This window comes from Maritimibacter sp. UBA3975, assembly GCF_002384975.1.
Classification (GTDB): domain Bacteria; phylum Pseudomonadota; class Alphaproteobacteria; order Rhodobacterales; family Rhodobacteraceae; genus Maritimibacter.
Genome location: NZ_DGCP01000002.1, coordinates 349,234 through 404,470, shown reverse-complemented (window position 1 = coordinate 404,470; position 55,237 = coordinate 349,234). Strand labels below are relative to the sequence as shown.

The window sequence follows — 55,237 nt, the reverse complement described above, 5'->3', positions numbered from 1 at the left end:
ATCTGACCGAGGCGGGCAGGCGCATGGCACCCGCAGCGCGCCGGGTCGCGCCGAACCCGGACGCGCGATGCGCTCTCGCCCGCGACCGGGCGGTGTTTCGACAATTGCAGGAAAACCGCGAGTTGCTGGCGCGCCTTTAACGGCGCAGACGCGCGATCAGCCCGCTTTGCAGGTCAGGTAGGTCAGGACGGAATCTACGATCGTCTCACGCATGACGTTTTGCCCTTCGTCGGAAAAAAGCTCCTCGCCGAATTTCGTCGAGAAGCTCGGGCGATTGGACACGTTGTAGAAGGATTGGGCCTGAATCTGCCAATGCAGCATCAAAGCATCCACGTCTTTACGGAAGACGCCATCATCCTGACCCCGCGCGAGGATGCGTTCGACACGCTTCAGAGTGCGGAGGTTCAGGTCGCGCAGGAACTCTGACTTTTTCAGGTAAGCCGCGTGATTGACGTTCTCGTTCATCACCATTCGGATCAACTCGGGGTGTGCCCGGTGGTGTTCGAAGGTGAAACGGATAACGGCCCCCATTGCATCGCGGGGACCGAGGCCTTCGATGTCGATGTCTTCTTCACCGGCGCGGACCCGGGTATAGGCCGCTTCAAGTGCGGCAAGATACAGACCGTCCTTGTCACCGAAGTAGTAATAGATCATCCGTTTGGATGTTTTCGTCTTTTCCGCGATCTCGTCGATCCGCGCGCCGGCAAGCCCGTGCTCCGCGAATTCGGCCATCGCAACCATCAGGATGTCATGCTTGACGCCTTCGGCGTCTTGCTTCCAAGTCCTGCGCAGCTGTTCGTCTTTCATTTTTTCGCTCGCAAATGCCCATTTTTCTCTGCCCTCTGTCCTTAATGGTTAACATCCTATTGTTGTTCCACAAGGTAAGGTTTTCCTCTTTTTTCTGATTCCGGGTTTGAAAACAAGGGCTTACGGTTTGCCATTTCGCGAAACGCAAAATGGCAATGATGTAAACGATTACAAAGGGTTAATGAGAGGTTAACGTCGGGTTCCAGGCATTCACCGGTCCAGAAGCGCCGCCTGTTAGGAGTTGCCGGAAAACAACAACTCGAGGCACTGCCATGACCCAAGCATCGCCCCGGCTGACGCTGCCGTTCATTCAGCCTGCTCAAGCACAGAAACACGTCACCCATAACGAAGCCCTGCGGTTGCTGGACACCGTCGTCCAGTTGTCGCTGGATACGATGGGCGCGACCACGCCGCCTGCCTCACCCGGAAACGGCGATACGCACGCCATCGGGAGCGGTGCCACCGGCGACTGGGCCGGACATGATGGCGAGATCGCTACCTGGCTGGACGCAGCCTGGTACTTCCAGATCCCGAAGGCCGGTTGGCTCGCCACTATCGCTGGCGGAACCGACGTGTATGTCCACGATGGGAGCGACTGGACATTGGCCACAGCATCCGTGGACCTCGACAATGTGTCGGGGCTTGGCGTCAACACGGCCTCGGACACGACCAACCGTCTCGCCGTGTCTGCGCCGGCGACGCTTCTCAGCCATGAGGGCTCGGGGCATCAGCTCAAGATCAACAAAGCGGGGCTGTCCGATACTGCGTCGCTCCTCTTCCAGACAAACTGGTCGGGACGGGCGGAAATGGGGCTGGCAGGGAACGACCGTTTTTCCATCAAGGTGAGCGGTGACGGGTCGGCCTGGGATGAGGCGCTGAACATCGGGCCCGGCGAAGGCATCGTGACCACGGAGACCATGGTCGGCACGGTCTCGGCCACGCCCGGCGTCGGGTCGGCGGTGATCGAAGAGGGGAGCGGAGTGAACGGGAGCTTCACCAAATTTGCGGACGGCACGCTTATCTGCAGCACCGGCAGCTTCGCGACCCTCTCCGGCGCTGCGGCGACGTGGACCTTGCCGGAGGCATTCACCAACACTGATTTCACAGTCACCGCGACGGTCATCGGGAGCACGCCCGCAGTGGCGACCATTTCCGCCCGCACGACCTCCACCGTCACTATCGAGAGCTTCGACCTCTCCGGATCGGATACGGCGACGCCGGCCGTGACGTTGATGGCCGTGGGCCGCTGGTTCTGACGAAAACGCCACGGGTCGGGAAATTCTCCCGGCCCGTCTCACCTTCGCCCGAAAGCCGTGCTAATCGGTCGACAGACGAAGGGCGGAGCACATGGCGAAGACGATACATATCCTGAACGGACCGAACCTGAACCTGCTGGGCAAACGGCAGCCGGAGATTTACGGCGCCGACACGCTGGCGGATGTCGAGACGCGTTGCGCCACGCTGGGTGGTGAGCTTGGGCTGGAGACAGCCTTGTTCCAGTCGAACCACGAGGGTGAGATCGTCGACCAAATACACCAGGCACGCGACCGAGCGGCCGGGATCATCATCAACGCCGGGGCATACACCCACACTTCCGTCGCCATCCTCGACGCTCTCAACACGTTCGAAGGATCGGTGATAGAGGTGCATATCTCTAACATCCATGCGCGCGAGGCGTTTCGCCACCACTCCTACATGTCCGCCCGTGCCGATGGCGTGATCGTGGGATGCGGCGTGGAAGGTTATGAGCTCGCGTTGCGCAGGTTGGCGACGCTTCTGGCATGACGGATCGCTACGCGGTGTTCGGCCATCCGATCGGCCACTCGAAATCCCCCTTCATCCAAGGTGAGTTCGCACGTCAGTTCGGCGAGGACATGACATATGAGGCGATTGAAGCGCCGCTGGACGGGTTCGCCGGGGCGTTGCGCGCGTTCATTGATACTGGCGGTATCGGGGCGAACGTGACGGTGCCATTCAAACTCGAGGCCTTCGAGTTGGCCGACCACTCGAAGGACGCCGCGCGGATCTGCGGAGCGTCCAACACGCTTCGGATCGTGGGCGGGCAGATCGAGGCGGACAATACCGATGGGGTCGGGCTGGTCCGGGACATTACTGAGAACCTCGGCATTCCGCTCTCCGGCGCACGGGTTCTCTTCGCCGGGGCCGGAGGTGCGACACGAGGGGCGGTCGCCCCGTTCCTTGCCACCGGGGCGGACGTCACTATCGCCAATCGCAGCGTCGGGAAGGCGACCGCGATCGTGGACCTGTTGGGTGACCGGGGGCCTCTGCGCGCTGTGAGTTACGACGACCTGACGGGTTTCTACGATATCGTCTTGAACGCCACGACCCTGAGCCTGACAGGGGACGCGCCGCCGCTCAGACCATCGGTATTCGAAGGGGCGCGGCTTGCCTACGACCTGGTCTATGGCAAGGGACTGACCCCGTTCCTCGCGCAAGCCGAGGCGCGAGGCGCGCAGGTGGCGGACGGCGTTGGCATGTTGGTCGAGCAAGCCGCCGAAGCGTTCACTTGGTGGCGCGGCAAACGCCCGGATACAGCCCCGGTGATCGAAGCAATGATGATCCCGCTGACCTGAACCGACAGATCAGACGAGGCCCTTGAACAGACCCTGAAACCACGAAATGGGCAGGTGCTGACCTACCGTGAACATCAGCGAGAAGGGTTTCGGGAAGGAATACGAGAACGTGCGTTTGTCGATGGCCCTGATGACGTGATCCGCCGCAGCCTCCGGCTCCATAAGCTGCGGCATGTTGAACTCGTTCTTCTCGGTCAGCCGCGTCTTGATGAAGCCCGGGTTCATGCGCTGGATAAGGATGTCGGTCTTCGACAGGTCGATGCGCAGGTTCTCGGCCGTATGCATGACGGCGGCTTTCGAAAGCCCATAGCCCAGCGCGCCGGGAAGGCCACGAAACCCCGAGAGCGAGCCGATCAAAGCGATGTGGCCTGTATTTTTTTCGACGAAACGCGGAACGACTTCACCGAGGACGTTGAGACAACCCGTGATGTTCGTCGCGACCATCATCCGGGCCGCATCGCCGTTCCACTCGGTCGATTTCATCGGTTCGTAGGCGCCGACCGAGTAGATGAAGCCATCGAAATCTCCGGCCTTCTGGGCGGCATCAGACACTGATTTCGGGTCCGTGACGTCCACGGGAACGACCGTGGCGTCACGCATGCCTGCGGCAAGGTCTTTCAGCCGGTCCTCACTGCGCGCCGACAGGACCAAAGACGCGCCGCGTGCGTCGAGCGCCTCGGCCAGTGATCGACCCAGACCCTCACTCGCACCGACGAGCCAGTAGCGTTTCGCGGGGAGCGGTTTTGTCACTCAGGTCACCTCTTCGATGGGGGGTTCGGGACGCTTTCGGAAGGTCGCGCCCTTGATCTTCAGCTTCGCCGCTTGCCAAAGGATCAGCGCCATCACGCGCAGCGCCCCGGCGGGGCGGCGCAGCGCCATGACCACGATGGACCGGGCAGTCAGTGGGGCGAGTGGGCCAGAGAGGGTGGCGACCATCCCCTTATTCCCATCGACAAGATCAATGGTCATGTCGATCCGGTCATCTCTCACATCGAAGCGAAAGCGATAGTCGCCCGAAATCTCCTGAAACGGAGAGACGTGGAACACCTTGCGGGAGGTCAGGACGTCCTTCGGCCCGATGGGCGCGAAATCCGGCTTTGCGCACAGATAACTGTGCCGGTCGCCCATCGTGTTGTTCACTTCGGCGATGACTGCGACGAGGTCGTCGCCGCGCAGTGCAAGCCAGAAGGCGACTGGATTGAACCAGAAGCCGGCAAAGCGTGGCTGAGCGAGAAGCAGGAGCTTCACGCCGTCCAGCGGAAGCCCGGCATTTGCCAGCACCTGTTCAGCCCAGACGACACCCTCGCCATTCCCACGCGCGCCGCCATGATCGCGGTCGTGCATGGAAAAGAGCCCGGCTGAGTTGCGCGAGAAAAGGGGCGGAATGTCACGCCTGTCCTCAGGGTCGATCAGGAGGTAATCCACCCCGTAGCGGAACCGGTTCCGGATCGCGTCCTTTCGGGCGTGCATCGTTTCGCCGCGCATATGACGGGGAGCGAGGCTCATGCAGCGATCACCTGTTCGGCGCGGTCCATCGCCTCGGCAATCGCGGCAGCTGAGGCGAAGCCATCCTCATGGAACCCATGTCTGGTGTAGGCCCCGGCGAACCACGTTCCATTGTCGCCCTGAATCGCCTTGAGCTCCTTTTGAGCGCGAAGTGCGGCGCGGTCGAACACGGGATGTCGGAAGGTCACCTCGTCATAGATGAGTTCTTCGCGGATCTCGCTCGACGGGTTGAGCGAGATGAACATCGGGTCGTTCTCGGGAATGTTCTGTAGCCGGTTCATCCAGTAAGTCACTCCAATCTGCGTGTGATCCCCCTGTGTCTCAGCCTTGTAGGTCCAGGACGACCAGCAACGGCGGCGATTGGGCATCTGGCCCGGGTCACTATGAAGGAACGCGCGATTGTCCTGATAGTTCAGATTGCCAAGCGCCGCACGCTCGGCGGGCGTCGGATCGGCGAGCAGACGAAGGGTATCGTCGGAATGAGTCGCGAAGATCACCTGATCGAACGTCTCGGCCGGTGCCCCCTTAGCCTCGACGCGCACCTGCCCCGGCTTTCGCGTGACGGATCTGACCGGAGTGCCGGGGCGCAGCGTTACACCGCGCATCCGCAGGTCATCGGTCATCCGGCGGACATATTCGACGGAGCCCCCGTCGATCGTCATCCACTGGTGCTGTTTCCATCCAAGAAGCGAGTGGTTCTTGAAGAAATTGACCAGCGTACGGGCGGGGAAAGCACCGACGTCCATCGTCGGGGTTGACCAGATCGCGCCGCAGATCGGCATGAGGTAGTATTGCGCGAACCAGTCACCCAGACCCAATTTGGCCACCAGATCGGCGATCGTTATGTCGTCGCTGTCCGCTGCGGCCTCAGCCTCAGCGTTGAAGCGGACGAGGTCGCGGATCATCTTCACGAAGGCCGGGCGGGCAACATTGCGTCGTTGGCCGAAGATCGTGTTCAGGTTCTGGAGCGAATACTCCACCTTGCCGCCGTCAATGGTCGCCCCGAAGCTCATGTCCGACTTGGCCACCGGGACGTCGAGCTTGTCCAGCATGGCTGTGAAATGCGGATAGGTTTCGTAGTTGAACACGATGAACCCGGTATCGACCGGCTGATCGCCGGTGCGCCCTGCCATGACTGTGCGGGCGTGTCCGCCAAGGCGCGGCTCGGACTCGTATAGCGTAACCTCGTTTTGGGGGGAGAGCAGCCAGGCGGCGGCGAGGCCGGACACGCCGCCTCCGATGACGGCGATGCGTTGTGGCCTGATGGGTGGGGCGTCGAATGACATGCGAATTCCTCGTTAGTTCAGGCAAGGTTACGGTTCGAGGAAAGATACGGATCATTACTGATCCAAGTTTCACGCGGCGTCGTAACTTGGGTATGTTGCGCCTTGACGATACAGTTTCGAGTGATCAGACCTCTCCCGATACGGGGGTCGCTCTGTCACGCGACACGGGAAGAAAGAGCCGCCGCATGGCGACAATGAACGGGACGAACGGGAAAGCACAGCCATTCTCGGAGCAGACGCTCTGGATGCTCGCGATCCGCGACCGACGCGACAAGTCCGCGTTCGGCAAGCTGTTCGACCACTTTGCGCCCAGGCTGAAGGGCTTTGTCATCCGGTCTGGCGCGCCTGCCGGTCAGGCCGAAGACATCGTTCAGGATGTTATGATGTCGGTCTGGCGCAAGGCGCACATGTTCGACCCGGAGCGTGCCCAGGTGTCGAGCTGGATCTATCAGATCGCGCGCAACCGACAGATCGACATTCTGCGCAAGGAAGGGCGGCCGATGCCCGAGGCGCTGAAGGCCGAGGGAAACGACACCGAGCCGGATGCCGGTCAGGTGTTGGCGCTGGAACAGGAAACAGATGTGCTTCGCGAAGCGTTGAACCGTCTGAACCCGGATCAGCGCGATATGATCGAGAAAGCATACCTCGGTGAGCTTTCTCACAGTGACATCGCCGACGCGACCGGGCTGCCGCTCGGGACCATCAAGTCCCGGATCCGGCTTGGGCTGGAACGCTTGCGGCACGAATTGAAAGACCTGAGGTAGAGATGAGCGAACAGATCTCACACCATATCCCCGAAGCCCTTATCGCGGCCTATGCCGCGGGATCGTTGTCGAAGGCTTATTCCCTGGTCGTCGCGACACATGTGTCAATGTGCGACACCTGCCGTGCATCGCTTATGGCGCATGAGGCGGCAGGCGGTGCCGTTTTGGAATCTGTGGCCGAGGAACCCTTGTCGGGCGACCTGCGTAAGAACCTAATGGACCGGCTCGACGACCCGATTGAGTATGAAGCGGACACCAACACACCGGACGGCATCTATCCGGGTCCCGTGGCGAGTGCGCTGCGCAGCAAAAGCGTGAAGTGGAAAAAGCTGGGTGGCGGCGTGCGTCAGTGCATCATCGACATGGACCGCGAAGGGTCCGCGCGGCTGCTTCACATCCCGGCAGGCAAGCCGGTGCCCGAGCACAGCCACGGCGGGCTGGAACTAACCCTCGTCCTGCAAGGCGGGTTCTCGGATGACACCGGGCATTTCGATGTCGGCGATGTCGAGGTGGCCGATGGCGACCTGGAACATGTGCCGACCGCGGACCCGGGTGTGGACTGCATTTGTCTGGCCGCAACGGACGCCCCGCTGCGATTCTCGGCTTTTGTGCCGCGCATCCTTCAGCCGTTCTTCGCGATCTGAGACCCCCTCACCCTGCGTCAGGGTAGGTATTTTCCCGTAGCCTGCTTTAAAAACCAGCCCCCGTGCGACGAATTTAACCACGTCGTTCGGGGGTTTTCGTTTGAATATCCACAACTTCCGGATAGGGTGAGGCAGGCTGCGGGGCAGAGGACCCGTACCCAAAAAACGAAAAGACAAGACGTCTTATTGGAGGAGGAACCATGGAACGTCGTAAGTTTCTGAAGGGTGCCGCTATCGGCACCGCTGGCACAGCTCTGGCCGCACCGGCGATCGCTGCCAGCCATGCCAAGACCATGACCATCGTGTCCACTTGGCCCCGTGACTTCCCGGGTCTCGGTGTGTCCGCGCAGCGTCTCGCATCGCGCATCACCGAGCTGTCCGAAGGTGCGATCCAGACCGAATACTTCGCCGCCGGCGAGCGTGTCGGTGCTCTGGACGTGTTCGACGAAGTGGCCAGCGGCAACTCGCAGGCCTACATCGGCGCCGACTACTACTGGACCGGCAAGCATCCGGGTCTGGCCTATTTCACCGCTGTGCCGTTCGGCATGACTTTTGCCGAAATCAACGCCTGGTGCCTCTATGGCGAAGGCCGTGCGCTGTGGGACGAGCTGCAGGACGAATTCGGCCTGTATGGTCTTCCGGCCGGCAACACCGGCACGCAGGCCGGCGGCTGGTTCAACAAGGAAATCGAGAGCGCGGACGACCTCAAGGGTCTCAAGATGCGTATCCCGGGCCTTGGCGGTCAGGTTCTGTCCAAACTCGGCGCGTCCACCGTGTCGCTCCCGGGTGGTCAGATCTACGAGAACCTCGTCTCCGGCTCGATCGAAGCGACCGAGTGGGTGGGTCCGTACAACGACTACTTCATGAAGTTCTACGAAGCCGCGCAGTACTACTACACCGGCGGTATGCACGAGCCAGGCGCGCAGCTTTCGCTGACGTCGAACAAGTCGTGGTGGTCGGGTCTCTCCGACACCGAGCGTGCGATCATCACCGCAGCGGCGCTCGAAGAGAACGCCAACAGCTACTACGAAGCCACGGCGCTCAACGGCGAGTATCTGAACCGTCTGCAAGAAGAGCAGGGCGTGGAAGTGAAGTCGTTCAACGAGGACGTCTGGGACGCGATGGGCGAAGCTGCGATGGAGGTCTTCGAAGAGACAGCCGCGCACTCCGAAATTGCCGGGCGCATCAACGATTCCATGCAGAAAGCCATGCGGGAATACGGCACCGGGATCGCACTGTTCGAAGGCCAGTTCGTCGAGAACCGCAACCGGATCTTCGACATCGGGTGATCACTTTGAACAAGTGAACAAAAATGTGAAAAGCGGGGCTTTGGTCCCGCTTTTTTTCTGCTAAACGGGCGCGCATTCACCAAGACTGTCGGCGATTGGGAGGGACCATGACCGAGATCTTCGATCACACTGAGATTCCGCGACATGGCAGGCCTGCCGTGCTGCAGCGGCTGTTCGGCTGGATCAGCCTGGGAGTCCTTTCTGCCTTCCTGATCAGCAACATCCTGGTGGTCTATCTTGACTACCCCGGCCTCGCCGGCTTCGGCATGGCGGAGGGGGGCGGTCTTGCCTGGGTTCATGCCGCGATCTACGCGGCCGGGATCATTCTGGCCGCCGGGCTTGTCTTCACGACACAGGACCGCGCGATCCGGTGGGACGCGCTGCAAATCCACAAGTTCAACGTCTATCTGATCAGGGCTCTGTTCTGGTCGGTATTCTTCGTCGGCATCATTGACGCCGGCATCGCCTTTCTGCGGGTCGAGGACATCATCGAGCCGCTGCTGGGACAGGATATCGCCCGTAGCTTCGCACGCGCGAACTGGGTCGGGCCTTGGGTCCACGGGCCCCTCGTCATCCTCGGTTTCGTCGTCGCGCTCTTCACGCGGACGCTGGGGTTCACATGGCTCGCGTTGCTGATCGTTGCCGCCGAACTCCTGATCGTGATCTCGCGGTTCGTCTTCTCTTACGAACAAGCGCTCATGGGCGATCTCGTGCGCTACTGGTACGCCGCCCTCTTCTTGTTCGCCTCGGCCTACACGTTGTTCGACGAGGGCCATGTGCGGGTCGACATTCTCTATGCCGGGTTCGGGCGCACCACCAAGGGCTACGCCAATGCCTTCGGCACGATCCTTCTGGGCATGTCGACAGTCTGGGTCATTCTCATCATCGGGTTCAGTGGGCCGCAGTCGATCATCAACGCGCCGCTGGCCAACTACGAGGTGAGCCAGGCTGGGCCGTTCGGGATGTTCGTGAAATACCAGATGGCCGCCTTCATCGGCCTGTTCGGGATCACCATGCTGATCGAATTCGTGAGTTACTTCTTCGACGCCGTGGCCGATGCGCGCGGCGAGCCGGGTCATCGTGAACCGGCGCAGGACACAGGTCACTAAGGGGCGACGGACACATGGAACTTTTCTTCCTTCTGCTTCTCGTCGGCATCATGGCCGCGGCGCTGGGCTCGGGGTATCCCGTGGCCTTCGCGCTCCCCGGTGCCGCGATCATCACCATCGGTCTCGCCGCAGGGACCGGGTATCTGTTCGAGGGCAATACCGACGCCTTCTTCCATTCCGGCGGGCCTCAGCAATGGCTTACGGCGGGGGTAACGAACCTCCGAGGGGTCTATTGGGAGGTGGAGCGAGATACGCTCATAGCCATTCCACTCTTTATCTTCATGGGCATCATGCTTCAGCGGTCGAAGATCGCCGAAGACCTTCTGGTCACCATGGCGCAGCTCTTTGGCCCGGTTCCGGGCGGCCTTGGTATCTCGGTCGTCTTCGTGGGGGCACTTCTCGCCGCCACGACAGGTATCGTCGGCGCAACCGTCGTCGCGATGGGCATGATTTCACTCCCGGCGATGCTGCGCTCGAACTACTCGACACCACTTGCCACGGGCACCATCGCAGCTTCCGGCACGCTGGGGCAGATTATCCCGCCGTCCATCGTGCTCATCATCCTCGCCGACCAGCTGGCCTCGGCCGCCGATCAGGCATCCACTCTGCGCAAGAATCTCTACACTGAAGCAACAGGCGATCTTCAGATGCCGTCGATTTTCGACGTGTCGGGCACCTCTGCGGGCGAGATGTTCCTCGGCGCCTTGATCCCGGGCCTCGTGCTCGTCGGCATCTACATGACGTATATCCTGATCTACGCGATCATCCGGCCCAAGGCTGCACCGGCGGTTCATGACAAGAGCACCAAGTGGAACCTCGCATTCTGGGGCAAGGTCTTTCTCGCCCTCGTGCCGCCGCTCGCCCTCATCTTCCTTGTGCTCGGCTCGATCATCGGCGGCATCGCCACGGTGAACCAGGCAGGTGCCATCGGGGCTGCCGGTGCGCTTATCATGGCCTCCTACCGGCTCGCGCCGGAAGGAACACGGATGGTTTTCGGTCCTGCACTGATCGCCATTTTGGGGCTGGTTCTGATCGCCATCGCGCTCAGCGGGTTCCAGATGAACGTGAAGGCCATCAGCAGTCCGCAAGACCAGCTGGGCATCGCGATCGGTGCCGTCGCGACCGTCCTGATCGTCATCGCGCTGATCTGGTCCTCTTACCGCGCCATCAAGAACAACCACACGCTACAGGGCGTGATGCTAGAAACAGCCAAAACCACATCGCTGGTCTTCATCATCCTGCTTGGCGCCGCGATGCTGACGGCAGCGTTCCGTGGCTTCGGTGGTGAAGAGCTCGTCCGCGAGTTCCTCAACTCTCTGCCAGGCGGGTTCTGGACCCAGTTCGTTATCGTCATGGCCGTGATCTTCGTCCTCGGCTTCTTCCTCGACTTCATCGAGATCGCTGTGGTCGTGGTGCCAATCGTCGCCCCGATCCTGCTGTCCGATCCCGGTGCGAACGTCACGGCGGTCTGGCTTGGCGTGATGATCGGCCTGAACATCCAGACCTCGTTCCTGACGCCACCCTTCGGTTTCGCGTTGTTCTACCTGCGCGGGGTGGCGCCGGCTGTGGTCAAGACGCTTCAGATCTATCGCGGGGTGATTCCGTTCATCGTGCTCCAGCTCATCGCGCTGGGCATCGTGGGTGCCTACCCACCCTTGGTGAACTATCTGCCAAACCGCGTCAGTCTTCTGTCAGAAACGGCGCCACCGCCCCGGAACCCCAAGTTGCAGCTTTGCCTTGAGGATTACGTCGGCCAGCAACTGGCCAGCAACCCCGGCACGTCTGAGGCGATCGAGGCGGCGCGTGCGCTCGACCTCACGCCACTTCCCGAAGACCTCGCCGAGGAATTCGCGGACGGCGTCGACGCTGCCGAGGATGCCATCGCGCGAATGCAGGAGATCCAGCAGGCCGAAGAGGCCGTGACTGCAGCCGCCATCGAGTATCGCCCGCAACAGACCGTGGTGCGTGACCTCGAGAAAAAGCTGCGCCGCCTGCGCGAAGAGCTGGACACCGAGTCCACGCTTCTGGGCCGGATGGAGGCTGACTCCGCTGAACGCCCGGAAGCCGAGACCCATGTCGCCGAGCTTGAAGAAGAGATCGCGGAACTCGAGACTCAAGTCCCGGAGGGCTGGGATGAAGTCCACGACACCTTCGCCGAGCTCACGCAAGCCGAGGACTCTGCGCGCAACCAGTACCGGCGGGCAGCGGACAATGCCTACTCCGGTCCGGCCGAAGTCCTGGCCATCCTCGAAAGCAACGCGGCCTTCGCCGAGCTGGAAGACGAGCTCAACGGGCTGCGTGACCTGATGGAGAACGGTCAGGGCGAAGCGGACGCCGCACAGGTGGAAGCGGTCGAAGAGCTGTTCGACGAAGTAGAGGGCGCCGGAGATGTCGAGTCCGCTATCGCAAGCGCACGACGCGAGATCGACGAGGATGATCCCGACCGCGAGTCGATCCTCGAAGACTATGAGGAAGCGCTGGCGGAATACGCGGCACAAGCGCAATGGCGTGCTGACTCCGAGGCGCTCATTCCGGGCATTCGGGCCTATGTCGAAGCGGTCGAAGGCACGTTCGGCATCCGCTCGCAGGATCGCTTCACACGCCAGCAGGCTCTGGCAATGGCGTCCTGCAACGCCCGGCACAGGGACGTGTCCCTGAACTTCTGATCGGGGTCCGGAAGGAGACAGACCGGCGCGGGCCATTCCCGCGCCGGTTTTTCTTTGGCCAAGAGCGGGAAACCATGCATGATCCGCCCATGTTGATTTTCTTGAACGGATTCCCCGGCACCGGGAAGCTCACCATCGGACAGGCGCTCGTCGACCAGATCGGCGGGCGGCTGATTGATGTTCACACGCAGATGAACCTGGCATTCGCGCTCACCGAATTCAAAAGCCCGGCGTTCTACGACACTGTTCGGGCGGTCTGGAAGATCGCGGATGAGCGCATCGCGGAACTGCCTGCGGACGTGCCCCTAATTATGACGGACGCCTTGCGCGAAGGGTCGGATTGGTCGGCGGAAACCTGGGAGCGGATCGAGCGGCTTGCCGAGACGCGCGGGCCGCTCTACGTCGTCCATGTGCATTGCGACCCTGACGAAAACGCACGGCGTATCGGGTCCGCTGGCCGGGATGCGATGCGCAAGTCTCGCAAACGCGCGCTGGCGCTCCAGTATCACGAGGAGGGCCGCATCCTCATCGGTGGGAACGCGAACAATGTGCTCGAGTTAGACACCACTGCTCTGACGGCCGCGGAATGTGCCGAAGCCGTCGCGGACTGGATCGCGACCCGTTAAACTCAGTTGGCGCGCCGGAAGCGAAGCGGTTTCATCGTGCCGGCGACCCAGATGCTCATTGATGCATCGTCAACGTATTCGATTGACGCGCAGCGTTGTTCGTTACCGTCCCACGAGACGAGCTGAAACGCGATCTGGCCGTCGAAGGCGCTGTCGCAGCCCCATTGGTAGAACATGAATGCCGCCAGATCCGGGTTGCCGCTGTAGTATTCCTCGAACATCGAGCCGTAGATGACGAGCTCGTAGCTAGCATCATCGACCGAGGTCCACCAACCCTGCATCAGGCCGCGCTCGACGGAATAGGCATCGGGATTACCGAAGCTGTATTCCCGGATCGTCACATTCGCCTGCTGCCCGGCATAGTCCATCAGATCACCGGAAATCTGGATCGCGCGGTTCTCACCCGCGTTGAGCAGGTCCTCGAGCATCGGCAACGGCGTAGGAGAGTAGCTGTCCGCGACATAGATCCAGCCGTCGGCAAGGATGGTACACTGAATCCCGTTGTCCAACACATCGCAATGGCTGAGAATCCCAGTGATCGAATAGGGTTCGCCGTGCGTTCCAACGGGGTCAATCACCACGTCAGAGGCGGCGCTGTCATACTGGGCGGGATTTTCGTCCGGGTAGACGATGTTCTCCTCCGGGTCGCGACCGCCTCCATTCAGGTTGCCTGTGCGCCCGTCACCCTCATTCGTCAGGTTCATCGTGAAGGACGTGTAGCCCGTCATCTCGAGCTCGTTGAAGCCCTCACGGTCGTAGCCACGCGCAGCGCAATCCTCGTCACCGACGATGGTGAAGGCCTCATCCGTCGTGCAGAACATGTAGTTGGCGTGGGACCAGGAAAGATCAGTGCTTTCAGCGCGCCAGTAGTAGTGGCTGAGATCGAGATCGCGGGAGATCACCGTCTTGCAGGCCCCTGCATCGACGTTCCACCACCCTTCCGACACCCATCCGCCTGAGCCTTTGTACCCGATGGCGACCGAGGCGTTTGCGCCCGTCTGGTTGCAAAATTCCAGCCCCGCCTGCGCGGCCCCCGGTGCGGCGAGCGCAAGCGCCAGTGCAATAGCCCGTATCTTCAATCCGATCCCCGATCCTGTTCACGTGTCCCCACTCACATCAGGCCCACGCCTAGGCCACAGGTCAAGTCTATCGGGCCCTGCGGTAACTGATGGGGACCGGCGCCGCCCCTGACCCGGTGGTATCGACATATAGCAGGTCCAGTTCGTCGCCATCGACATAGGACAGGAAAGCACATTGTTCATCGTCTGCGGGATCGTCCGGGGTCAGCCGCAGTGCCACACCATCGCCACCCGAACCGGGACAGCCTTGCCGAAAGTGCATGACGTTGATGTCCGTTTGACCGTCCGGGTAAATCTGGGTCAGGAAGCTTCCAAAAACGTCGAGACGGCCAGCGGAGCCTTCGACATCTTCCCAAACGCCCTGCATCGCGGCCCGGTCGGCGGCGTATTCGTCGGGCGAGGTCACCATGTAATCGCTCAGCGCCATAAGGGCGCGCCCGTCGTACTCTTCGAATACATCGCCAGAGAACTGCATCGGCGTGTTCACCGGCCGGTCTTCAAGATCCAGAATGATGGGGAGCGGCGTCGGCCCACTTTCCGCGACGCCGATCACCCAACCTTGGGTGGTGAAAAAGCAAACGATTTCATCGCCGAAGTCCGCGCAGTGGCTGAAAAGGCCGCTAAGCGTCTTGAAGTCGCCGTGCGTTCCGGGCGGGTCCGATTCGACCTGCGGCGACGTATCGAGCAAGTCATCGAAAAGGGAGGGAAGCCTGTCGTCTTCTCGTTCGGGTGCCCCTCCGCCAATCTCGACGGTGAAAGCTGAGCGGCCTTCCAACGCGATTTCATTGAACCCTTCGCGAGCGTGACCCCGCGCTTCGCACTCCGTATCCCCGACGATTGTGAAAACGCGCTGCGAGGTGCAGAACATGTAGCGCTCATGGTCGAAGGTCCAACTCGGCGAGACGACGCGGTAATAGTAATGGGTCAGCGGAAGGTCGCCCCGGATCGCGACGGTGCAGTCGCCCGGATCGACGTTCCACCATCCCTCGGAGGTCCAGCCTTGCGGACCCTTGTAGCCAATGGCGACAGACGCGACATCATCGGTCGAGTTACAAAACTCCAGCTCTGCCAGCGCGGCACCAGGCGCGCTGACGAGGATGGCAAACAGGAACGTGCGCGCAATCATGGGCCCCCCGGAAAGCATTTGAATCAAATTCAGGTCTGGCCAGGATCTGTCGGCGCAGGACTCCTGGATATCACATTCGGCGCTGTTTTTCATCTTGAGTGAGCCAGTGGCCTCGATCAGCGCCGAAACCCCGACACAATAGCCGCCGGGAGGCGGCATGCGTCCCGGCGGCTGAGCTGTTAACTTGTAGTGAGGCTTACGGTGCAAACCGGCTACGCAGGCGGCGCTCCAGTTCCAGCTCGGCCTCGGCCCGCGACACACGGTCGGCGTGACGGATGCGGTATTCCCGCTCGAAACCGGTTTCACGGCGCGAGTCAGCCCCGGTTGCGGTGCGGATGACAGTGTTCATGATACCCAGCATGGCGTTTCTCCTTTGCGTCTTGCTGAGTTCAAAATGAAGCATTCGTTGGCTCGGTGCGAGTTTCTAAACTTTCAAAACTGTAAGTTTGACTTACAATAGAAACATGGACTGGTCCCGAATCCCCTCGCTCGCCGCCCTCCGCGCCTTCGAAGCCCTGTCGCGCCACGGCACGCTTTCCGCCGCAGCGCGCGACTTGAACGTGACCCATGCGGCCATCGCACAGCACCTGCGTACGCTGGAGACCCATTTCGGAGAGGGACTTGCGAGCAGGGATGGACAGACGATGCGCCTTACCGAAACAGGCCGTGAGCTGGCCGACGCGCTCGGAGACGGATTCTCGCGCATTTCCGAAGGCGTGGGGGCGATTCTCGATCGCAACGCAATCCGCCCGATCACGGTGACTCTGACACCATCTTTCGCGGAAGTCTGGCTCATGCCACGCATGGGTCAGTTCTGGGCGAAGCATCCGGATGTCGAGGTTCGGCTTGTTCCTTCGGTCGGGCTGGCCGATCTACGCCGCGACGGCATCGACCTTGCCATCCGGTTCGGAACCGGCGCCTGGCCGGGGTACGAGGTCGAGCCGCTGGCGGTCAGCCGCTTTGCTGTCGTTGCGGCCCCGGACTACACCAAGGCCCGTTCGATCGAAGAGCTTGGGCGGCTGGGCGCATATGACTGGTATTTCTCGTCCGCCGCGAACGAGCAACGGATCTGGGGCCGCACCATCGGCATCGATTTCGAACGGATCGGGGCGCAGGACATGGCGAATAACGGTATGGTTCTGTCTGCGGTGCGCGCCGGGCTGGGTCTGTCGATCCAGTCACTCGCACTGGTCGAACCCGACATCAGCTCCGGCCAGCTTACAACGCTCTATGAGGGCGATCCGGAGGGGCTGGGATATTATGTCCTGACCCGTCCCGGCGTCCTCACTCCGGGAGCGCGGACATTCCGAACCTGGCTCAGGAGGATGGCTCAGGCGCAGGCCTGACCGGCGCGGGCCGATGCCGTGCGCCAGCCGACGAACCGCTCGTTCGTGAAGGTGAGGATGAGGCCGTCCCAATCCACCTGCTGCGCCACGCCATCCGGGCAGCCGGTGAGTGGGATTGCCTGACCCCGGCCCAGCTCACGCTCCAGCACCGGGACTACGCCTTTGGGCGAGCGGCCAAAGTCGATGCGCTGCGCAGTTCCCTCGATGGCGAGCCCGCGTTCGTCTGGCACAAACTGCGCCCCGACGCGCGCCGGTACGTTCGCCATTTGCGCGCCGCCCGTACAGGCGGCCAGAGAGACGGTCGCGAGGGCAAACAGCCCTGCCCTCATTTCGGAGAGCGTTTGGCGAGGATCCGTTGCAGCGTCCGCCGGTGCATGTTCAATCGCCGCGCGGTTTCCGACACGTTGCGGTCGCACAGTTCATAGACCCGCTGAATATGTTCCCAACGCACACGGTCGGCGCTCATCGGGTTGTCAGGGGGCGGGGGCAGATCGTCGTCCTTTGCGAGAAGCGCCTTGACGACATCATCGGCGTCGGCGGGCTTGGACAGGTAGTCGGTCGCCCCGATCTTGACCGCGGCGACCGCCGTGGCGATTGCGCCATAGCCCGTAAGCACGACGATCCTGGACTCGGGCCGACGTTCACGAAGAGTTTCGACCACATCGAGTCCATTGCCGTCGCCCAGCCGAAGGTCGACCACGGCATAGGCCGGCGGACGCCCACTCGCGATAGCCTTGCCACCCGCAACGCTGTCGGCCATCTCGACATCGAAACCGCGTTTTTCCATCGCGCGGGCCAGCCGCTTCAGGAACGGTTCGTCATCATCGACCAAAAGGATCGAGCGGTCTTCGCCAAGGTCATATGCCACGTTCTCGGACATGTACTGCCCTCCACCTGTTCGCATTCACGAAACTTTATGCATCAAACGACCGCATGTCGAATTGATGCATATCAAAAGGAACTAACCTTTCTACGGTTCAGGAGGACGCGTCGATGAAACAGGACATCGTATCGGCGATCTGCTCCGGCGTATCGTCGCGCTTGAAGAACTCCACGAACCCGGTTTCGGGCAACACGAGATAGGTGAAGGTGGAGTGATCGACGAGGTAGTATTCGTCGTCCCCTTCGTCCTGTTTCTTGTAATAGGTCTTGTAGGCCTGGCTCGCCGCCTTGACCTGCTCGGGCGAACCGGTGAGTCCGATCATGTCTTCGTGGAGGTAGGAGGTGAAATCCTTCATCTGCTCGGGCGTATCGCGCTCCGGGTCGATGGAGATCATGGCCATCTGTGCGTCGTAGCCTCGCTCCTGCACAAGGTCGAGCGCTTCGGCGTTTCGGGCATTGTCGAGCGGGCAGACGTCCGGGCAGAACGTATAGCCGAAGTAAAGCAGGGTTGGCTTGGTGAAGACGTCCTGCTCCGTCACCGTCTCGCCATCCTCGCTCACGAGCGTAAAGGGTCCGCCGATGGCACTGGTGCCGCCGCCGACGGTGGTCGACCGGCAATCGGCGAAGGTGTCAGTGGCGCGATTGAAATACCAATAGCCCGCCGTCCCTCCGATCAGGATGGCCAGGATGATCGCTCCCGCGACGGCCGCAAACTTTGTCATGACATGCTCCTGCGCAATTCGGGCGCATTGATCGGCCAAGCGGCCCCGACTAACAAGGGGAGACTTTGACGCAACCAGTCACAAACCCGGGACGATATGCCAGATCCAAGCGCCGCCCTGTTCGAGGCAAACCCCGGCAAGAGCTGGATCAGGCTGCAAACACTCAACATTCTGCGCTGGGTGGCGGTCGCCGGGCAGATCGGTGCCATCGGCGTCGCGGACCGCGTCTTCGCAATTCAGATCGAACTCGGTTTCTGCGCCGCCATCATCGGCCTGTCGATCATCGCCAACCTGATTTTTCACTTCGTCTATCCCGAGAGTAAACGCCTCACAGAGCGGGAGGCGGTCGCGATTCTTCTGTTCGACACGATGCAACTCGGCCTTCTGATCCTGCTGACGGGTGGGTTGAACAACCCGTTTGCCGTACTGATTGCCGCTCCGGTCACGGTGGCAGCCACGGCGCTGTCGCTGCGCTCGACCCTTCTCATCGGGGCGGCAGCCATCGCGCTTATCTCTTTTGCCGCCGACCTTCATGTCCCCCTGCGCACGACAAACGGAGACGTCCTGCGCCTGCCAGATGTGTTCATCTTTGGCTCCTGGGTCGCAATCGTCGTGGCGATCGGTTTCATCGCGGCCTACACCCGCCGGATCTCGACCGAGACCCAGAGTATGAGTCAGGCGCTGCTCGCCGCGCAAATGGCGCTCGCTCGTGAACAGAAGCTCACCGATCTGGGTGGTGTGGTCGCGGCGGCCGCACATGAGCTTGGCACTCCGCTTGCCACGATCAAGCTGGTGTCCGCAGAGATGGTGTCTGAGTTACCCGAAGGCTCCGACTTGCGCGAGGATGCCCAGCTCATCCGGGATCAGGCGGATCGGTGCCGGGATATCCTCCGGTCAATGGGCCGCTCCGGCAAAGACGACCTGCATCTGCGCCAGGCCCCTCTCGTCACGGTGGTCGAGGAGGCGGCGGACCCGCATCGCGACCGCGGCAAAGCCATCCTGATCGAGACGGACGAAACGGATCAGCCCACAGTCTTTCGCCGTCCAGAACTCGTACACGGTTTGCGAAACCTCGTGCAGAATGCCGTGGATTTCGCCGCCACGACCGTCTGGATCGATATAGACTGGGACGAGGACGTCCTGACCGTGCGTATTGTGGACGATGGCACCGGCTACCCGCCACAGCTCCTCGGCCGGATCGGTGACCCGTTCATCCGCCGCCGCCGCAGTTCACCCGACCGCAAGCGCCCCGAGTACGAGGGCATGGGGCTGGGCCTGTTCATCGCCAAGACGCTGCTTGAAAGGACTGGGGCGGAGCTCACATTCGCTAATGGTCAGGAGCCTTATTCCGGAGTTGCCCGGCCGGGAGAGCCGAGCGGGGCGATAGTCGAGGTGGTCTGGCCCCGCCGTCCGGGCGGCATCGAGGCGGAAGAGCGCCTGCCAGCCCTTGGCGAAAACGTCAATTTTCCTCGCTGACGTAGGTTTTAAACATTCGTTAACTATCACAACCTTAGGGTGAGGCGTCTTTCACGACCGGGCCTCTCACATGACCACGCTGCTTGCCGTCGTTCTCGTTCTTATCGCTTTTCTGGTCGCCTTCGCGACGCTTCTGGCACTTGGCCTTGTTGGCCGGTGGCGCGCAAGCGGCCTTCGCCAAACGGTTCTGACAGAGCGTGGCACGATTACCTTCCTGTTTGAAAACGAAACGCTGGTGGATGTGACGACTTCGGCCCGCGACCTCTTGGCCACGGCTCCGAAGCGGGGCAGCGACTGGTCCCGCCTCTCGGGCCTCCTTGAGCCGCGTTTTCCAGGACTGGATGATTGGATATTTGAGCTTGCCGATCTGGGCGAGATGGAGCGGCAGTCGAACGACGAGACCAGCCTTCTGCACGCAGAATGGCACGATGGTATCGCGCGGATCACGCTTTCCTCGCTGGGTGTGGGTGACAATACGGCGGCCACCGATCAATACACCGTTGCCGCGCTGAACCGTGAACTGGAAACGTTGCGCGCTGCAACAGAACGCACACCTTTTCCGATCTGGGAGGAAGACGAAGGAGGCGCAGTGACCTGGTGTAACAGTGCCTATCTCGATCTTCTTTCCGACCTTCATGATAACGCGGGCCATGGCTGGCCGCCCACCCGGATTTTCGACATTCCGGACACGGATGGTGACGACTTTGGCAGTCAGACCGCCCGCGTCGCGGTAAGTGCGGCGGGAGACGAGTCCCGGCACTGGTTCGAGGTCCATGTTCAACCCAACGGGTCTGGCCGGCTCTGCACCGCGACGCCCACCGATGACCTTGTGAAAGCCGAGACGTCGCTGAACGAATTCGTGACGACTTTGTCCAAGACGTTCGCCGCGCTGCCCATCGGAATCGCGATCTTCAACCGTTCGCGGGAACTGGCGATGTTCAACCCGGCGCTTGTCGATCTCATGACATTGCCGGTGGATTTCCTGATCTCGAAGCCCACCCTCGCTTCGTTTCTCGACCGGTTGCGCGAGATGCAGATGATGCCGGAGCCAAAGGACTACAAATCCTGGCGCCAAAGAGTCTCAGACCTCGTCGCTGAAGCGCGAAACGGGACGTACGAGGACAAGTGGACTTTGCCCGGCGGTCAAACGTATCGCGTCACAGGAAGGCCCCATCCGGACGGGGCGGTGGCCTTTCTATTCGAAGATATTTCGACCGAGATCGAGCTGGCGCGCAAACACCGGGCCGAGATCGAAACCGCGCAGGCGACGCTCGACGCGATGCCCGCCGCCGTCGCCGTGTTTTCGACCGCCGGCGTGCTCACCCTGTCAAATGCGCAGTACGCGACGATCTGGGCCAGCGGCGGCGCCGGTGATCTGACCGATCTGTCCATCTATGACTCCATCGAGCACTGGCGAAACGCATCGGCGCCCAGCGGCGTCTGGGACGAAATCCGCGCCACCGTAGGCCATGCAGGTGTGCGTGAACCGTGCAAAGCAAACATCACGCTTCTGGACGGACGCGCGCTTACTTGCAGGGTCGCGCCGCTCCCCCGGGGCTTCACGCTGATCGAGTTCGCACAGCTCAGACTCAATGACGGGACTGCCGAGGTGCCGGAAGATGTCGCCCTGCAGCGCGGTGACAATCGGTTGCTGGGCGTCGGATCGTGAAACCACTTGCCCCACCTCGCTTGCCGATTACAACGGAGGCATGATCGACGCCGGCTCCCGCACAGTTCACCTTCCGACCCCGGACGCGACCACCGCACTTGCCGTCACCCTTGCTGAGGTTGTGAAACCAGGGGACGTCTTTCTGTTGTCCGGGCCTATCGGTGCGGGGAAGACACATTTCGCGCGGTCGCTCATCCAGTCGCACCTGTCACGCAATGGTCAGCCTGTCGAAGACGTTCCCTCGCCGACATTTACGCTGGTTCAGACCTATGCCTCCGGCGGCCACGAAATCTGGCACGCCGATCTGTATCGCCTGACACACCCGGACGAGGTCGAAGAACTCGGCCTGATCGACGCATTCGACACCGCCATCTGTCTTGTCGAATGGCCCGATCGGCTTGGAGATTCAGGTCCCTCCAATGCAGTGCGCATCAACTTTCGACAGGGCGATAATGACGACGGTCGCATTGCGGAGATCGAAGGCCTCCCGCCACACCTGACCCACACATTAGGCCGGTTTCAGCATGTCTGGTCGTGACGACGCCATCACTGGCTTCCTCGACAACGCTGGTTGGGGGGGCGCGCGGCGCAGTCTGCTGGCAGGCGACGCGTCCAACCGCCGGTATGAGCGATTGTGGCTCGCCGACCAACCGGCAGTTCTCATGGATGCTCCGCCAGACAAGGGCGAGGACATCCGGCCTTTCGTACGGATCGGGCGGCACCTTTCCAATGCAGGCCTCTCGCCACCAAAGGTCTTTGCGGAGGACGCTGCACAGGGTTTCCTTTTGCTGGAGGATTTGGGCGACAACTTGTTTTCAAATGTCGTCGAGAGTGATCCGGATGCCGAGAAAAGGCTCTATCTCGCCGCAACTGACGCCCTTCTCGCCCTTCATGATGCCCCGCTTCCGGACGCACCGGACTATGGGCCGGGCCCGATGAGCACACTCGCGACCCTGTCCATAGACTGGTTCGCCTTTGGCGCGTCGGGCGCGCACGATCCGGAAGGAACGAAGGCGCTGGAAGCCGCCATGAAAGATGCCTTTGATGCGCTCGCGCCGTGGCAACCCGTCCTTGTTCTGCGTGACTACCATGCGGAAAACCTGTTGTGGCTTCCCGACCGTGTCGCGCCCGCGAATGTCGGGCTACTGGACTTCCAGGACGCGGGCATTGGTCACCCGGCCTACGACCTGATGTCGCTGGCCCGAGATGCCCGCCGCGACGTGTCGGACGCGACCCGCAGCGCGATGATCGCGCATTTCGCGCAAGCGACCGGCAAGACGACCGCCGATCTGGAGCAGGCTTGCGCGACCGTCTCAGCCCAGCGCAACTTGCGCATTCTCGGTGTCTTCGCGCGCCTCTCACTCCATTTCGGCAAGCCGCATTACGTCGACCTCATCCCACGCGTCTGGCGCAATCTCTCTGCCGATCTCGCGCACCCGTCCCTCGCTGCTTTGGGCCATGTCGTTGCCCGCACACTTCCGGACCCCACCCCTGAAATCCTGAGAACCCTGAAAGCCAAATGCGCGACCGTCCCGACGCTCTGATGATATTCGCGGCAGGCTTCGGCACCCGGATGGGCGCGCTGACCGCCGACCGACCGAAACCCTTGATCGAGGTCGCGGGAAAGCCCCTTATCGACCACGCGCTCGGCATCGCGCACGATGCAGGCATCGGCACGATCGTCGCCAACCTGCACTACCGGCCCGAGCCGATCGCCGCTCACCTGTCGCCGCGAGGGATAAAGCTGTCGCACGAACCGGACGAAATCCTCGAAACCGGCGGAGGGCTTCGCCACGCCCTCCCGCTCCTCGGTCCGGGGCCGGTGATGACGCTGAACTCCGATTCCGTCTGGACGGGCGCGAACCCGCTCGACGAGCTGCGCAGCGCTTGGGACCCAGAGCGGATGGATGCTTTACTACTCCTTCTTACACCCGACGCGGCCACCGGCCATCAGGGCAAAGGGGATTTCACGTTGAGGGACGGGACCCTCACCCGAGGCCCTGGCCACGTCTATTCCGGCGCGCAGATCGTTAAGACCGAGGGTCTCGCGACGTTCGAGGAGACCTCCTTTTCGATCAACCTCCTTTGGGACCAGATGATCGCGCAAAGCCGCCTTGCAGGTATCGTGCATGACGGTGGCTGGTGCGATGTTGGCCATCCGGAGGGGATTGCCGCGGCCGAGGCTCTGCTCGACTATGGCCGGGATGTTTGAGCCCAGCGCCACCCCCCGCGTCTTCGCCCAGGCCCCTGGGGTCGATTTCCCGCGTGCCGTGATCGACGGGCTTCGTGCCAGGTTGGCGGACCAACCCCCCGACGCGATGGCACGGGTGACGCTGTTCGTAAACACGACGCGCATGAAGCGTCGGATCGCAGACTTGTTTGACGATGGGCCACCCGCACTTTTGCCGCGCATACGACTTGTGACTGACCTTGGCCACGACGCGGCTATGGCGGACCTCTCGCCTGCGGTATCGCCGCTGCGGCGCCGGCTGGAGCTTGCCAGCTTGATTTCCGACCTGCTGGAAAGCCAGCCGGACCTCGCCCCGCGGCACGCGATCTACGCGCTGGCCGACAGTCTCGCCGCGCTGATGGACGAGATGCAGGGTGAAGGTGTCGGGCCCAAAGCATTGCAGGACCTCGACGTCGACCGGCATTCCGCCTACTGGGCGCGTAGCCTTGCCTTCGTGTCGCTGGTCGAAAAGTTCTTTGGCGCAGGGAGCAGCGAGCCACCTGACCTCGAAGCGAGGCAGCGGCGGGTGATCGAGCGGATTACGGCGACCTGGCAGGTATCGCCGCCGTCCGATCCGATCATCATCGCGGGGTCCACCGGGTCACGCGGCGCGACTGCGATGCTGATGGAGACCGTGGCGCGGCTTCCACAAGGGGCCGTGATCCTGCCGGGATACGACTTCGATATGCCGGCGAAGGCCTGGAGCGGGATGGACGATCAGATGGTCGCCGAGGATCATCCGCAGTACCGATTTCACCGTCTGCTTTCTGCGCTCGCTCTCGGCCCCGAAGACGTTCGGCACTGGCATTCAATCAACGCCCCTGCCCCACGGCGCAATGCTCTCATCTCGCTCGCGCTGCGGCCCGCGCCAGTCACGGATCAGTGGCAGGCTGAGGGGCCGGGGTTCACGGATGTGGGCGAGGCGACGGCGCATTTGTCGTTGATCGAAGCCCCGACACCAAGGGAGGAGGCGGCAGCGATTTCAGTTGTGCTGCGGGACGCGGCCGAGCGTGGATTATCGGCAGCGCTCATCACACCCGACCGGGTGCTGACCCGCCAAGTGACCGCCGCGCTGGACCGTTGGGACATCCGGCCCGATGACAGCGCGGGGCAACCGCTCCCGCTCACCGCACCCGGGCGCCTCTTGCGCCATGTCGCGGAGCTGCGGGGCCGCAAAGTGACGGGTGTGGATCTGCTTACTGTACTGAAGCACCCACTCACACATCGCGGTGCGGACCGGAACGAGCACCTTCGCCTCGCGCGGGAACTGGAACTGACTGGCCTACGCCGCGGGATGCCCTTTCCCGACCTCGTGACGCTTGCGTCATGGGCGGATAAGAATAAGCGGGACGCGGCCTGGGCGGAATGGGCCGGGCGCTGGATCGCTGACGTTGGCGACGCACATACAGCACCGCTCGCCGACCACGTCGCCGCCACCATCGGCTTGACAGAACGGCTGGTCGCCGGAGCCAAGGATGGCCCACCCGACGAGTTGTGGGCGCGGGAAGCGGGCCGTGAAGCACGGCGCGTCGTCGGCGAGCTGGAACGCGAAGCGGAGCATGGCGGCGAGATGTCGGCCTCGGACTTCCGCGACCTCTTCAGCGCCGTACTGAATACCGGCTCGGTGCGCAATCCGGACGCCCCTTATCCCGGCATCCGTATTTGGGGCACGCTGGAAGCACGGGTCGGCGGCGCTGAACTCGTCATTCTCGCCGGGCTGAACGAAGGCGTCTGGCCCGAGCGTCCTTCCCCGGATCCGTGGATGAACAGGGACATGCGCAAGGAACTGGGTCTTTTACTTCCGGAACGACGAATCGGCCTGTCCGCACATGATTTCCAGCAGGGGATCGGCGCGCCGGAGGTAATTCTGTCCCGTTCGCTTAGGGACGAGGAGGCCGAGACGGTGCCCTCGCGCTGGATCAACCGGATGACGAACCTGATGTCCGGGATGTCGGAGGCTGGCGCGGAGGCGTTGGCCGCCATGAAGGATCGGGGCGCGGCTTGGCTCTCGGTCGCGCGGGAACTCGACCGGCCCCAGCGCGACAGACACCGGGTCGCGCCGGCTCCGCGCCCCTCGCCCCGGCCGCCGGTGGAGGTGCGGCCGACAGCCCTGTCCTTCACCCGGATCAGTACGCTCATTCGTGACCCCTATGCAATTTATGGGCAAAAGATCCTGCGCCTGCACGCGCTCGACCCGCTGCACCAATCGCCCGACGCACCCCTGCGCGGAACGGCGATCCATGACGTGATGGAGCGATTCATCAAGGAGCGGCCTAAGACCGAAGCCCGCGCGGACGCCCGGAGACGGCTCATGTCCATAGCACGCGAAGAGTTCGAGACGACGGCGCCCTGGCCCGCCACGCGGCTTCTCTGGCTCGCGAAGCTGGAGCGTGTTGCGGATTGGTTTCTCGAAGGGGAGGATGAACGCCAGAAACAGGTCACCCACATCCACACCGAGGTCGCGGGCAAAGCTACATTCGGCTCTCCACCCTTCACGCTTTACGGCAAAGCCGACCGGATAGACCTGCGCGATGACGGTCAGGTTGCGATTTATGACTACAAGACCGGCGCGCCGCCCTCGGAGAAGCAGCAGCGTGCCTATGACAAGCAACTGCTGCTGGAGGCGCTTGTGGCCCGGGCCGGAGGGTTCGACGGGCTTGGAAAGCTGGCGACCGCGCGAGTGGCCTATATCGGTCTCGGCGCCACGCCGAAAGTCGTCCCGATCGACGTGACATCAGCCGATCTTGAGCGCGTTCAGGCTGAACTAGAGACGATTCTCGCCTATTTCCAGGATCGAGACCGGGGCTATACTTCACGGCGGGTTGTAGAAAGCTCAGCTCGGTTTGGCGGGGACTACGACCACCTCGCCCGGTACGGCGAGTGGGACCATACCGCTGACCCAGAGGGCACGGAGGTGGGCGAATGAGCCGGGACGAAGCCACGCAGTGCCAGATCGACGCTGCCGATCCAACCGGCAACACTTGGCTTTCTGCGAACGCGGGGTCCGGCAAGACCCGCGTGCTGACCGACCGCGTGGCGCGGCTTTTGTTGGAAGATGTACCGCCTCAGAACATCCTGTGCCTGACCTATACCAAGGCCGCCGCGAGCGAGATGCAAAACCGGCTTTTCAAGCGCCTTGGGGCCTGGGCGATGCTGGACGACAGCGCGCTCGAGTCCGAGCTCGATGTGCTTGGTGTTACGGAAGCACCGGACCTTCGCAAAGCCCGTCGCCTTTTCGCACGCGCCATCGAGACTCCCGGCGGGCTGAAAATCCAGACGATCCATGCGTTTTGCGCGACGATCCTGCGGCGTTTCCCGATGGAAGCCGGCGTTTCGCCTGACTTCAAAGAAATGGACGACCGGACTGCGCAACTCCTTCAGGAAGAGATCGTCGAGGAAATGGCCGCCGGCACGCCGCGACCCTTGGTCGAGGGTCTTGCGCAGCACTACACCGGGGCCGAACTGGACAAGCTCACCAGCGAAATCGTCGGAAACCGGCTGCATTTCCTGGAACCGGTGGATCGCGAGACAGTTTGGAGTTGGCTCAATCTGCCGCCCGCACTCGACCGGGAAACGGTCCTCGCCGAGACGCTCGCGCCCGGTGACGGTGCGATGCTGGCCGTGTTGCTGCCCATCTTGCGGACGGGCAGCAAGACTGAAATCACAGCTGCAGACAAGCTTTCGAGCATCAATCCGGATGCTCTTGCCTTTGGCGATCTTGAGGTCTTGGAGTCCGTCTTCCTGACCGGAAAGAGCGCTGCAAGCCCGTTTTCGGCCAAGATAGGGTCTTTTCCTACCAAGGGAACCCGCGCCGGATCCGCCGCGCATTTGACGGATGCGCTGGACGGGCTGATGGCTCGCGTCGAAGGTATGCGCGACCGCCGCCTTGCCCTCCTGACCGCCGAGCGCACGCGCGCACTCCACGCCTTCGCGCACCCGTTCGTGCGTGCCTATGAAGAGCGCAAAGCAATGAACGGCTGGCTCGACTTCGACGACCTCATCCTGCGCGCGTCGGCACTTCTGAACACGTCTGATGTCGCGCAATGGGTGCTCTACCGACTGGATGGCGGGATCGACCACATCCTTGTCGATGAAGCGCAGGATACGAGTCCGTCGCAATGGCGTGTGATCGACAGTCTCGCGCGGGAGTTCATGTCCGGTGAAGGGGCCCATGCGGACAAGGACTGGTCGATTTTCGTGGTCGGCGACCCAAAGCAGTCGATTTACTCCTTCCAAGGTGCCGATCCAGCGGAGTTCGCGAAAATGCGCAACCGGTTCCGTGAGGGGCTTGGGCAGATGGACCGACCGCTTCAGCAGATGCCGCTTGAATATTCCTTCCGCTCGGCGCCTGCGATCCTGACAGCAGTGGATAGCACGCTATCGGAGGCGGGCGGCCTCGGAGACGCAGCCCCAAACCACAAGGCCTTCCACGCGATGCGGCCCGGGCGCGTGGACCTTTGGCCGGCCATTGAACCCGTGAAGCCCGACGAGTTGCGGCCTTGGGATGATCCCCTCGACGTTGCGGCGCCCACGGATCACTCGGTCATGCTGGCCGAGAGCATCGCGGAAGAAATCGGTCGCATGATTCGGGAGGAGAAGGTCCCGGTGACGGACGGAGCCGCGGGTGGTTTTCGTCCCGTGACTGCGGGCGACATCCTGATCCTCGTGCAGCGACGGTCGGATCTTTTCAAACATATCATCCGGGCCTGCAAGACGCGCGGACTGCCCATCGCCGGGGCCGACAGGCTGCGCATCGGGGGCGAAATGGCCGTTCGCGACCTCACCGCGCTGCTGGCGTTCCTCGCAACGCAGGAGGACGACCTGTCGCTCGCCGCCGTCCTGCGCTCCCCGCTTTTCGGACTGAGCGAAGATGCTTTGTTCCGCCTCGCCAATCCGCGGCCAGACCATCAGTACCTTTGGCGCGCGCTCTGGGCGAGCGAACATCGCGATGTGGTCGAAGTGCTTCAGGACCTACGCGAACGGGCGGATTACCTGCGGCCCTACGACCTGATCGACCGCGTGCTGACGCGGCATGACGGACGCCGACTGCTTCTCGGACGACTCGGCGCGGAAGCGGAGGATGGGATCGATGCGATGCTCGCGCAGGCGCTCGCCTATGAACGCATGGAAGTGCCCAGCCTGACCGGCTTTCTCACCTGGCTCGACACCGAGGATGTCGAGATCAAGCGGCAAATGGATGCCAAGGCCCGCGAGATCCGCGTCATGACGGTGCATGGCGCAAAGGGGCTGGAGTCTCCGGTGGTGATCCTTCCGGATACCGCAAAGCGCGACCTGCGCGGTCGCGGCGATCTGGTGGCAAACGCCGGGAAGCTGATCTGGAAACCGCGGGCCGACGACATGCCGCAGTCCCTGACGGGCCTGAACGAAGACGCCAAGGAACGCGAACGGGAGGAGCGGATGCGCCTCCTCTACGTCGCGATGACGCGGGCCGAGAGCTGGCTGATCGTGGCGGGCGCCGGCGATATGGGCAAGGAGGCCGCGGATTCCTGGCACGGCCTTGTTCGGCATGGGGTGAGCGCGCTGGACGCGGCGCCGCGCGGATTCCCATCCGGCGTGGGCGGTTTGCGGTATCAGGACGGCGTCTGGCCCGAACCCGAGACGCAGGATGTCGAGGATGTTGCCGAGCAGGAACCCGACCCGCCCGACTGGACCGAACGTGCCGCCCCGATACGCGAAGCGCCACCGCGTCCGCTGTCGCCATCCAAGCTGGAGGGCGCCAAGAGCGTTGCGGGTGCATTGGAAAGTGCGAGTGAAGCGGACAACGACGCCGCGAAGCGGCGTGGTCGACAGATACACCGTCTGCTCGAATTCCTTCCCGACTATCCGCAGGCGGAATGGTCTCATCATGCGACAGCGCTTCTGGCTTTTGGTGAAGACGCCGCAGACTACGCGGAGGTCGCCGCGCTTCTGGATGAGGTCAGCCGGGTTCTGACCACCCCCGCTCTTGCTCCGCTCTTCTCGGCCGATGCGCTGGCGGAGGTCGAAGTGTCCGCCCCCGCCGGCCCTGACGGTGTGCGTATCCACGGAATTATCGACCGGCTCATCATCGAGCCGGGCCGGATCTGCGCGATCGACTTCAAATCGAACCAGACAGTGCCAGGCTCGCCAGAGGACATTCCCGAAGGCATTCTACGACAGCTCGGAGCTTACGAAGTGGCGCTCGCGCCGCTCTATCCGGACCGCGAGATCACGAGCGCGGTGCTGTGGACTCGGAGCGCAACCCTCATGGATGTGCCCCCCGGTGTGGCAATACGCACATTTCGTTCGCTTGACGGGATGAAGCGCGATACCTAGTTTCCTGACAACGCATCATGCAAGGAGCAGTCCAATGACCACCGTCGCCGTGACCGACGCCACTTTCGAAGAAGAAGTCCTGAAATCCGATGTTCCGGTTGTCGTTGACTTCTGGGCCGAGTGGTGCGGCCCGTGCAAGATGATCGGCCCGGCGCTTGAAGAGCTTTCCGCCGAATACGGCGACAAGGTCAAGATCGCCAAGGTGAACGTGGACGAAAACCCGAATTCGCCGGCCCAGTTGGGCGTGCGCGGCATTCCGGCGCTCTTTATGTTCAAGGACGGTCAGCCGATCTCGAACAAGGTGGGCGCGGCTCCGAAGGCGGCCCTTCAGAGCTGGATCGACGAATCGATCTGAACGCCTTCGACGTTACGAAAAGGAGGGCCCGGTCACTTCGACCGGGCCTTTTCTTTTGCTCCGCCAGGCAAAGTGGCACCGCACAAATGAAAACCCCGCCGCAAGCGACGGGGTTTCCAATTTCCGTACCGGGCAGAGTGCCCAGCGCGTGTTATTAGCAGGGGGTCGCAACCACCGCGCAGAACACGCCCACGCCGACGAGGGCGAGGAAGATCAGCGGAACGATGATGCCGGCGTTCGAGGACGACGACGACTGTTCCACGATGATTTCGGGCTCGACGATCGGATCGACGAGAGCACCAGCCTGAGCGGCGGTGGCGGCGAGAGCGGCAACGGCCGCAACAAGCATGACTTTTTTCATTTCAATCTCCAATTGTCCTTCCGACACTCGCGCGCCGGAACAAGGGTAGTTCTGTACCTCGTGCTTGCAGAAAACAGTATCACCGAAAAAATGCAACAGGTTTCCAGCGAAACCGCCCTTTGGTGTCAGATAAGCAACACCTGAGTTCCGACCTTCGCGAGGCCAAAAAGTTCTGCAATATTCTCATTGTAGAGGCCGATGCAGCCATTGGAAGAACGGCGTCCAATCTTGCGCGTGTCGTGCGTGCCGTGAATCCGGTAATATTGCCAACCGAGGTAAAGCGCGTGGGTACCGAGCGGGTTGTCAGGGCCGGCAGGAATGTACTCCGGCCACTCCGGATTTCGCTTTCGCATAGCGGGCGTCGGGCGCCAATCGGGACCCTCGACCTTGCGTACCACCGAGGTTCGGCCGCGACGGGTCAAATCTTCGGTCAGCGGCACGGACGTCGGGTAGAGTTTGTAGAGTCCTTCCGGGTTCCAGTAGTGCAGCGCGCGAGACGTGATGTCGACGAGGATCGCGCCATTGTTCAGGTTGTCGAAATACGGGCGCCAATCCAGCGAACGGAAGCTTGAGATATTGCGCCGCACTACTTCCGAAAGGTCACGCTCGACTTCGGTCGAATTGCCGGTGGCGTTTTGCCCGAAAGCGGGCGCTACGGCAAGCGAGCCTACGGCTGCCACGCCGGACGCCAGGAAACCACGCCGCCCCATTTGAGGTTTGCGAAAGTCACTCATCGCCGATCTGTTCCTCGATGTCATATAGGAATGTGTGTCTGTATACGGCGGAGAGTTGCCAGCCGCAAATCAATCCGCCGCGTTCACGCCGAATTTTGCCTATGCAGAATTGATCGTCACCCGGTTTGCCGCTAAGGCGTTGTGGCCCCGAAGATCGAGACTGGATACACCCCTTCCCATGACCCGTGCCGCGCTCCTCGTTTCCGCACTCATGTTCTTGCTGGCTGCCTGTGATACCGGACAGCCGATGCGCATGGGTCCGGATGGCAAACCGATGCCGTCGGTCTACAAAATCTCGAAGGCGCAGGAGGACCGCATCCAGTTCCGCGTCCTCGACTCCGTTAACGAACTGCGGGAGGTGGCCGGCGTGCCGCCGGTCCAGCTCAACGCCCAGCTCAATGCGGCGGCTGCGACGCATGCACGTGACATGGCTGTGCAGAACCGGCCTTGGCACTTCGGGTCCGACGGGTCCTCGCCAATCGATCGGGTGCAGCGGGCGGGCTATTCCGGGCCGATGCTGGGTGAGAACATCTCGGAGACCTTCGAGACCGAGCTGGAAACGCTTGCGGCATGGATGGAGCAGCCCGACACGCGCAACGTCATCCTCGACAGCCGGGGCCGTAACCTCGGCATCGCATTCTATCAGGAGCAGAACGGAAAAATCTGGTGGACACTCTTGATGGGCGGCTAATGCGGCCGATCAAGAAACGAAACAGGGCGCCCGAAGGCGCCCTTTTCTTTGTCCGAGATGTCGCGGGTTCAGTTCGACACGGCGTTCGACGTCACCATGACTTCATCACCCGGCACTTGGGCCTGCCAGAGAAGCGGGTCCATCGGCATCACAGGCTCCCGCCCATGCGCGATGAGTATGTCCGGCGCGACTTCGTCGAGTGATTTGGGCGTGCCCGGCCGCGGGTTCGCGAGCGGCGGCTGCTTGGCCGGGATGATGTGGATCGGCGTCCCGTCGCGCACCATCGCGTAGACGTCCTCGATTTCCTTGTTCGTTACGGCGATGCAGCCGGCTGTCCAGTCGGCCTTGCCCTTGTCGCGCTTCTCGGTCGGACCACCGTGGATAAAGATGTCACCCCCGGCGCTAACCCCGGCCTCTTTCGCGATCTTGCGATCCGTGTCGTTCGGATAATCAATCCCGACCGAAAGATGGTATGCACTGTCGGGGTTACGGCGGTTCACGCGATAAGTGCCCTCAGGCGTGCGCCCGTCACCCTTCTGTTGCTTGTGGCCGTAGGGGGCAAAACCCAACTCCACGTCATATTCCGCAAGCGCCGTCTGATGATGCATCAGGTACATCTTGCGGTTTTCCTTGAACACGAAGATCTCGGTCACTTCCGGACCGTTGTACGTCTTGAACTTCGAGCAGGCGCTCAGGACCGCGAAGGCCGCCGTCGACGCCAGCATCATTCGTCTGTTCATCATTGTCTTGGTCCCAGAAATTCTGCCCGAGCCATTGTTTACCCGATTTCCCCGGTTCGGGGAAGATGATCAGCGTGTGAAACACGCCGCCAGCTCGACATGTGCAGACCACCGAAACTGATCCACGACGACGAGCCAATCCAGCGAATAGCCCGCATCGGTTAATATTTTCGCATCGCGCGCGAAAGTCACCGGATTGCAGGACACGGCGGCAATGCGCGGAACATCGCTTGCCGCCAGTTCAATCATCTGCGCCTCAGCCCCAGCGCGCGGCGGGTCGATGACCACGGCCTCTGCGCGAAGTTCATCACTCAGGAGTGGTCTGCGAAACAGATCGCGGGTCTCCGTTGTGACCGCATGAAGCCCGTGGTGATGGCGCCACCCGGCATCCAGCGCGGCGAGCATGTCGCCATCACCCTCCACCGCGAGCACCTCTGCATTCGCCGCCAGCGGCAACGTGAAGGTACCGCACCCGGCGAAAAAATCGAACACGCGATCCGCGTCACCCACCGCTTCCTGAACCGCTGCGGTCAGGGCCATCTCTCCTTCCTTGGTCGCCTGCAGAAATGCGCCCGGCGGTGGGACCACCGCAACGGCGCCGAATTTCTGTTTTGGTGGTTGAGACATCGCAACGACCGCTCCGTCCCAGGCGAGGCGCGCGATGGGAAGTCGTCCGACCAGGCCTGCGAGCGCCTCCTCCAAACCAAGGTCCCGTGGCTTGCCGCCGGTGACTGAAATATCCAGCCCCCCGTCGCTCGCCGTCAGTGACAACTTCAACTCGCCTTTCCGGGACCCCCCGACCTGCGCGATTTCTTCGCATATCGGCAGCGCGGCCATCAGAGCGGGGGTCAGGAGCTGACAGTTCGGGATCGGGGTGATCGTGTCAGACTTTGGGGCGTGGAACCCGACAAGGGCCCCCTTCTTGGTGCGGCGAACAGCGAGCGTTGCACGGCGACGTGCATTCGCAGGCGAAGTAGCGATGCCCCGGATCTCGGTCGCGATTCCCTGAGCGGCAAGCGCCTGTTCCACCACACCAACCTTCCACTGGGCCACGAAGGAATCACTCGCGTGCTGGAGCGAACAGCCGCCGCAGGATTTGTAATGGGGACAAGGAGGTCGCACGCGATTTGCAGACGGGCTGATGATTCGCGGTTCGGCAACGCGATCTCCTTCCAATGCGCCATCGATCACTTCACCGGGCAAAGTTCGAGGCACGAAGACAGGGCCCGCTGCGATTCCGTCGCCTTGGTGGCCCAGTCTCTCGATCGTGTACTCCGTCATTGGTTCCTCAAGAGGTCGTCGCGGGTAAGTTCGAATCCCGACGCGATCCAACGATCCTCCAGCTCCTTAAGCTTCGCGCCCAGCGCGGCCCCTTCATGGTCGGGGATCAGGTCGCCGGCCACAACGGGGAACTGCGCGCGCGCTCCGTGCGCAATCTCTTTTAAGTCCCGAGGATGGGGCGGTGACTCGAGCAGGGCAGCATTCATCAGCACCACATCACGGGCCCTGGCCTTGCCGAGTTTGTAGCCCAGCGCGGCGGGCGTCTTGGGTGATCCACGATGCTCGAGCAAGACCTGAAGGTGCCGGTCCTGCGCCTTGGAAAGACGAAAGGAATCTTTGTGATCACACCCACCCAGCACTGCCAGTCTGCGCATGGAGTCTGGTGCGACTCTAAGCAGACCTTCAAAATGAACGAGGAGCGGGAGGGCGGCGGGATCGAGGCCCTCCATAACACGGTGCAGGACTCCCGTTCGATCCATCACAGCGATGGCGGGCGCGGGATCGGGAGCGGCGAGGAGTTTGACCATCTCGGCCCCGACGCGCTCTCTTGAAAGCGTCTCTATTCCGCCTGAAAGCTCTGAAATCGCCGCGAGCGCCTCCGGATCCAGCCCACCCGTCGGATCGCCGTACCAAGCATGAAAACGGAAAAATCGGAGGATACGCAGGTAGTCCTCGCGAATTCGGGCCGCAGCATCATCGATGAACCGAACCCGTCGAGCCTCAAGATCAATGAGCCCGCCCAAGGGGTCGACCACAGTCCCATCCGGTGTCGCATAGAGCGCATTCATGGTGAAGTCGCGGCGTCTGGCATCCTCATCCAGACGATCAGCAAAGGCCACGACGGCGCGGCGTCCGTCCGTCTCGACATCCCGACGCCACGTCGTGACCTCAAATGGTATCTTGTCGAGAACGACGGTCACCGTTCCGTGCTCAATTCCAGTCGGAATCGCTTGGAAGCCGGCGCTTTGGGCAAGAATAGTCACAGTTTCAGGACGCGCATTCGTGGCGACATCGAGATCCGATATCGGAGCGCCGATGAGTGCGTTTCGCACACACCCGCCAACGAAGTGGGCCTCGTAGCCGGCATTCGTCAACATCAGGCAAACGGACTGCGCCGCCGGATCGCGGATCCAGCTGCCCGTGATCCGCGCCGCGGTCATTGTTCGATCCTGTCGGCCAGGACACGAAGCATCCGTGCCGTGGCGCCCCATATGTAATACGGGCCCCATGGGACTGTGTAGTATTGTCGATACTGCCCCCGGAAGTGGCGGCCTTCGGCCACATATCTGGCTGGATTAGAGATGTGGTCAAAGGGAACGGTGAACACTTCCGCGACTTCCCCGGGCTCGGGCCGGAAGGCAAATTCCGCTTTCACACGCGCCAGAACAGGCGTGACCTGAAAAGCAGTTATCGTCTCATGAAACGGCAGGGTACCGATGACCTCTACATTATCGCGAAACAGGCCGATTTCCTCTTCGGCTTCCCGCAACGCAGCCGCAATCTCATCGGCATCACTGGGGTCCACCTTTCCGCCCGGAAAGGCGATCTGGCCTGGATGGTGTTTCAAGGCCGAAGACCGCTGTGTCAGGATCAGACGCACGCCCGTTTCCGTCTCGATGAAGGGCACAAGTACCCCTGCAAGGCGCAAGTTTCGGTTCGGCGGGCGAAACTCGGGATTCAGGTCAAAATCGGATGACCCCGCGCCCGCGAGGTCGCAGGCACGGGCGAGCGCAGAGAAGACCTCAGACGCTTCCATCGGCGTCTTTGCCAAGAACGCTGGGGTCGAACTCGTAATGCGCCCCGCAGAATTGACAGTCGGCTGTCACGATCCCGTCTTCCGTGGTCATGTGAGCGATGTCCTTCGCCGAGTAGATCGACAGGCTTTCGACGACGCGCTCCGCCGAGCAGGTGCAGCCGAACTCGACCGGCTGTGGCTCAAACACCCGCGGTTTTTCTTCATGGAACAGGCGGACCAACATCTCCGTGGGCTGGACGGTCGGCCCGATCATCTCGTCGGGCTGGACAGTATCGAGCAGGATGTTGGCGCGGCTCCAATTCTCCCGATCGCTCTCTCGAGGAAGGATATCCTCCGCCGACAGCAGCCCGCCTTCGCCAGATCCGCCGTCGCTTTTCGCAAAAGGGGAGGCTTTCGGCATGTGCTGGAGCATGACGCCGCCAGCACGCCACGTTTCATCGGTTTCCTGAAAGCTGAGGATAAAACGGGTCGGGAGTTGTTCCGATTGTGCAAAGTAGGTCTGGGCGCAATCCGACAGGGATTGCCCCGCCACGGGCGTGAGACCGGAATAGGGCGTAGTGCCCGCACCTTGATCGATCAACAGCGCAAAATAGCCCTGACCGATCTGTTCGAATGCTGGTCCGTTCGGGTCGAGCCGTTCTTCGTCGAAACTCGCATACGCGCGGATGCGCCCGGGATCGCCAGGATTGGCCGGCGCGTAATAGTCGGTTGCGATGAGTCGCGCCGGGCCATCACCGCGCACTTGCAGAGATAGCTTCCACCGCAGCTTGATCGTCTGGCCGATAAGTGCGGTCAGTAATGCGGCCTCCGCAACCAACGCTTCGATTGCGGGCGGATAGTCGTGTTGCTCAAGGACTTGGTCGAGCGTTCCGTCGAGCCGGACCACACGCCCGCGGACATCGGCCTCGTCGAGTTGGAAGGGCAGGATAGTATCGTCCCAGGCGATTTGAGACCCAAGGCTCATGCGTGGTTTTCCTTTGTTATCTGGCGTGGCATACCGCGAAGACATATGGGGAGCAACCGAGCGAGAGGCCAGCGATGCGGCGCTATGGTGAAACCATCGTGAAGGGCCAACGCTATCGGCCGCGGCCCGGGGCTTATGCGATCCTGCCGAGGGATGGGCGTGTGCTCCTGACATTTCAGGACACGCCGGAACCTGAATTTCAGCTTCCTGGCGGCGGCATTGACCCCGGTGAAAGCCCTCTTCGCGCGCTTCACCGAGAAGTCGTCGAAGAAACCGGTTGGCGAATTTCGGCGCCGCGCCGGATTGGCGCCTTCCGTCGGTTCGCCTTCATGCCGGAATACGACCTTTGGGCCGAGAAAATCTGCCACATCTACGTCGCGCTTCCCGTGCGACCGCTACATCCGCCGACCGAACCGGGACACGAAGCGGTTTGGGTAGGCGCAGACCAAGCGATCGAGTTGCTCGACAATGCGGGCGACCGCGCCTTCCTCACCTCTTATGTGGGAGCTTTCGGACCGCGATAGTCGAGCAAGACGCAGGAGAGATCATCTTGCAAGTCGCTTCCTTCAAGGAAACAGTCCAGGTCCCAAGTCAAAGCCTCGAAGAACTCTGGTGCCGGCAAATCTGCGTTCTTGGCAAGGAACGTGCCGAATCCAGTTTCTTCCAGTTCCCGATCCTCGGTGTCACGCGACTCGGTGAATCCATCGGAGTAGAGAACAAGGCGATCTCCCGGCTCCAGATCCAAACTAAAGCTGTCGTAGGTGGCATCGGTGATGAGACCGATCGGAAGACCGCCGTGCCCATAGAACGCCACGCTTCCGTCCTTTGCGATGACCGCGGGATTCGGATGCCCGCATTGCGTAATCTGGACGCGCCCTGTTGCGTGGTCGAAGTATGCAAGCGTCATTGTGAAGTAGAGGTCAGACTTTACCTCCGACACCATCAGGCGATTGAGGGCGAGCGCCACTTCGTGTGGCGGCTTCGCACAGTAACAGTCGCCATCATGTTCAAGCGCAATGTTCTGCGCCGGGGCTCCGTCGGAGAGGTAGCCCGCGATCCGCGCGGTCAAGAGCGCCGACGCGATCCCATGTCCCGAAACGTCAATGGCATAGATCGCGACGTAACCCGGGCCAGCGGCGAAGGTGCCAACCAGATCCCCACCCACATGCCCACGAGGTTTCAGCAGAAGCGCGACTTGAGAAGCTTCGAATTCACGCAATCGATCCCGCACAAGCGCCTGCTGCATTTTCCGCGCTTCGATCAAGTCCCTGTCCAGAGCATCGTAGAGCTGCGAAATTTCAGAGAGCGTCGCGCTTACGAGCCGGTTCTTCTCATTTAACTCCCTTTCCATGCGCAGGATCCGGTCGCCAGCCGCAATGCGCGCCCGCATTTCCTCAGGATTGACCGGCTTGTTCAGAAAATCATCCGCGCCGATATCGAGTCCTTGCGCAACAGCGCCTTTGTCGCTCTTGGACGTGAGGAGAATGAAATACCCATAGCGATCGCGCGGCATTTCACGGAATTTCTGGCAAAGACTCAGCCCATCCATGCCCGGCATCATCCAGTCAGAAATGATGAGATCTATGTCAGTCGCGTGCAGAATTTCCAACGCCTCCTGACCGGTCTCGGCCTCGATCACCTCGAAACCATATCGGGTCAGCGTGGAAACGAGGACACGTCTCTGAGCACGGCTGTCGTCGACAACCAGAACGTGTCGAATGATCTGATCCCCGGTTTTCGGTGCCGACATTGTCGTTGGCAGTGGTTGTGGAGACAAGGTGACCCCCGGCATGTGTCGCGGTTGTTCCGCTGCGCAGGTCGTAACCGGTATCTCTTAACTCGTTATTAAATCTAAAATTTTTTGTTCTTGGCCACCGGAGGATCACCGAAGATTAAGTCGTTGGCCCCAGACTTCTCGCAGAAAGGAAGCGAAGATGGTTGATTGGGATCGCGTGGATGAGTTGAAGGCGGAAATCGGCGTGGAAGACTTTCAGGAAGTCGTTGAACTGTTCCTTGGTGAAGTCGACGAAGTGGTCGAAAGGCTTCGCACCTCACCGGATACGACCATGCTCGAAGCCGATCTTCATTCCTTGAGGTCGTCTGCACTCAACATCGGTTTCTCGGCCTTTGCCGCGCGATGTGGTGCCGGAGAGTTGGCCGCGGCGGCGGGGTCGCCCGTCGATCTTGGCCCGATCATGGAGATCTATGATGAATCCCGTCTCGTTTTCGCGCGTGGCTCTGGCTGAGCGCGGGCTGCGTTCGGGCAATCACCCTTGCCCGCCCCTGCCCTTGCCGATAAACCGCGCCGGACAGTGAACCAAGGAGCCTTGTATGTCCGCGCCGAAGAAAGTCGTGCTCGCCTATTCCGGTGGCCTCGATACCTCGATCATCCTGAAGTGGCTTCAAACGGAGTACGGCTGCGAGGTCGTGACCTTTACGGCCGACCTTGGTCAGGGTGAAGAACTCGAACCGGCGCGCGAAAAGGCCATCATGCTCGGGATCAAGCCCGAGAACATATTTATCGAAGACCTGCGCGAGGAATTCGTGCGCGACTATGTGAACCCGATGTTCCGGGCCAACACGATTTATGAGGGTCAGTACCTTTTGGGAACGTCCATCGCGCGTCCTTTGATCTCAAAGAGGCTTGTGGAAATCGCCGAAGAAACCGGCGCCGATGCGGTGGCCCACGGTGCGACCGGCAAGGGCAACGATCAGGTCCGGTTCGAGCTTGCCTGCTACGCGCTGAACCCCGACATCAAGGTCATTGCGCCTTGGCGGTTGTGGGACCTGACATCGCGCACCAAGCTCATCGACTTTGCAGAAAAGAACCAGATTCCCATTGCGAAGGACAAACGCGGTGAGGCGCCGTTCTCGGTCGACGCGAACCTTCTGCACACTTCGTCGGAAGGCAAGGTTCTGGAAGACCCGGCGGACATGGCGCCGGACTACGTTTACCAGCGCACGAACAATCCCGAGGATGCGCCGGACGAAGCGCAGTTTGTGGAAGTGACGTTCAAAGAAGGTGACGCGGTCGCCATTGACGGCGCGTCGGTTACTCCTGCTGAAATGCTCACCCGGCTAAACGCACTGGGCAAAACGCACGGAATCGGGCGGCTCGACTTCGTTGAGAACCGTTTTGTCGGGATGAAATCACGCGGGATCTATGAGACGCCGGGCGGCACCATCCTGCTGGAGGCGCACCGGGGCATCGAGCAGATCACGCTCGACAGCGGCGCCGGGCACCTCAAAGACAGCCTTATGCCACGCTATGCGGAGATCATCTATAACGGTTTCTGGTTCTCGCCTGAGCGGGAGATGTTGCAAGCTGCCATCGACAAGAGTCAGGAGCTCGTCTCCGGCACGGTCCGTTTGAAGCTCTATAAGGGGTCGGTGTCCTGCGTCGGTCGCTGGTCGGACGCCTCGCTCTATTCCGAGGCGCATGTGACGTTCGAAGATGACGCAGGCGCATATGACCAGAAGGATGCGGCGGGCTTCATCAATCTGAATGCCTTGCGGCTGAAACTGCTGGCCGCGCGGAAACGGCGGATGTCCAAATAGTCCCCTTGTGGGGAGGCAACGTCAGCGTTGCTTCCCCGCGCCCCGTCGCTCAAACGACCCCTGCAAAAGCGGAGCCCCGACCATGAGCGACCTTCCCGAGATCACCGCCCGTCTGAACAAAGCGCTGGCCGATAACCCACTCGACCAATCGATCAAATTCGATTGCGGCGATGCCGGTGCGATTACGCTCTCGGGCGACACCGCCGTTCTCGCTGATGAACCAGCCGACTGCACGATCCGGATTTCCGAAAAGAACCTCGTGAAGCTGCTGACCGGAAAACTCAACCCGATGACCGCCTTCGCGATGGGCAAGATCAAGGTGTCGGGGGACATGAGCGTGGCCATGAAGTTGAGCCAACTCGTCAAATGAAAAGGGCGACCCTCAGGCCGCCCCTTCCGAACCAAACACTCGTTAACGAACCTGCTATTACTGAGCGGTGATCGTCGTCATGACGAGGTCACCATCAGGCTTGATTGGGCCGTCTTCCTTGGCACCCAGCGTGTATTCGAACACACCGGTTGCCGTGCCGCCTTCCTCCGAGTGGATCATGAGCATCAGCATATCGCCGGCCGCGACGTCTTCCTGAAGGATCGCAGCGACATCGGTGTTCTCGCCCATGCGAAGCGGCGCATAGCCGACCACCGGGCCCGGGGCCATATCGCTGTCGGTACGGTGAATGACGAGCCACCCATTGGCGGGCGCGCTCACCATGTCGGCGGATACGACGCCGTTTTCGACAGATTGATCCGAGGCCTCCACCATCGGTGCCATTTCGTGGCTGGCGGCAAAGGCTGTCGTCGAGAAGGCAGCGGCGGCGAGGGTTGTTGCAAATGCGGTTTTCATCAAACGTCTCCTGTTGGTTTCTCACTGCGTCTGTCCGCAGTTGCCTGAAGCCACGAAAACGGTGGGAGAAAGTTTCGGAGTACTGATCACGCAACATCACGGACGCGTGATTTCAGTCGCGAGAGAGGAGTGTGTCTGTCTCTGCGCGGGTCGGGATTGCTTGCGCCGTGCCGGGTCGGGTGACCTGGATCGCTGAAGCGGCTGCGCCAAGCCGGAGCGCATCCGGGATCGTGAACCCCTGATCGAGCCCGGCAATCACGGCCCCGATGAAGCAATCGCCGGCGCCAGTCGTATCGACAGGATGAACCGGGAACGCGGGTTGGAAAATGACCTCATCGCCGCGCCATGTGACGCCAGCTGATCCCCGTGTGACCAATATGTTCGGGACCGGAAGTTCCTCGATCATCATTTCAAGATGCTTGGAGAGCTGCTGCGCCTCCACTTCATTCATCACGATGAGATCTGCGAGGGGCAGCATCTCGGCGACTTTCTCGGGTTTGAACGGCGCGGCGGAATAGGTGACGAAACACCCCGCGTTCTTCGCGATACGCGCGGCTTCTGCTCCAAGCGTGACTTCGTTCTGGAGCATGAAGTGGTCACCTGACCTCGCTTCGGTCAGGGCCGCTTCGACCATTGATAGAGACTGTTCGTGGTTCGCACCCGGCAAAACGACGATCAGGTTTTCGCCTTCGACATCAACGTAGATGCAGGCGTTACCGGTCACAGAGCCGTCCGTCCCCACGAACCGAACATCAACGCCGTAGTCAGCGAGAAGATCACGACCAGCGCCGTCGGGACCGACCATGCCGATATGCACGACAGTGGACCCCATCCGGGCGGCGGCGACGGACTGGTTCGCGCCCTTTCCGCCGAGACCGAAATCATACCCTGTGGCGGCGAGCGTCTCACCTGGCACCGGCAGATGTGGCACCCTGTAGAAATGATCGACGTTGATCGATCCAAGGTTGAAGACCGTCATCAGCCGACTTTGCAGGCCGCAAGCACCGCCATGTTGAGAATGTCGTTCGCGGTGGAGGTCGTTGACGCGATCTGAATCGGTTTCGAAACCCCGGTCAGGATCGGGCCGATCACTGTCGCACCTGCAAGTTCCTGCATCATCTTGACCGAAATCGAGGCGGAGTGGCGCGCTGGCACGACAAGGATATTGGCCGGACCGGACAGACGACAGAACGGGTACTGGGCCAGGACGTCCGCGTTGAGCGCCACATCCACCGCCATTTCACCATCGTACTCGAAGTCCACGCCCCGTGCTTCGAGGATCGCGGGCGCCTCATGCATCTTTTCGGCGCGTTCGGACACGGGGTAGCCGAATGTCGAGAACGAGACGAACGCGACTCGCGGCTCCAGACCGAGGTCGCGTGCCACCGCTGCCGCCCCTTCCGCAATATTAGCGAGGTCTTCCGTTCCGGGCCATTCGTGGACGAGCGTATCAGCCACCAGAACAATCCGTCCCTTATGGAGAAGCGCAGTCACCCCCACCGCGCCGTCTTGAGGTTTCGCGTCGAAGACGTGGTTTATGAGCTCCATCACATGCGCCGACTTGCGGGTCGCGCCCGTGACCAAAGCATCCCCGTGTCCATGCGCCAGCATGAGGGACGCGAAAACGTGGCGGTCCCGTGCCGCCAGACGGTGAATATCCTTCCGATCATGTCCGGCACGTTGCAATCTCTCATAGAGGAACGCTTTGTAGGTTGCGAGGTGATGCGTGTTGGCCGCGTTCACGATCTCCAGCTCTGACACGGCATCGCCCAACCCTGCGGTCTCGAGTTTTTCTTTCACATCAGAATCGCGCCCCACCACGATTGCCTTGCCGAACCCGTTTCGCTGATAGGCCACGGCAGCACGCAGGACGTGCGGGTCATCGCCCTCTGCGAAGATCATCGTCGCCTGAGCGGCCCGTGCCCGGGCGTTCAGCGATCGCAGGATCGAAGCGGTCGGATCCATGCGCGCTTTCAGCTGCGCTTCGTAGCCGTGAAGGTCGATGATCGGCCGCCGGGCAACGCCGCTGTCCGCCCCCGCCTTCGCCACCGCCGGTGGGATCGTGTAGATCAGCCGGGGATCGAAGGGCGTCGGGATGATGTAGTCCCGCCCGAATGTCAGCTTTTTGCCATAGGCCATCGCGACCTCATCCGGCACGTCCTCACGCGCCAGTTTGGCGAGCGCTTCGGCACAGGCGATCTTCATCTCGTCGTTGATGGCGCGCGCATGAATGTCGAGCGCACCGCGGAAGAGATATGGGAAGCCCAGCACGTTGTTGACCTGATTGGGGTAATCCGAACGGCCGGTCGCCACGATCACATCCTCTCGGATCTCGTGAACTTCCTCGGGCGTCACCTCGGGATCAGGGTTCGCCATCGCAAAGATCACAGCATTTTCGGCCATCTTAGAGACCATTTCCTGGGTCACGGCACCCTTGACCGACACGCCAAGGAATACGTCCGCTCCGACCATCGCCTCCTCCAGCGTCCGAAGCTCAGTGTTGACCGCGTGAGCCGATTTCCACTGATTCATGCCGGTCTGGCGGCCTTGATAGATCACACCTTTTGTGTCGCAGACGATACAATTGTCGTGCTTGGCCCCCATCGCCTTGAGGAGTTCAATACAGGCTATTCCGGCAGCACCGGCACCGTTCAGGACGATCCGGCAATCTTCGATCTTCTTCCCTGAGAGGTGCAGCGCATTGATAAGCCCGGCAGCGCAGATGACAGCGGTCCCGTGCTGGTCATCGTGGAACACGGGGATGTCCATCAGCTCCTTGAGCTGCTGCTCAATGATGAAGCACTCCGGTGCCTTGATATCCTCGAGGTTGATGCCCCCGAAGGTCGGACCCATCAGCCGCACAGCATTGATGATTTCTTCCGGATCTTCGGTGTCGAGCTCGATGTCGATGGAATTCACATCCGCGAAGCGCTTGAACAGCACCGCCTTGCCTTCCATTACCGGCTTGGATGCCAGCGCTCCAAGATTGCCGAGGCCCAGAACCGCCGTCCCGTTAGAAACGACTGCAACGAGGTTACCCTTGTTCGTGTAGTCATACGCTGTCTCTGGGTTGGCAAAGATCGCTTCGCATGGCACCGCAACGCCTGGGGAATAGGCCAGCGACAGGTCGCGCTGTGTCGTCATTGGCACGGATGGAGCGATATCGAATTTGCCCGGTCTGGGTTCGATGTGAAACGCGAGCGCCTCTTCGCGTGTGATCTTGGGCTTCGTCGCCATTCTTCCGTGTCCTCCCATGCGTCCGCTGGTTCTGTAGCCGCGCCACCACGCGCGCTCAACCCGTTTCCCGTTCAGGAAATAATGCAATGCGGCAACCGTGCGACATTTTCGTAAATTCTGTAGCCGTGCAAGCGCAATTTTCATTCGCACCCTAAAGCAATCCAGGGTTGGGCTTTCACAGGTGAATTCCCGGCCCAACCGCTCTAGATTTGTATCGAATCAAAGGGATGGTTGATGGGACGGATACTTCTGACCGGCGGCGCAGGCTTCATCGGCTCGCATACTTATGTCGAACTCGTTGCAGCAGGCCACGAGGTCGTTATCGTCGATAATTTCTCCAACGCACGCCGCGATGTGATTGATCGTCTTGAGGTCATCACCGAAGCGCCCGTTCTTTTCCATGAGGGAGACGTACTGGACAAAAGGTTTCTGGAGGACGTGTTTCGACAGCATGACTTCGACGCAGTCATCCATTTCGCCGCGAAGAAGGCCGTCGGAGAAAGCGTCGAACAGCCTCTGTTATATTTTCAGACGAACTGCACGGGATTTGCGACGCTTCTTGGCGCTATGAAGGACGCACGCGTGTTCCGTATCGTCTTTTCCTCTACGGCTACTGTCTACGGCAACCCCGTATCCCTGCCCTGTGCGGAAGACCACCCAATCGCCCCTCTGTCGCCATATGCTCATTCCAAGGTCACATGCGAAACCCTTCTGCGCCAGTTAAAGGAATCCGACGACCGATGGGCCTATGGGATCCTACGCTACTTCAACCCCGCCGGCGCTCATGACTCCGCGCTGATCGGTGAGGATCCGAACGACATTCCAAACAACTTGATGCCCTACATTGCCAAGGTCGCGACAGGCGAACTGCCCCACCTCAACGTGTTCGGCAACGATTACGACACGCCAGACGGAACAGGTATCAGGGATTACATTCATGTCGTCGACCTTGCGCGCGGCCATGTCCAGTCGGTGAACAAGCTGATCGATGAAGATGACAGTCATGTCCTCAATCTCGGAACCGGAACCGGTTACTCCGTCATGGATATGCTGCGTAGTTATGAGAAGGCCTGCGGCAAGGAGCTTCCATACAAGATTGCGCCGCGCCGCGCAGGTGATATCGATTGTTTCTTTGCAGACCCGGCATTGGCGCGTGACTATCTTGGTTTCGAGGCGCAGCGCGGGCTCGATGAAATGTGCCGTTCGTCCTGGAACTGGGTGTCGCGCCTGCGCAATCGCTAGGGGTTTCACCCCAACGCCGGCCCCTATAGATTCGATCAAAACCTGTTGGTCGGGGGACCTGCGTGTATACTGGCAATGCTGCTGTAACGCCCATGATGGCGCAGTTTCTGGAGATCAAATCCGGCTATCCGGACGCGCTCCTGTTCTATCGCATGGGCGATTTCTACGAACTGTTCTTCGATGATGCGGCAGCCGCGGCCGAAGCGCTGGACATCGCGCTCACCAAGCGCGGCAAGCATCTGGGTGAGGACATCCCCATGTGCGGGGTGCCCGTGCATTCGGCCGAGGGCTATCTTCTAACCCTGATCCGCAAAGGCTTCCGCGTCGCGGTTTGCGAGCAGCAGGAAGACCCTGCCGAGGCGAAGAAACGCGGGTCCAAGTCCGTCGTGAAACGCGGCGTCGTCCGGCTTGTCACGCCAGGTACGCTTACCGAGGATTCCCTGCTCGACGCACGGCGGCACAATTTCCTCGCTGCATACGCGGAGGTGCGGGACGAAGGCGCACTCGCCTGGGTCGATATTTCGACCGGCGCACTCCGGGTCATGTCCTGCCCTCGCAGCCGTCTGGGACCGGAGCTTGCACGGATCGCCCCGCGCGAAGTCGTGCTGAGTGAATCTCTCGAGGCTGAATTGGCTGAATTGGTGTCTGATATTGGTGCATCCGCGACTCCGATCGGGCGGTCGGCATTCGACAGCACCGGCGCACAAAAGCGACTATGCAGTCTGTTCAATGTGACCACGCTGGACGCCTTCGGGACTTTCGCCCGCGCTGATATCTGCGCCATGGGCGCGATCGTCGAATACCTCGACATTACTCAAAAGGGCAAACTCCCGCTCCTGCGGACGCCGGTCCTGGAGAACGCTCGTGCGACGATGCAGATCGACATGGCGACTCGTCGAAACCTTGAACTCACCCATTCCCTGTCGGGCGGTCGGGAGGGCTCATTGCTTTCGACTATCGACCGAACGGTGACGGCAGGAGGAGGGCGGCTGTTGGAGCGGCGGATTTCTTCGCCATCTCGGACCCTCGCCACTATTACTGATCGGCTCCGCTCTGTGCAGTTTCAGGTGGGTGAGAGCCTTTTTCGGTCGGATTTGCGCGATGACTTACGGAAGGTGCCAGATGTTGATCGGTCTCTGTCCCGCCTGGCCCTTGATCGTGGCGGACCAAGAGACCTTACGGCGATCCGCGATGGCTTGAGCGCCGCGATAAAAATTGCCAATGCGGTCTCTGCTGTTGAAGCGCCCGACTTGCTCGCAACTGCGGGTACGGCATTGAGGGGTCATGATGCCCTCATAGACCTTCTGGACCGAGCGCTCGTGGCCGACCCGCCGCTTCTCGCGCGCGACGGGGGTTTCATCGCCCCCGGCTATGACGAGGAACTGGACGAAGCACGCACGCTTCGAGATGAAGGGCGAAGCGTCATTGCTTCCCTGCAAGCGGAATATGCCAAATTGGCGGGGATCGGATCGCTGAAGATCAAGCACAACAACGTGCTTGGCTATTTCATCGAGACGACTGCGACACATGCAGAGAAAATGCTGTCGGCCCCGCTCTCCGAGACATTCATACACCGTCAGACCACTGCCAACGCGGTTCGGTTCACGACGGTTGATTTGTCGGAGCTTGAGACACGGATTCACAACGCCGGCAGCAGGGCCCTTGAAATAGAAAAGCGCCTCTTCGAGAGCCTGAAGCACGAAATCCTCTCTAACGCGGGACCGCTAGGGGACGCCGCTCGGGCGCTTTCTGAACTCGATGTCGCGGCTGCGTTCGCCGAGCTCGCCGCCACTGAAGACTGGTGCCTGCCTTCCGTCGAGGATTCACGAGCTTTCGAGGTTGTCGGGGGTCGTCATCCGGTGGTCGAACGGGCATTGCGCGCACAGGGCGGTGAACCTTTCATTGCAAACGATTGCGCGCTCGCCGATGGGTCAGACGGCGCGGATGTCTGGCTGATCACCGGGCCCAACATGGCAGGCAAGTCAACTTTCCTGCGGCAAAACGCATTGATCGCGCTGTTGGCTCAGGCTGGCAGCTTTGTGCCTGCGTCCTCGGCGCGTATTGGGATTGTCAGTCAGCTGTTCTCCCGCGTCGGGGCCGCAGATGACCTCGCCCGCGGGCGCTCCACCTTCATGGTCGAAATGGTCGAGACCGCTGCGATCCTTAACCAGGCCGATGAGCGGGCGTTGGTCATTCTGGACGAAATCGGACGTGGGACCGCGACCTACGATGGGTTGTCCATCGCCTGGGCGACGCTCGAACACCTGCACGACGTGAACCAGAGCCGCGCGCTCTTTGCCACGCATTACCACGAGTTGACTCAGCTAGCGGGGAAGCTGGCTGGCGTGGACAACGCGACCATCGCTGTGAAGGAATGGGAGGGCGACGTGATTTTCCTGCATGAGGTGATCCGCGGCGCTGCGGACCGGTCCTATGGCGTGCAGGTTGCGAAGCTCGCGGGGCTTCCGGCACCTGTCGTGGAACGTGCGCGGGTCGTGCTGGACGCATTGGAAAAGGGCGAACGCGAGAGCGGTGCTGCCCAGAAGGCTCTGATCGACGACCTGCCGCTGTTCTCCGCTGTCGCCGCGCAGCCTGCACCTTCACCCGCGAGCGCGTCACCGCTCAAGGAAAAACTCGCCGGGGTTCATCCCGACGAGTTGAGCCCACGCGAAGCGTTGGACTTGATCTACCAGTTGAAAGACCTGGCTCGAGACTAGGCACTTAGCCAGGGTTGGATGACACGCCAACCTGCGCCGCGCGCAGCAAGCGGTCATGGAGCATGAAGCCCTCTGCCATCACCTGAATGATCTCACCCTTCTTGGTGCCGGGAACCGGGGCCTCGAACATTGCTTCGTGCTCGATGGGATCGAATTTATCGCCGACTTCGGGTGCCAGGATCCGGATGCCGTGTTTCGAGAAGATGTTGAGCAGCTCACGCATGGTAAGCTCCAGCCCCTCGGTCAGGCCCGAGGCCTGCTCTCGCAGTTGATCGTCGATGGCTTCCATCGCGCGCTTCATGTTGTCGTAGACAGGCAGCATGTCACGGGCGAGCTTGGAACCGCCGTAGTTCTCCGCCTCTCGCCGGTCGCGCTCAGACCGTTTGCGGGAATTCTCGGCATCGGCGAGAGCCCGCATGAACTTGTCCTTGAGCTGGTCACGTTCGATGCGCAGCGCTTCGACTTCGTTCACCTCGCTCGCGTCCGGTTCCGGCGCGAGAGACGGTTCTTCCGCTGCCGCTTCGGGCTCTTCCGGGAGATCGGTCTTGCCCTGATCCGCCATGATTTCCTCGATCGCAGCCTCAATGTCTTCGATCGGTTCTTTCTTCTTCGGGTCGGCCATTCTTTTCCTCTTTACCCCCGGTCGGAGATCAGCTTCCCGACCAGTTGCGCAGTGTAATCAACGATCGGCACGATCCGCCCGTAGTTGAGCCGCGTGGGTCCGATGACCCCAACCGCGCCGACGATCTTTCGGTCAGCGTTCATATATGGAGAAACGACCAGAGAGGAACCGGAAAGTGAGAAAAGTTTGTTCTCTGAGCCAATAAAAATGCGCACACCTTCGGCATCTTCAGCCAATTCAAGGAACTCGGCGATATCCTGTTTCCGCTCAAGATCGTCGAAAAGGCTCTTGATACGGTGCAATTCAGCCTCATCAGCCGGGTCGGTGATAAGATTCGCGCGTCCTTGCACGATGAGCCGGTCGGTGCCGCCGCCGTCTTTGTTCCAGACCGCCAGCCCACTCTCGACGAGCTGACCTGCAAGCACATCGATCTCCTGCCGACGCTTGTCTACTTCCCGGAGGATTACCGCACGCAGTTCGGACAGAGTGCGGCCTTCGGCGAGGGCATTGAGAAAGTTGGCTGCTTCGCGCATCGAACTTGGCGTGTGGCCCATGGGCGGGGTGAACAGTCGGTTCTCGACCTGTCCGTCCGCGAAAACCAGCACGGTCAAGGCTCGGTCAGGACCGAGACTCACGAAATCGATGTGTTTGATCGGCGCCTCGGATTTCGGCGTCATCACGAGGCTCGCGCCAGAGGTGATGCCTGATAGCGCCTTGCCCACGGAACTCATCAGCGCAGGAACATCCGTGGGGCCTTGGCCCAAGGTGTCCTCAATCTTCTCGCGGTCAGCGTCCGTCAACTCACCCACTTGCAGGAACCCATCGACGAACATTCGCAAACCCAGCTCGGTTGGCACCCGGCCCGCCGAGATATGCGGAGAGTCCAGTAGACCCATGTATTCGAGGTCCTGCATCACGTTGCGGATCGTCGCCGCCGACACCTTTTCCGTCAGAGTCCGGGTGAGTGTGCGCGATCCAACCGGATCCCCGGTCTCCAGATACGCTTCGACCAACCGTCGAAACACTTCACGGGATCGGTCGTTCAGCAGATCGGTTTGTGGCGACCCGTCGGTCATGGTTTTCTCCAAAGGGCGCATCCTCTTGCTTTTTCACCGGAGGCGTGAGACCCACGCCAGCGTCGATATGAGGAAGGACACGCCATGCGCCCATCTGGCAGGAATGTAGATGAACTGCGGTCGATTTCAATTGAAACAGGGGTAACGAAGCATGCTGAGGGGTCCTGCCTCATCAAGGTCGGTGACACGCAAGTGATGTGTACCGCCTCGCTTGAAGAGCGGGTGCCGCCCTGGATGCGCAATACCGGGATGGGATGGGTCACAGCCGAGTACGGAATGTTGCCCCGTTCCACCACGTCGCGGATGCGGCGCGAGGCCGCCGCGGGCAAGCAGGGTGGACGAACTGTTGAAATTCAAAGGCTTATAGGTCGCTCCCTCCGTGCTGGCGTTGATCGTCAGGCATTGGGCGAACGGCAGATCACCGTCGATTGCGACGTGATCCAGGCTGACGGTGGAACACGCTGCGCTTCCATCACCGGTGGCTGGGTCGCCCTGAAACTCGCGGTGAACAAGCTGATCAAGACCGGTGACATCCTGTCGGACCCCCTGATCGATCCGGTCGCGGCCGTGTCCTGTGGTATTTATGCCGGGCAGGCTGTGCTGGATTTGGATTATCCCGAAGATAGTGAAGCGGGTGTCGACGGAAATTTCGTAATGACTGGCACCGGCCGTTTGATCGAGGTTCAGATGTCCGCCGAGGGATCGACATTTTCGCGGGGGCAGATGGACGACCTCATGGGCCTCGCCGAAAAGGGGGTATCTGAACTGGTTGCCGCCCAAAAGGCCGCGACCGCATGACACGGCGGTTCACCGGGGACACGCTGGTCATCGCCACGCACAACAAAGGTAAGCTCCGCGAAATCGCGGATCTCCTCTTGCCCTTCGGTGTGACCTGCAAATCCGCCGGTGATTTTAATCTCGAAGAACCGGACGAGACCGAGGACACCTTCGCAGGCAACGCGCGGATAAAGGCGCATTTTGCCGCGAAGGCGACCGGGCTCCCTGCCCTTTCTGATGACAGCGGAATCATGGTCGATGCACTCGACGGTGCGCCCGGCGTTTACACGGCTGACTGGGCCGAGACGCCGAATGGTCGAGACTTCCCGATGGCCATGAAAAAAACGTGGGATTTACTGGACGAGCGTAGCGCGCCAGAACCGCGTACGGCATCGTTCAACTGCACCCTTTGTCTGGCTTGGCCTGATGGGCATGACGAAATTTTTGACGGTCAAGTGCCCGGCCGCCTGACCTGGCCTATGCGGGGTGATCAGGGTTTCGGATATGATCCGATCTTTATTCCCGTCGGGTTCGATATGACTTTTGGCGAAATGGACCCGTTCCAGAAACACGCAATGAGCCATAGGGCCGTTGCCTTCACCAAGTTGGTCGAGGGCTGCTTTGGTTGAAGACTGGCGCGCAGGCGGGTTCGGTCTTTATGTCCATTGGCCGTTCTGTGCCGCCAAATGTCCCTACTGCGACTTCAACAGCCATGTGCGCAGCGGCGTGGACATGCAGGCATGGCAACAGGCGTTCGTTTCCGAAATCCGGCGCATCGGGACGGAAACACCGGGCCGGGTACTTAACTCCATCTACTTCGGTGGCGGCACGCCGTCATTGATGAACCCGGAAATCGTGGCAGCCGTCATTGATACCGCGAGTGCGGTGTGGTCGCCCGCCAACGACATTGAGATCACGCTTGAAGCGAACCCGAGTTCCGTCGAGGCGGGGCGGTTCTCAGGGTATCGGGATGCCGGGGTGAACCGCGTTTCGATGGGGTTTCAGGCCCTCAACGATGGTGATCTGCGCGCGCTGGGGCGACTGCATGACGTGTCAGACGCTTTGGCAGCGCTTAACGTAGCGCGCACAGAGTTCGACCGGATCAGTTTCGATCTGATTTACGCGCGCCAGTCTCAAGGCCTTGCGGACTGGGACGCAGAATTGAAACGCGCCCTGTCTTTCGATCCAGACCATTTATCACTGTATCAACTCACGATCGAACCAGGCACAGCTTTTGGTGACCGCTTAGACCGTGGAAGTCTTCGTGGCCTACCTGACGAAGACTTAGCCGCTGACATGTATTATAGGACACAGGAACTCTGCGGGGCAGCCGGACTTCCGGCTTATGAGGTCTCTAACCATGCCAAACCCGGGCAGGAATCCCGTCACAATCTGATTTACTGGTCTGCCGGAGATTATGCCGGCGTTGGTCCTGGCGCCCATGGCCGCATCACGACTGACGGACGCTACGCGACAACAACTGCATTGGCACCAGAGGAATGGCTCGAGATGGCCATAGCTGGCAACGGCGAGCTGCGGCGTGAGCCGGTCGCGTCCAGAGATCAGGCTGGCGAGTATCTGATGATGGGTCTCCGCACGACCCAGGGCCTGGACTTGGTCCGGTATGGTGCGATGGCGGGTGCTGATTTGGACGCGGGCAAAGTGGCCGACTTGGAGGCCGCAGGTTTCTTGCAACAGGATAGCGACCGGCTCGTGGCCACTCAGGCCGGTCGTGCCGTTCTCAATGCCATCATTTCGGACCTGCTGCCGGATTAGGTGTCACCACCGAGCATGCGGCAAAGGTCATCAAACTCATCCAGCGTGGCATAACGGATCGTGACGCTTCCCTTGTCGTCGCCTGCCTTGTGGTCGATCAGAACTTTCATACCCGAAGCGGCGGACAACGACTTCTCTAATGCCAGGGTGTCCGCGTCCTTCTCGGCCTTTTGCGAAGCGCGGGGTGTCGATGTCTCTGGTTTCGCCGCCTTGGCCTGTTTTTCGATCTCCCGGACCGAAAGTCCCTGAGAAACAGCCTTCTTCGCGAGCCCGAGAGGATCATCAGCTGTAAGGATTGCGCGCGCAGCCCCTGCGGAGAGCTTGCCTTCCCGCAAATACTCCAGAATCTCCTCCGGAAGGCCGAGCAGACGCATCATGTTCGCGATGTGTGACCTGGATTTTCCAAGAGCTTCGGCAAGCTTCTCCTGAGTGTGGCCGAATTTCTCCATCAAGTCTTTGTACCCGGCCGCCTCCTCGACGGCGTTCAGGTCCGCGCGCTGGATGTTCTCGATGATGGCAACTTCGAGCGACTCGGTGTCGTCGTATTCACGGACGATCGCGGGGACTTCATGCAAGCGCGCCACCTGAGCCGCGCGCCACCGGCGTTCCCCGGCGACAATCTGGAACATATCGACCTTGCCAGGATGCGGGCGGACGATCAGCGGTTGGATGATACCCTTTTCTTTGATCGAGTTCGCGAGATCCTCCAACCGTTCCTTCGAGAACTGCCGGCGGGGCTGATCAGGATTGGCTTCCACGCGATCTATCGGAATCAACATGTCGGGCTTTCTGGTCCCAGATACCTCACCATCTTGTGTTGCCGTCTCCGGCTGCACGTCGGCCATTAGGGCCGACAATCCACGGCCGAGACCCCTGTTTTGCTTTTTAGTCGCCATTTCTGCCTCCTACCCGGCTTTCTTTACCAGCTCTTGAGCCAGGGCCACATAGGCCTGGCTGCCTTTTGAATGCGGATCGTATGTGATGACCGGCATCGCGAATGACGGAGCCTCGCTAACGCGCACGTTCCGCGGCACGACCGTCTTGAAGACGAGCTCACCAAGCGTTTCACGAGCATCGGCCTCGACCTGCTGCGCCAAGTTGTTTCGCAAGTCGTGCATGGTAAGGACCACGCCTTCGATCCGGAGCATCGGGTTTGCGGCTTCACGAACCTCTCGAATTGTCAGCATCAACTGGCTGAGACCTTCGAGCGCAAAAAACTCGGACTGGAGTGGTATCAGAACCGAATGGGCTGCAACCAAGGCGTTGACCGTGAGAAGGTTCAGCGAGGGAGGGCAGTCGATCAGAACATAATCATAAACATTGCCGGTTGGCGGACGAAGGGCGTCATGCAGCAAATGCGACCGCTTTTCGTTCGCCACCAACTCAATGTCCGCTGAGGACAGGTCCGTCGTGGCCGGGGCAATCCAAAGCTTCTCTACATCCGTCTCGACCACGACATCTGCGAGGGGGATTTCTTCGAGCAACAAGTCGTAGGTGGTCAGCTTGCGATCCGTGGCTTCGATCCCCAGTCCCGTTGATGCATTGCCCTGCGGGTCAAGGTCCACGATTAGAACCTCAAATCCGGCCGCAGATAGGGCAGCGGCGAGGTTGATTGCCGTGGTTGTCTTTCCAACACCGCCCTTCTGGTTCGTCACCGCGATAATCTTTGTGTCAGGCACGGTGAATGTCTCCGATCTTGAGAATGACGGCGTTGTCATGTGTCAGGCTGGGGTATGTATCCGCCTGAAACGTCCATGTTTCAAGCGCTTCTTGGATCTCAGGGGCTGAACTGGAGCCTTTCGGAAAAAGTGCGATTCCGTCTGACGACAGGTGTCGTCTGGCGAAACCGAGCAGGGTTTTCAGGGGTGCCAGGGCTCGCGCAGACACGATGTCGGCACCTTGAGGTTCAAGGATTTCAATACGACGGCTGAGGATTGTAGCCGATGCTCCCGTTTCCCGTGTTACGGTCCGTAGGAACGCGGATTTTCGCTGATCGCTCTCCACACAGGTCACATTCAATTTGGGGCGCTTTTCGCTCGCCAAGATTGCTACAATCAGACCCGGGAACCCGCCCCCAGTGCCGAGATCGAGCCAACTGGTCGCCTTTTCAGGCGCAAGCGATAGCAATTGCGCAGAATCCAGAAAGTGTCGGCTCCATAGTTCCGGAAGAGTTTGTTTGGAAACCAGGTTTATTTTGGGATTCCACCGCTCAAGCAGAGCGGCGTATGTCGTCAGTTTGTCGAGTGTTTCACGTGAAACATTCGAGGTCTCAGCGAACTGCTCGGGCGTCATGCGCTCCGAGCCCGATTCTTCTGCCGAAGCTTTGCGAGAATTAGCGTCAAGGCTGCTGGCGTCATTCCCTCGATACGC

At 61.1% G+C, this 55,237-nt stretch carries 56 protein-coding genes (2 of these 56 running past the window's edge); 29 read left to right on the top strand and 27 right to left on the bottom strand.

Features of this window, described 5'->3' with window-relative positions; translation table 11 throughout:
• Positions 1-140: the end of an FGGY-family carbohydrate kinase gene (locus B2585_RS02235; RefSeq protein ID WP_292019524.1), read on the top strand. Its footprint begins 1,420 nt before the window's first position; only the last 140 of its 1,560 coding nucleotides appear in the window; its start codon lies beyond the left edge, outside the window; its stop codon occupies positions 138-140.
• Positions 141-156: 16 nt separating this feature from the next.
• Here the strand turns inward: B2585_RS02235 and B2585_RS02230 are convergent, their stop codons facing one another.
• Positions 157-807, bottom strand: a complete 651-nt coding sequence (locus B2585_RS02230; RefSeq protein ID WP_292019522.1) for a TetR/AcrR family transcriptional regulator — start codon at positions 805-807, stop codon at positions 157-159.
• A 272-nt stretch (positions 808-1,079) separates the two neighbouring features.
• Between B2585_RS02230 and B2585_RS02225 the strand changes: the two genes are divergently transcribed.
• From B2585_RS02225 to aroE, 3 genes are all read left to right on the top strand, one after another.
• Positions 1,080-2,063 carry a DUF2793 domain-containing protein gene (locus B2585_RS02225; protein WP_292019520.1) on the top strand — a complete coding sequence of 328 codons (984 nt, stop codon included), beginning with the start codon at positions 1,080-1,082 and terminating at the stop codon, positions 2,061-2,063.
• Between the two features lie 91 nt (positions 2,064-2,154).
• Positions 2,155-2,592: a type II 3-dehydroquinate dehydratase gene (aroQ, locus tag B2585_RS02220; protein WP_292019518.1), complete on the top strand. Its 438-nt coding sequence runs from the start codon at positions 2,155-2,157 to the stop codon at positions 2,590-2,592.
• Entirely contained in the window at positions 2,589-3,401 is an 813-nt protein-coding gene (gene aroE / locus B2585_RS02215; RefSeq protein WP_292019517.1) for a shikimate dehydrogenase, read from the top strand. The genes aroQ and aroE overlap by 4 nt, the downstream gene beginning before the upstream one ends.
• Before the next feature lie 9 nt (positions 3,402-3,410).
• Here the strand turns inward: aroE and B2585_RS02210 are convergent, their stop codons facing one another.
• From B2585_RS02210 to B2585_RS02200, 3 genes are read right to left on the bottom strand one after another with little or no spacing between them, the layout of a single operon-like run.
• Positions 3,411-4,151 carry an SDR family NAD(P)-dependent oxidoreductase gene (locus tag B2585_RS02210; RefSeq protein ID WP_292019515.1) on the bottom strand — a complete coding sequence of 247 codons (741 nt, stop codon included), beginning with the start codon at positions 4,149-4,151 and terminating at the stop codon, positions 3,411-3,413.
• On the bottom strand, positions 4,152-4,907 hold the full coding sequence (locus B2585_RS02205; RefSeq protein ID WP_292019512.1) for a DUF1365 domain-containing protein: 756 nt from the start codon (positions 4,905-4,907) through the stop codon (positions 4,152-4,154). It lies immediately after the preceding gene.
• The gene (locus B2585_RS02200) at positions 4,904-6,193 is read right to left on the bottom strand and encodes an NAD(P)/FAD-dependent oxidoreductase (protein WP_292019509.1); all 1,290 of its coding nucleotides are present in this window, start codon (positions 6,191-6,193) and stop codon (positions 4,904-4,906) included. Before B2585_RS02200 ends, B2585_RS02205 begins: the two co-directional genes overlap by 4 nt.
• Before the next feature lie 185 nt (positions 6,194-6,378).
• On the opposite strand from B2585_RS02200, the gene B2585_RS02195 reads away from it, so the two are divergent.
• From B2585_RS02195 to B2585_RS02170, 6 genes are all read left to right on the top strand, one after another.
• Positions 6,379-6,957 carry a sigma-70 family RNA polymerase sigma factor gene (locus B2585_RS02195; RefSeq protein ID WP_292019507.1) on the top strand — a complete coding sequence of 193 codons (579 nt, stop codon included), beginning with the start codon at positions 6,379-6,381 and terminating at the stop codon, positions 6,955-6,957.
• 2 nt (positions 6,958-6,959) lie between these two features.
• Positions 6,960-7,601 (top strand): ChrR family anti-sigma-E factor, encoded by a 642-nt coding sequence (locus tag B2585_RS02190; protein ID WP_292019505.1) that lies wholly within the window; start codon positions 6,960-6,962, stop codon positions 7,599-7,601.
• Positions 7,602-7,801: 200 nt separating this feature from the next.
• Entirely contained in the window at positions 7,802-8,890 is a 1,089-nt protein-coding gene (locus B2585_RS02185; RefSeq protein ID WP_292019503.1) for a TRAP transporter substrate-binding protein, read from the top strand.
• Positions 8,891-8,997: 107 nt separating this feature from the next.
• Positions 8,998-9,999: a TRAP transporter small permease subunit gene (locus tag B2585_RS02180; RefSeq protein ID WP_292019502.1), complete on the top strand. Its 1,002-nt coding sequence runs from the start codon at positions 8,998-9,000 to the stop codon at positions 9,997-9,999.
• Between the two features lie 14 nt (positions 10,000-10,013).
• A complete protein-coding gene (locus B2585_RS02175; protein WP_292019500.1) occupies positions 10,014-12,665 on the top strand; it encodes a TRAP transporter large permease in 2,652 nt (883 codons plus the stop codon).
• 89 nt (positions 12,666-12,754) lie between these two features.
• The gene (locus B2585_RS02170) at positions 12,755-13,291 is read left to right on the top strand and encodes an AAA family ATPase (protein ID WP_292019498.1); all 537 of its coding nucleotides are present in this window, start codon (positions 12,755-12,757) and stop codon (positions 13,289-13,291) included.
• A 2-nt stretch (positions 13,292-13,293) separates the two neighbouring features.
• On the opposite strand, the gene B2585_RS02165 is transcribed toward B2585_RS02170, so the two are convergent.
• The 3 genes from B2585_RS02165 to B2585_RS02155 form a co-directional block, all read right to left on the bottom strand.
• On the bottom strand, positions 13,294-14,370 hold the full coding sequence (locus B2585_RS02165; RefSeq protein ID WP_292019496.1) for a DUF1036 domain-containing protein: 1,077 nt from the start codon (positions 14,368-14,370) through the stop codon (positions 13,294-13,296).
• Positions 14,371-14,437: 67 nt separating this feature from the next.
• Complete coding sequence (locus B2585_RS02160) at positions 14,438-15,589, bottom strand: DUF1036 domain-containing protein (RefSeq protein ID WP_292019494.1); 1,152 nt, start codon at positions 15,587-15,589, stop codon at positions 14,438-14,440.
• A 103-nt stretch (positions 15,590-15,692) separates the two neighbouring features.
• A complete protein-coding gene (locus tag B2585_RS02155; RefSeq protein WP_292019492.1) occupies positions 15,693-15,857 on the bottom strand; it encodes a hypothetical protein in 165 nt (54 codons plus the stop codon).
• 103 nt (positions 15,858-15,960) lie between these two features.
• On the opposite strand from B2585_RS02155, the gene B2585_RS02150 reads away from it, so the two are divergent.
• The gene (locus tag B2585_RS02150) at positions 15,961-16,842 is read left to right on the top strand and encodes a LysR family transcriptional regulator (RefSeq protein WP_292019490.1); all 882 of its coding nucleotides are present in this window, start codon (positions 15,961-15,963) and stop codon (positions 16,840-16,842) included.
• Here B2585_RS02150 and B2585_RS02145 read toward each other — a convergent pair.
• The 3 genes from B2585_RS02145 to B2585_RS02135 form a co-directional block, all read right to left on the bottom strand.
• On the bottom strand, positions 16,827-17,108 hold the full coding sequence (locus B2585_RS02145; RefSeq protein ID WP_292019488.1) for a hypothetical protein: 282 nt from the start codon (positions 17,106-17,108) through the stop codon (positions 16,827-16,829). The genes B2585_RS02150 and B2585_RS02145 overlap by 16 nt on opposite strands.
• 59 nt (positions 17,109-17,167) lie before the next feature.
• Positions 17,168-17,722 carry an ActR/PrrA/RegA family redox response regulator transcription factor gene (locus B2585_RS02140; protein ID WP_292019486.1) on the bottom strand — a complete coding sequence of 185 codons (555 nt, stop codon included), beginning with the start codon at positions 17,720-17,722 and terminating at the stop codon, positions 17,168-17,170.
• 97 nt (positions 17,723-17,819) lie between these two features.
• A complete protein-coding gene (locus B2585_RS02135) occupies positions 17,820-18,446 on the bottom strand; it encodes an SCO family protein (RefSeq protein WP_292019484.1) in 627 nt (208 codons plus the stop codon).
• A 96-nt stretch (positions 18,447-18,542) separates the two neighbouring features.
• On the opposite strand from B2585_RS02135, the gene regB reads away from it, so the two are divergent.
• From regB to trxA, 8 genes are all read left to right on the top strand, one after another.
• Entirely contained in the window at positions 18,543-19,922 is a 1,380-nt protein-coding gene (gene regB, locus B2585_RS02130) for a sensor histidine kinase RegB (protein ID WP_292019482.1), read from the top strand.
• A 70-nt stretch (positions 19,923-19,992) separates the two neighbouring features.
• Positions 19,993-21,591: a PAS-domain containing protein gene (locus tag B2585_RS02125; protein WP_292019480.1), complete on the top strand. Its 1,599-nt coding sequence runs from the start codon at positions 19,993-19,995 to the stop codon at positions 21,589-21,591.
• Between the two features lie 40 nt (positions 21,592-21,631).
• Positions 21,632-22,129, top strand: coding sequence for a tRNA (adenosine(37)-N6)-threonylcarbamoyltransferase complex ATPase subunit type 1 TsaE (gene tsaE / locus B2585_RS02120; RefSeq protein ID WP_292019478.1), 498 nt, complete (start codon positions 21,632-21,634; stop codon positions 22,127-22,129).
• The gene (locus B2585_RS02115) at positions 22,116-23,135 is read left to right on the top strand and encodes an aminoglycoside phosphotransferase family protein (RefSeq protein ID WP_292019476.1); all 1,020 of its coding nucleotides are present in this window, start codon (positions 22,116-22,118) and stop codon (positions 23,133-23,135) included. Before tsaE ends, B2585_RS02115 begins: the two co-directional genes overlap by 14 nt.
• Complete coding sequence (locus B2585_RS02110; protein ID WP_292019474.1) at positions 23,111-23,803, top strand: nucleotidyltransferase family protein; 693 nt, start codon at positions 23,111-23,113, stop codon at positions 23,801-23,803. The genes B2585_RS02115 and B2585_RS02110 overlap by 25 nt, the downstream gene beginning before the upstream one ends.
• Positions 23,796-26,747, top strand: a complete 2,952-nt coding sequence (gene addB / locus B2585_RS02105) for a double-strand break repair protein AddB (protein WP_292019473.1) — start codon at positions 23,796-23,798, stop codon at positions 26,745-26,747. Before B2585_RS02110 ends, addB begins: the two co-directional genes overlap by 8 nt.
• Complete coding sequence (gene addA / locus B2585_RS02100) at positions 26,744-30,136, top strand: double-strand break repair helicase AddA (RefSeq protein WP_292019471.1); 3,393 nt, start codon at positions 26,744-26,746, stop codon at positions 30,134-30,136. Before addB ends, addA begins: the two co-directional genes overlap by 4 nt.
• A gap of 34 nt (positions 30,137-30,170) precedes the next feature.
• Positions 30,171-30,491 carry a thioredoxin gene (gene trxA / locus B2585_RS02095; RefSeq protein WP_292019469.1) on the top strand — a complete coding sequence of 107 codons (321 nt, stop codon included), beginning with the start codon at positions 30,171-30,173 and terminating at the stop codon, positions 30,489-30,491.
• Between the two features lie 154 nt (positions 30,492-30,645).
• On the opposite strand, the gene B2585_RS02090 is transcribed toward trxA, so the two are convergent.
• Positions 30,646-30,852 carry a hypothetical protein gene (locus B2585_RS02090; protein ID WP_292019467.1) on the bottom strand — a complete coding sequence of 69 codons (207 nt, stop codon included), beginning with the start codon at positions 30,850-30,852 and terminating at the stop codon, positions 30,646-30,648.
• 125 nt (positions 30,853-30,977) lie between these two features.
• Positions 30,978-31,586 (bottom strand): L,D-transpeptidase, encoded by a 609-nt coding sequence (locus tag B2585_RS02085; RefSeq protein ID WP_292019465.1) that lies wholly within the window; start codon positions 31,584-31,586, stop codon positions 30,978-30,980.
• 178 nt (positions 31,587-31,764) lie between these two features.
• Here B2585_RS02085 and B2585_RS02080 point away from each other — a divergent pair, with 178 nt between their 5' ends.
• Positions 31,765-32,277 (top strand): CAP domain-containing protein, encoded by a 513-nt coding sequence (locus tag B2585_RS02080; RefSeq protein WP_292019463.1) that lies wholly within the window; start codon positions 31,765-31,767, stop codon positions 32,275-32,277.
• Positions 32,278-32,345: 68 nt separating this feature from the next.
• Here B2585_RS02080 and B2585_RS02075 read toward each other — a convergent pair whose 3' ends face one another.
• The 5 genes from B2585_RS02075 to B2585_RS02055 all read right to left on the bottom strand — a co-directional run bounded on the left by B2585_RS02075 (position 32,346) and on the right by B2585_RS02055 (position 37,018).
• Positions 32,346-33,020: a L,D-transpeptidase family protein gene (locus B2585_RS02075; protein ID WP_339718044.1), complete on the bottom strand. Its 675-nt coding sequence runs from the start codon at positions 33,018-33,020 to the stop codon at positions 32,346-32,348.
• Positions 33,021-33,086: 66 nt separating this feature from the next.
• Entirely contained in the window at positions 33,087-34,298 is a 1,212-nt protein-coding gene (locus B2585_RS02070) for a class I SAM-dependent RNA methyltransferase (RefSeq protein WP_292019864.1), read from the bottom strand.
• Positions 34,295-35,458: a CCA tRNA nucleotidyltransferase gene (locus B2585_RS02065; protein ID WP_292019461.1), complete on the bottom strand. Its 1,164-nt coding sequence runs from the start codon at positions 35,456-35,458 to the stop codon at positions 34,295-34,297. The genes B2585_RS02070 and B2585_RS02065 overlap by 4 nt, the downstream gene beginning before the upstream one ends.
• Positions 35,455-36,054, bottom strand: coding sequence for a CoA pyrophosphatase (locus B2585_RS02060; protein WP_292019862.1), 600 nt, complete (start codon positions 36,052-36,054; stop codon positions 35,455-35,457). Before B2585_RS02060 ends, B2585_RS02065 begins: the two co-directional genes overlap by 4 nt.
• The gene (locus tag B2585_RS02055) at positions 36,041-37,018 is read right to left on the bottom strand and encodes an Hsp33 family molecular chaperone HslO (RefSeq protein WP_292019860.1); all 978 of its coding nucleotides are present in this window, start codon (positions 37,016-37,018) and stop codon (positions 36,041-36,043) included. The genes B2585_RS02060 and B2585_RS02055 overlap by 14 nt, the downstream gene beginning before the upstream one ends.
• A gap of 74 nt (positions 37,019-37,092) precedes the next feature.
• On the opposite strand from B2585_RS02055, the gene B2585_RS02050 reads away from it, so the two are divergent.
• The gene (locus tag B2585_RS02050; RefSeq protein WP_292019459.1) at positions 37,093-37,542 is read left to right on the top strand and encodes an NUDIX hydrolase; all 450 of its coding nucleotides are present in this window, start codon (positions 37,093-37,095) and stop codon (positions 37,540-37,542) included.
• On the opposite strand, the gene B2585_RS02045 is transcribed toward B2585_RS02050, so the two are convergent.
• Entirely contained in the window at positions 37,515-38,768 is a 1,254-nt protein-coding gene (locus tag B2585_RS02045; RefSeq protein WP_292019457.1) for a PP2C family protein-serine/threonine phosphatase, read from the bottom strand. The two genes, B2585_RS02050 and B2585_RS02045, sit on opposite strands and share 28 nt — an antisense overlap.
• Positions 38,769-38,952: 184 nt before the next feature.
• Between B2585_RS02045 and B2585_RS02040 the strand changes: the two genes are divergently transcribed.
• From B2585_RS02040 to B2585_RS02030, 3 genes are all read left to right on the top strand, one after another.
• The gene (locus tag B2585_RS02040) at positions 38,953-39,264 is read left to right on the top strand and encodes an Hpt domain-containing protein (protein ID WP_292019455.1); all 312 of its coding nucleotides are present in this window, start codon (positions 38,953-38,955) and stop codon (positions 39,262-39,264) included.
• A gap of 85 nt (positions 39,265-39,349) precedes the next feature.
• Complete coding sequence (locus B2585_RS02035; RefSeq protein ID WP_292019454.1) at positions 39,350-40,576, top strand: argininosuccinate synthase; 1,227 nt, start codon at positions 39,350-39,352, stop codon at positions 40,574-40,576.
• An 82-nt stretch (positions 40,577-40,658) separates the two neighbouring features.
• Positions 40,659-40,946: an SCP2 sterol-binding domain-containing protein gene (locus B2585_RS02030; RefSeq protein ID WP_292019452.1), complete on the top strand. Its 288-nt coding sequence runs from the start codon at positions 40,659-40,661 to the stop codon at positions 40,944-40,946.
• A 57-nt stretch (positions 40,947-41,003) separates the two neighbouring features.
• On the opposite strand, the gene B2585_RS02025 is transcribed toward B2585_RS02030, so the two are convergent.
• From B2585_RS02025 to B2585_RS02015, 3 genes are all read right to left on the bottom strand, one after another.
• Positions 41,004-41,420 (bottom strand): DUF7282 domain-containing protein, encoded by a 417-nt coding sequence (locus tag B2585_RS02025; RefSeq protein WP_292019450.1) that lies wholly within the window; start codon positions 41,418-41,420, stop codon positions 41,004-41,006.
• A 112-nt stretch (positions 41,421-41,532) separates the two neighbouring features.
• Positions 41,533-42,399, bottom strand: coding sequence for a ribokinase (locus B2585_RS02020; RefSeq protein WP_292019449.1), 867 nt, complete (start codon positions 42,397-42,399; stop codon positions 41,533-41,535).
• Positions 42,399-44,657 carry an NADP-dependent malic enzyme gene (locus B2585_RS02015; RefSeq protein WP_292019447.1) on the bottom strand — a complete coding sequence of 753 codons (2,259 nt, stop codon included), beginning with the start codon at positions 44,655-44,657 and terminating at the stop codon, positions 42,399-42,401. Before B2585_RS02015 ends, B2585_RS02020 begins: the two co-directional genes overlap by 1 nt.
• Positions 44,658-44,891: 234 nt before the next feature.
• Between B2585_RS02015 and galE the strand changes: the two genes are divergently transcribed.
• A complete protein-coding gene (gene galE / locus B2585_RS02010; RefSeq protein WP_292019444.1) occupies positions 44,892-45,899 on the top strand; it encodes a UDP-glucose 4-epimerase GalE in 1,008 nt (335 codons plus the stop codon).
• Between the two features lie 92 nt (positions 45,900-45,991).
• The gene (mutS, locus tag B2585_RS02005) at positions 45,992-48,616 is read left to right on the top strand and encodes a DNA mismatch repair protein MutS (protein ID WP_292019859.1); all 2,625 of its coding nucleotides are present in this window, start codon (positions 45,992-45,994) and stop codon (positions 48,614-48,616) included.
• 4 nt (positions 48,617-48,620) lie between these two features.
• Here the strand turns inward: mutS and B2585_RS02000 are convergent, their stop codons facing one another.
• Both B2585_RS02000 and hrcA read right to left on the bottom strand, forming a co-directional pair.
• Positions 48,621-49,238 carry a nucleotide exchange factor GrpE gene (locus B2585_RS02000; protein ID WP_292019443.1) on the bottom strand — a complete coding sequence of 206 codons (618 nt, stop codon included), beginning with the start codon at positions 49,236-49,238 and terminating at the stop codon, positions 48,621-48,623.
• Positions 49,239-49,249: 11 nt separating this feature from the next.
• Positions 49,250-50,314 carry a heat-inducible transcriptional repressor HrcA gene (gene hrcA, locus B2585_RS01995; RefSeq protein ID WP_292019441.1) on the bottom strand — a complete coding sequence of 355 codons (1,065 nt, stop codon included), beginning with the start codon at positions 50,312-50,314 and terminating at the stop codon, positions 49,250-49,252.
• Positions 50,315-50,398: 84 nt separating this feature from the next.
• On the opposite strand from hrcA, the gene rph reads away from it, so the two are divergent.
• From rph to hemW, 3 genes are read left to right on the top strand one after another with little or no spacing between them, the layout of a single operon-like run.
• Positions 50,399-51,112 carry a ribonuclease PH gene (gene rph / locus B2585_RS01990; RefSeq protein WP_292019439.1) on the top strand — a complete coding sequence of 238 codons (714 nt, stop codon included), beginning with the start codon at positions 50,399-50,401 and terminating at the stop codon, positions 51,110-51,112.
• Positions 51,109-51,720: an RdgB/HAM1 family non-canonical purine NTP pyrophosphatase gene (rdgB, locus tag B2585_RS01985; protein ID WP_292019437.1), complete on the top strand. Its 612-nt coding sequence runs from the start codon at positions 51,109-51,111 to the stop codon at positions 51,718-51,720. Before rph ends, rdgB begins: the two co-directional genes overlap by 4 nt.
• Positions 51,713-52,867 carry a radical SAM family heme chaperone HemW gene (gene hemW, locus B2585_RS01980; protein WP_292019435.1) on the top strand — a complete coding sequence of 385 codons (1,155 nt, stop codon included), beginning with the start codon at positions 51,713-51,715 and terminating at the stop codon, positions 52,865-52,867. The genes rdgB and hemW overlap by 8 nt, the downstream gene beginning before the upstream one ends.
• Here hemW and B2585_RS01975 read toward each other — a convergent pair.
• The 4 genes in view from B2585_RS01975 to mnmG are tightly spaced (at most 9 nt apart) and all read right to left on the bottom strand, a layout consistent with a single transcriptional unit that may run on beyond the window.
• Entirely contained in the window at positions 52,864-53,763 is a 900-nt protein-coding gene (locus B2585_RS01975) for a ParB/RepB/Spo0J family partition protein (protein ID WP_292019433.1), read from the bottom strand. The genes hemW and B2585_RS01975 overlap by 4 nt on opposite strands.
• A 9-nt stretch (positions 53,764-53,772) precedes the next feature.
• Positions 53,773-54,585 (bottom strand): ParA family protein, encoded by an 813-nt coding sequence (locus tag B2585_RS01970; protein ID WP_292019432.1) that lies wholly within the window; start codon positions 54,583-54,585, stop codon positions 53,773-53,775.
• Positions 54,539-55,159: a 16S rRNA (guanine(527)-N(7))-methyltransferase RsmG gene (gene rsmG / locus B2585_RS01965; RefSeq protein WP_292019430.1), complete on the bottom strand. Its 621-nt coding sequence runs from the start codon at positions 55,157-55,159 to the stop codon at positions 54,539-54,541. The genes B2585_RS01970 and rsmG overlap by 47 nt, the downstream gene beginning before the upstream one ends.
• A protein-coding gene (gene mnmG / locus B2585_RS01960; protein WP_292019428.1) for a tRNA uridine-5-carboxymethylaminomethyl(34) synthesis enzyme MnmG crosses the window boundary here: on the bottom strand, positions 55,156-55,237 show its 3' end. Its footprint extends 1,787 nt past the window's final position; the window shows 82 of its 1,869 coding nt (coding positions 1,788-1,869); the start codon falls outside the window, past its right edge — the gene reads right to left on this strand; it ends in the stop codon at positions 55,156-55,158. Before mnmG ends, rsmG begins: the two co-directional genes overlap by 4 nt.

Excerpts from the sequence above, each read along its gene's own strand:
- B2585_RS02230 (WP_292019522.1), bottom strand. The coding sequence starts at position 807 with ATGAAAGACGAACAGCTGCGCAGGACTTGGAAGCAAGACGCCGAAGGC.
- B2585_RS02225 (WP_292019520.1), top strand. The coding sequence starts at position 1,080 with ATGACCCAAGCATCGCCCCGGCTGACGCTGCCGTTCATTCAGCCTGCT.
- aroQ (WP_292019518.1), top strand. The coding sequence starts at position 2,155 with ATGGCGAAGACGATACATATCCTGAACGGACCGAACCTGAACCTGCTG.
- aroE (WP_292019517.1), top strand. The coding sequence starts at position 2,589 with ATGACGGATCGCTACGCGGTGTTCGGCCATCCGATCGGCCACTCGAAA.
- B2585_RS02205 (WP_292019512.1), bottom strand. The coding sequence starts at position 4,907 with ATGAGCCTCGCTCCCCGTCATATGCGCGGCGAAACGATGCACGCCCGA.
- B2585_RS02200 (WP_292019509.1), bottom strand. The coding sequence starts at position 6,193 with ATGTCATTCGACGCCCCACCCATCAGGCCACAACGCATCGCCGTCATC.
- B2585_RS02195 (WP_292019507.1), top strand. The coding sequence starts at position 6,379 with ATGGCGACAATGAACGGGACGAACGGGAAAGCACAGCCATTCTCGGAG.
- B2585_RS02190 (WP_292019505.1), top strand. The coding sequence starts at position 6,960 with ATGAGCGAACAGATCTCACACCATATCCCCGAAGCCCTTATCGCGGCC.
- B2585_RS02185 (WP_292019503.1), top strand. The coding sequence starts at position 7,802 with ATGGAACGTCGTAAGTTTCTGAAGGGTGCCGCTATCGGCACCGCTGGC.
- B2585_RS02180 (WP_292019502.1), top strand. The coding sequence starts at position 8,998 with ATGACCGAGATCTTCGATCACACTGAGATTCCGCGACATGGCAGGCCT.
- B2585_RS02175 (WP_292019500.1), top strand. The coding sequence starts at position 10,014 with ATGGAACTTTTCTTCCTTCTGCTTCTCGTCGGCATCATGGCCGCGGCG.
- B2585_RS02170 (WP_292019498.1), top strand. The coding sequence starts at position 12,755 with ATGTTGATTTTCTTGAACGGATTCCCCGGCACCGGGAAGCTCACCATC.
- B2585_RS02160 (WP_292019494.1), bottom strand. The coding sequence starts at position 15,589 with ATGAAAAACAGCGCCGAATGTGATATCCAGGAGTCCTGCGCCGACAGA.
- B2585_RS02155 (WP_292019492.1), bottom strand. The coding sequence starts at position 15,857 with ATGCTGGGTATCATGAACACTGTCATCCGCACCGCAACCGGGGCTGAC.
- B2585_RS02150 (WP_292019490.1), top strand. The coding sequence starts at position 15,961 with ATGGACTGGTCCCGAATCCCCTCGCTCGCCGCCCTCCGCGCCTTCGAA.
- B2585_RS02145 (WP_292019488.1), bottom strand. The coding sequence starts at position 17,108 with ATGGCGAACGTACCGGCGCGCGTCGGGGCGCAGTTTGTGCCAGACGAA.
- B2585_RS02140 (WP_292019486.1), bottom strand. The coding sequence starts at position 17,722 with ATGTCCGAGAACGTGGCATATGACCTTGGCGAAGACCGCTCGATCCTT.
- B2585_RS02135 (WP_292019484.1), bottom strand. The coding sequence starts at position 18,446 with ATGACAAAGTTTGCGGCCGTCGCGGGAGCGATCATCCTGGCCATCCTG.
- regB (WP_292019482.1), top strand. The coding sequence starts at position 18,543 with ATGCCAGATCCAAGCGCCGCCCTGTTCGAGGCAAACCCCGGCAAGAGC.
- B2585_RS02125 (WP_292019480.1), top strand. The coding sequence starts at position 19,993 with ATGACCACGCTGCTTGCCGTCGTTCTCGTTCTTATCGCTTTTCTGGTC.
- tsaE (WP_292019478.1), top strand. The coding sequence starts at position 21,632 with ATGATCGACGCCGGCTCCCGCACAGTTCACCTTCCGACCCCGGACGCG.
- B2585_RS02115 (WP_292019476.1), top strand. The coding sequence starts at position 22,116 with ATGTCTGGTCGTGACGACGCCATCACTGGCTTCCTCGACAACGCTGGT.
- B2585_RS02110 (WP_292019474.1), top strand. The coding sequence starts at position 23,111 with ATGCGCGACCGTCCCGACGCTCTGATGATATTCGCGGCAGGCTTCGGC.
- addB (WP_292019473.1), top strand. The coding sequence starts at position 23,796 with ATGTTTGAGCCCAGCGCCACCCCCCGCGTCTTCGCCCAGGCCCCTGGG.
- addA (WP_292019471.1), top strand. The coding sequence starts at position 26,744 with ATGAGCCGGGACGAAGCCACGCAGTGCCAGATCGACGCTGCCGATCCA.
- trxA (WP_292019469.1), top strand. The coding sequence starts at position 30,171 with ATGACCACCGTCGCCGTGACCGACGCCACTTTCGAAGAAGAAGTCCTG.
- B2585_RS02090 (WP_292019467.1), bottom strand. The coding sequence starts at position 30,852 with ATGAAAAAAGTCATGCTTGTTGCGGCCGTTGCCGCTCTCGCCGCCACC.
- B2585_RS02085 (WP_292019465.1), bottom strand. The coding sequence starts at position 31,586 with ATGAGTGACTTTCGCAAACCTCAAATGGGGCGGCGTGGTTTCCTGGCG.
- B2585_RS02080 (WP_292019463.1), top strand. The coding sequence starts at position 31,765 with ATGACCCGTGCCGCGCTCCTCGTTTCCGCACTCATGTTCTTGCTGGCT.
- B2585_RS02075 (WP_339718044.1), bottom strand. The coding sequence starts at position 33,020 with ATGATGAACAGACGAATGATGCTGGCGTCGACGGCGGCCTTCGCGGTC.
- B2585_RS02070 (WP_292019864.1), bottom strand. The coding sequence starts at position 34,298 with ATGACGGAGTACACGATCGAGAGACTGGGCCACCAAGGCGACGGAATC.
- B2585_RS02065 (WP_292019461.1), bottom strand. The coding sequence starts at position 35,458 with ATGACCGCGGCGCGGATCACGGGCAGCTGGATCCGCGATCCGGCGGCG.
- B2585_RS02060 (WP_292019862.1), bottom strand. The coding sequence starts at position 36,054 with ATGGAAGCGTCTGAGGTCTTCTCTGCGCTCGCCCGTGCCTGCGACCTC.
- B2585_RS02055 (WP_292019860.1), bottom strand. The coding sequence starts at position 37,018 with ATGAGCCTTGGGTCTCAAATCGCCTGGGACGATACTATCCTGCCCTTC.
- B2585_RS02050 (WP_292019459.1), top strand. The coding sequence starts at position 37,093 with ATGCGGCGCTATGGTGAAACCATCGTGAAGGGCCAACGCTATCGGCCG.
- B2585_RS02045 (WP_292019457.1), bottom strand. The coding sequence starts at position 38,768 with ATGTCGGCACCGAAAACCGGGGATCAGATCATTCGACACGTTCTGGTT.
- B2585_RS02040 (WP_292019455.1), top strand. The coding sequence starts at position 38,953 with ATGGTTGATTGGGATCGCGTGGATGAGTTGAAGGCGGAAATCGGCGTG.
- B2585_RS02035 (WP_292019454.1), top strand. The coding sequence starts at position 39,350 with ATGTCCGCGCCGAAGAAAGTCGTGCTCGCCTATTCCGGTGGCCTCGAT.
- B2585_RS02030 (WP_292019452.1), top strand. The coding sequence starts at position 40,659 with ATGAGCGACCTTCCCGAGATCACCGCCCGTCTGAACAAAGCGCTGGCC.
- B2585_RS02025 (WP_292019450.1), bottom strand. The coding sequence starts at position 41,420 with ATGAAAACCGCATTTGCAACAACCCTCGCCGCCGCTGCCTTCTCGACG.
- B2585_RS02020 (WP_292019449.1), bottom strand. The coding sequence starts at position 42,399 with ATGACGGTCTTCAACCTTGGATCGATCAACGTCGATCATTTCTACAGG.
- B2585_RS02015 (WP_292019447.1), bottom strand. The coding sequence starts at position 44,657 with ATGGCGACGAAGCCCAAGATCACACGCGAAGAGGCGCTCGCGTTTCAC.
- galE (WP_292019444.1), top strand. The coding sequence starts at position 44,892 with ATGGGACGGATACTTCTGACCGGCGGCGCAGGCTTCATCGGCTCGCAT.
- mutS (WP_292019859.1), top strand. The coding sequence starts at position 45,992 with ATGATGGCGCAGTTTCTGGAGATCAAATCCGGCTATCCGGACGCGCTC.
- B2585_RS02000 (WP_292019443.1), bottom strand. The coding sequence starts at position 49,238 with ATGGCCGACCCGAAGAAGAAAGAACCGATCGAAGACATTGAGGCTGCG.
- hrcA (WP_292019441.1), bottom strand. The coding sequence starts at position 50,314 with ATGACCGACGGGTCGCCACAAACCGATCTGCTGAACGACCGATCCCGT.
- rph (WP_292019439.1), top strand. The coding sequence starts at position 50,399 with ATGCGCCCATCTGGCAGGAATGTAGATGAACTGCGGTCGATTTCAATT.
- rdgB (WP_292019437.1), top strand. The coding sequence starts at position 51,109 with ATGACACGGCGGTTCACCGGGGACACGCTGGTCATCGCCACGCACAAC.
- B2585_RS01975 (WP_292019433.1), bottom strand. The coding sequence starts at position 53,763 with ATGGCGACTAAAAAGCAAAACAGGGGTCTCGGCCGTGGATTGTCGGCC.
- B2585_RS01970 (WP_292019432.1), bottom strand. The coding sequence starts at position 54,585 with ATGACAACGCCGTCATTCTCAAGATCGGAGACATTCACCGTGCCTGAC.
- rsmG (WP_292019430.1), bottom strand. The coding sequence starts at position 55,159 with ATGACGCCCGAGCAGTTCGCTGAGACCTCGAATGTTTCACGTGAAACA.